The sequence below is a fragment of the Paenisporosarcina sp. P4_B8 genome (assembly GCF_056402175.1).
The window spans coordinates 1-56,772 of record NZ_JBFUHX010000006.1; the positions used below are offsets into that span (position 1 = coordinate 1).

Sequence of the window (56,772 nt, forward strand, 5' to 3'; positions counted from 1 at the left end):
GCGACTCCATCACCGTGGAGTCGCTATTTTTATGGATTATGAATATGGATTATGAATATGGAATCTCACCAAGTAAACTTGCTTTTGAAATCTGTTTGATTGATAAAGTGCTTCGTTTGATTGATAAATACTTAGTTTGATTGACAATGTAGCCAGTTTGATTGATAAATCTCCAGTTTGATCGACAAATCCTTTTTCAACGTTCACCGCTGTCTCATCATTAAGTTAAGTTAGTTGAGATACACGAATAAAACCATCTCAATATAATTTCTTTTCAAGAACAGCAAGCTTCCTGAAATTCTTATCATAACTTTGACGTTCGAGGAGATTATTTAGCCAAAACTTCGCTCTCACGTCATCGCCATTTTTGATGAAAGCCTCAATGGCTTGTTTAAAGGGACTACGATATGAAAAAGGCTCGTCGATCACTAGCTCAAATCCTTTATGATAACAACCGGATGCTTTCCGGTAGTTCATCATTTTAGAATGAAGAATCCCTAAATAAATGTAGCCGCTTGATCTTTCTTCGATCGAAAATTGTGGGTGTATGGCTGCTTGTTCCATCGTTGCAATTGCTTTTTCTTTCTGGAATATATGAGAATAGGCATTGGCTTTATAGACATAGTCTTCATAAGATTTTAATGGTTTTAGCAATGCAATCAAAAACAATAGATTCACCTCGTTTTCAGCTTTTTGATTTAAGTTTACCCATAAATGGATAGTAAAAGCCTTCCGCGAAATCGGAAGGCTTTCGATAATCATCCAGTAAATACTTGATCATACGGATAACGATAATTGACTTTTTTCGGCTTCATTAATAAGAAGAACAATGTGAGTGAGCCGATTCGACCAACAAACATGACCACACATAATAATACTTCGCCTAAGTCGCTCAGTTGCCCAGTAATTCCCATCGATAATCCGACTGTTCCAAAGGCTGAAACGACTTCAAATGCGAGCGGAAGAAATGGGATTTTTTCTGATACGGTTAACAAGAAGATAAAGGCCATCACGAACAATGTACTGATTGTTGTAATTGCCAATGAACGAATTACCGTATCGATACGTATGGAGCGACCGAACAATTCCGGTTCGCCCCGTTGGCGGAAGAACGCAACTGTAGCAAGAATAACAACCATAAAAGTGGTTAGTTTGATGCCTGATGCCGTTGATGCACTCCCTGCACCAATAAACATGAGCATCATGGTTAGCAAAATCGTAGGATCTTCCAAGTCACCATAATTCACGGTATTGAATCCTGCCGTACGAGGAGTAACTCCTTGGAAATAGGATGTCATAATTTTCTCGTAAAAAGTCATGTTTCCTAAAGAGGCAGGGTTTCCGTATTCTAACAGGAAAAACGTGACGGACGCTAACACGTTGATGCTGATTGTACCGATAATCATCATTTTCGTGTGAAGAGACCATTCTCTGAATGATTTTTTCTGGTGAATGTCAACAATGACAGTAAAACCAAGTCCACCTATAATAAATAAGCTGGATAACACTAAATTCACGATGGGATCACCCGAGAACCCAATCAAGTTATCCGGGAATAAAGCAAACCCCGCATTATTAAAAGCGGAAATAACATGGAATACACTTAAGTAAAGTGCTTCTGAAAAACCGAATCTGGGAGTCCAATGGAGGGTCATGATGACAATCGCAATGGACTGAACCGTTAAAACGAATGTCAAAATCAACTTCACTAGTTTGACGATACCCCCGACAGATTGTTGATTGAAGGACTCTTGCAAATAGATACGGTTTTGAAGGCCGATTTTCTTTCCAAGTAAAATGAGTAATGCTACGGCAAATGTCATCAAGCCGATTCCCCCGCATTGGATGAGGAACATAAGTACTCCTTCACCAAACCAAGTCAAAGTTGAGGCAGGGTCAAAAACGCTGAGTCCCGTTACGGTTGTCGCAGACGTCGCAACAAACAAAGCATCCGTCCACGAAATAGGTGTGTTCGTGGCAAAAGGAAGCTTTAAACAAAGCGTACCTAGCAGAATTAAAAACAAGAAACTTCCCGCGATTAACAGGGGCGGAGTCAATAAAAATTTTTTCTTATTCCTTGGACGCATAATCGCACTTCCTAATTGGTGAGTATGAAAATATTAACTAACTTTATGCTTCTTTAAATAGACTGTCAACTAAAAATTTGATTGATTAGATGAAACTGCGTAAACTGAAGGGAAAGGAGGAGATACACTCATGAAAACAGAACAACAATACTTTGATGAAGCCATTTCTTTGAATGAATATATGGAGAAAATGGAGTCCCATAAAGACAACAGCTTTCATATTTATGAACAATTCCATGTCCCTCAAGACGATGAATTCATTTCCTTATTAAAAGATAAATCGCCACGCATTTTAGGTATTACTGAAGATTGGTGCGGGGATGCTATGATGAATAATCCGGTTTTGCGTCGTGTTGCTGAAGCTGCAGATATCGAGGTCCGAGTAGTTTACCGAGATCAAACTTTGGACTTAATGGACCGTTATTTAACAAACGGTGGCCGATCAATCCCAATTTACTTATTGTTGAATCAAGATGGAAAAGTCATCGCGAAATGGGGTCCTCGTGCACCGAAACTGCAAGAATATGTGATGGAACTTCGTAAAGAAATGCCCGCATCAGATGACCCAACGTTCAAAGACAAGAAAGAGGATTTTATTGAGAAAGTCACAGCTCAGTACATATCTACACCTGAATACTGGTTGTGGGTTTACGAGGACATCCGTAAGGAATTTACAGCAGCACTGCAAAAACAGTCATAATTGTTCTACTGAGTGCATTCGTATATAATAAAGAAATCAAGCCGAGGCATATGTCCGGCTTCTTTTCGTGGACTATTCCTGCTGAACTGCTTCGCAGGGAACTTTTCAGGTCGCTCAGGAGTCCTAGCTATTAGAAAAAAATGTAAAGCAGGAAGAAGGAAATGTGTATGAAACGTGCACGCATTATTTACAATCCAACATCTGGCCGTGAGTTATTCAAAAAACACTTGCCTGAGGTTTTAGAAAAATTAGAGAAGGCTGGTTACGAAACATCGTGTCACGCAACGACGTGTGAAGGTGACGCTGTTGGAGCCGCTAATTATGCAGTCGAGCGAGGATTTGACCTGGTGATTGCAGCTGGTGGGGACGGCACGTTAAATGAAGTAGTGGCCGGAATCAGTAAATTTGAAAAGCGCCCGAAAGTTGGCCTAATCCCAATGGGAACGACTAATGACTTTGCGCGCGCACTTCGAATTCCTCGAGATATTGATAAGGCAGTGAACATTATTTTGGCGAATGATACAATTCCCGTTGATGTTGGCGTTGTCAATGATCGCTATTTTATTAATATCGCGGGCGGCGGGAAAATAACTGAGTTAACGTATGACGTACCGAGTAAGTTGAAAACTGTACTTGGTCAACTCGCATATTATTTAAAAGGAATTGAAATGCTGCCGTCTATTCGCGCTTCCCAAGTAAGGATAGAATACGATGGGGAAGTGTTTGATGACGAAGCGATGATGTTTCTTGTGGGCCTGACAAATTCAGTAGGTGGATTTGAAAAACTTGCTCCCGACTCGAGCGTCAATGATGGCCTATTTACGTTACTCATTTTGAGAAAGTGTAACATTGCCGAGTTTATTCGATTGGCAACCCTTGCAATACGTGGTGAGCATTTGGAAGATCCTCATGTTGTTTATAAAAAAGCCAAACATATCACTGTATCAGCAGACGATCATGTCCAACTAAATTTAGACGGTGAATACGGTGGGAATGCACCAGCGGTATTTGAAAATTTATATCGTCATATTGAAGTGTTTGTTCCTATCAACGACATTCGTGAACAAGACCGTCCATAATTAAATTAATTTGTAGAGCATTTCCTGGAAGACCAGGAAATGCTCTTTGTTCTTTTTATAGTAACTTGTAAAGAAAGTATTCATTTACCGGTTTTCCATCAATCATCAATGTATGGATTATCTCTCCTTTTACTTCAATCGGTCGATTCCTCATGTCTCTTTCTTCTCAGACTTAGCATCTCAACTGCAACATCCTGTGCACCTGCAAGTTTTGGCAACGTTCCGAGTGGCTCCCAACGGAACTGGAATGTAAGGCCGTTATCTAGTCCATCACAAACCACAAGGTGCTCCCAATTTTGTTGGTCACCTGCATAATCCAGATGAAAAAAATTACGTTCATGTACTGTGTCTTTTCCATTCGGATAATAGTTATACTTGTGGATTTTTCCAATAAAGGACAGATTGTCACGCGTGATACCTGTTTCTTCATTAATTTCCCGGTACAATGCATCAATTAGTTGCTCGTCTTCTTCGATTGTTCCGGCTGGAACTTGCAAGCCTGCTTCCGGATGTTCTTTGTGCTCGAAAACAAGTAATTCCAAATTGGGTGCCAGGCCTTTTGTTATGTACGCCAACACTTTACGCTTCGTTTTCATCGCATTCACCTCGAAAATTAAGTATGATTTACTTAGAATACAAAATGCTCAGAACTTTCGCAATATCAATATGTGATAGTTTTCACATTTCCTTCACAGGGACGTGACAAAATCGATACATCCCGTGATTTTGAACGGCTCTAATTGGGGTATGATAGAAAGTAAGGAAGGTGACGACATGTATAAAAAACAAGAGAAAAAGTTGATGTGGCTTGCGTTTATTGTGGCAACCATTATGATGTTGTCGATAATAGGTAGGATTTTCTGAAGTTAATAGGAGGGGATTCAAGTGGGGAATGAAGAAGCAGTATTTTTTAGTAGGATATTAACTGAACTTACGCTATCGTTTCATATTATCTATGCCACCATTGGGGTAGGTATTCCGCTCATGATTATGATCGCCCAGTGGGTGGGAATCAAGAAAAATGATGAACATTACATTCTTCTCGCAAGACGTTGGGCACGTGGTTTCGTCATCACAGTTGCAGTGGGCGTAGTCACAGGGACGGCCATTGGTCTCCAACTTTCATTACTATGGCCGAACTTTATGGAGCTGGCAGGTAATGTGATAGCTTTGCCATTATTCATGGAAACGTTCGCGTTTTTCTTTGAAGCCATATTTTTAGGGATTTATTTATATACATGGGATCGATTTGAAAATCAAAAGAAACATTTATTATTACTGATTCCGGTTGCAGTCGGGGCATCATTTTCAGCGGTATTTATTACGATTGTGAATGCATTCATGAATGCTCCTCAAGGATTTGACTTGGTAGATGGGGAATTGATTAACATCAATCCTCTGCTGGCCATGTTCAACCCTGCAATGCCTACTAAAGTGGCGCATGTTGTTGTGACAGCCTACATGACGGCAGCATTTGTGCTTGCTTCGATTGCTGCTTACCGATTATTGAGAGGCTCCAATCATGTGTACCATAAAAAAGCCTTGTTTTTGACATTGAAGCTCGGCCTTATCTTCTCTATTGCATCGGCGATTATCGGGGACTTCTCCGGGAAATATTTGGCGGAGTACCAGCCTGAAAAACTCGCTGCTGCGGAATGGCATTTTGAGACGGAAGAAAATGCTTCGTTAGTCATGTACGGCGTTCTGGACGATGGGGAAGTTAAGTATGCCATCAAAATTCCATATGTGCTGAGTATTCTTGCCCATGGCGACCCATTCTCTGAAGTTAAGGGACTTGATCAAGTGCCTGATGATGTAGAACCACCACTGTACATTCATTACTTATTTGACATGATGGTGACTATCGGCATGTGGCTAGCTTTCCTTTCTGCCGTCTATGTATTCGCGGTATGGAGAAAGTGGTCGATTGTACAGACGAAATGGTTCAGATGGCTGCTTGTTGCGAGCGGACCGTTAGCAGTACTGGCAATTGAATTCGGTTGGTGGCTCGCAGAAGTAGGCCGTCAGCCTTGGATTTTGCGAAACATCATGCGAGTGGAGGATGCGGCTACGACCAGTGGCCAAGTGGATTTAATGCTGGTGCTATTTGCCGGTCTATATCTGATTCTTGGAGTAGGTAGTGTCGTCATTCTCCGACGCATGTTCAAGAAGAATCCAGTGGAGCAAGAAATTGAGGATAGACGCAAAGAAAAAGGCGGTGACTTCGTATGACGCTCGAAATAGTCGGACTTTCTGTCTTATGGATTTTCCTGTTTGGCTACTTGATAATCGGATCCATCGACTTTGGTGCAGGTTTCTTCAATGCATATAACACACTGACTAGGCGTGACCATATCCTGACGAACATTATTGAGCGCTACCTCTCACCTGTATGGGAAGTAACAAATGTATTTCTCGTTTTCTTCTTCGTCGGGATTATCGGTTTCTTCCCTAAAACTGCATTCTACTATGGGACGACGTTATTGGTTCCTGCAAGCATCGCGATCATCCTGCTTGCAATCCGCGGATCCTATTACGCATTTGCGATGTATGGCTCATATGGGCATAAAGGATATACCTTCATGTACGGGTTATCCGGTTTGTTTATCCCAGCATCACTTTCGATCGTTTTGACGATTTCCGAAGGCGGATTCATCTCGATGGTAAATGACCATCCCGTCTTGGATTACTGGAAGCTCTTTACGAGTCCGTTGACCTGGAGCATTGTTGTATTGAGCATCGCGGCACTGCTTTATATTTCTGCTGTCTTCCTGACTTGGTATGCCAATAAAGCAGGTGACCGATCGGCAACTGAATTGCTTCGTAAGTATTCGCTCATTTGGGCATTGCCAACGATTATCACAGCAGGTGGAATCATCTTCGAGCTTCGCGGACATAATCCGGAACACTATGCGCGCATTCTTGATTTATGGTGGGTGTTTGGTATCTCATTCCTGATGTTTGTCGGAACGGTATGGCTGATTTTGAAACGTAAAAATTATGGCTTGGCGTTCGGTTTGTTGACTGGGCAGTTTGCCTTGGCATTCTTCGGCTATGGGATTTCACATTATCCGTACCTGTTATATCCTTATTTGACGATTTACGATAGTTTCACGAACGAAGCGATGGCCATCGCCTTGATTGTTGCTTTCATTGCGGGACTTGGATTATTGCTTCCATCCTTGTATTTATTGTTGAAGTTGTTCCTGTTCAATAAAGACTACGTTCGTGGGAATAAAGATAACCACGCCTAAAGGAGGCCAATCATATGACGGATTTTATGATTTTTTACGCACCATTCATCGTCCTCATCGGTGCCATCATCACAGCATTTTGGTTTGCCCCAAAAGACGGACCATTACGAAAAAAAGAATAGGTAAATGAAAACGCTTGGATATGATTGAATATCCAAGCGTTTTTTTATTCTGGTTAAATAGTTGAAACCAAAACCTGTTTTACGTTTAGGTTCGATGATGACCTTCTTCAATTTCACCTGTAGGTTTAAATCTGATTTTTTCGTATGTAACAATGGCACGGACATTATCATGTATGACGGACAGATAAATTTCATCGCATGCCAATTCCTCGATCATTGCTTGAATGACCAATTTCAACGCAGGAGTCCCATAACCCTCGTTGGGACAATCGGGTCGACAGATTATTTGATTTTCGTTAATGGACAAGTCTTTTAGTGGCGAATTGTCTATGGGAAAATTAAAGTATTTGACAATTTACCCTTAAATAGAATATATTAATAGTAATTAGTTGAATCGTAACTCCTAAAGGGGAGTAGCTTTTACAGCAAAGTCGTCATTTCGGAGGCCAAAATCTCCCGGCTTTATTGGCAACGACTTCGTTGTTAGCAAGACCTTTACCAACATTGGTAAAGGTCTTTTATTTTTTCAAAAACCTTTGCCGTTTCCGGTAAAGGTTTTTTTATTTTTATTTTTGGAAACGGACCAATCGAAATGGAGCCTCTCAACTAAATACAAATTACAGGAGGATTTATATGATACTGAGGAAATACATGGCGTTAGTTGGAATAGGGTCGGCAAAAATTGATTTGATTCTTGAGAAAGATATTTACAGGCCGGGTGAGCTAGTTAAGGGAAATTTCTTGGTAAAAGGAGGTACGATTGAACAACAATTGAAACGAATCGATTGTGATTTGGTGAAGACCTGTGAAGGGGACAAAACCGAAGAAGAAATAATCGATTCCGTAACCATTTTTACCTCAAAGCTGATTGAATCAGATGCCACTAATCAGGTTCCTTTCACATTTAGGCTCCCATTAACCATGCAGCCAGCTGTCAGTGCATCTTATCGATTCCAGTCCCGACTCGCTTTCAAACAGGGAGTGGAAAGCCTAGACCACGATGTCATACAAGTAATTGCAGTAAATGAATCTGTATAACCTTCGCATTTTGCCAAGATAATTTAATTGAATTCTAAAGGAGGAATCAGTAATGGATATTTCAATCTTGATGGAATATGGATGGGTATTATTACTACTGATTGGACTCGAAGGATTGCTTGCTGCAGATAACGCGCTAGTTCTAGCAATCATGGTCAAACATTTGCCGGAAGCCGAGAGAAGAAAGGCTTTGTTTTACGGACTCGTTGGAGCGTTCGTTTTCCGCTTCGGTTCATTATTCATCATTTCGTTCCTAGTGGACGTATGGCAAGTGCAGGCAATCGGAGCACTGTACCTGTTATTCATCGCCATTAACCATATCGCACGAAAACTTTACTTTAATAACAATGGCGTACAAAAGGAAGCAAAGGAAAAGAAAAAAGCAGGTTTCTGGGGTACGGTATTCAAAGTGGAATTGGCGGACATCGCATTTGCGGTAGATTCAATTTTGGCGGCAGTAGCTCTAGCTATGACACTTCCGAACACCAATCTTCCTCCAATCGGCGGCATGGACGGCGGTAAGTTCCTTGTCATTTTCACTGGAGGTCTCATTGGCTTGATCATCATGCGTTTTGCAGCCAACTTCTTCGTCAAGTTGCTTCATTCAAAACCGGGTCTAGAAATTGCAGCGTTTGCGATTGTGGGCTGGGTAGGTGTGAAACTTGCCGTCCTAACGTTGGGACATCCAGACGTTGGCGTTATTTCATATGAATTTGCCCATTCCACAGAGTGGAAGTTGATTTTCTACACTGTGTTGATTGGAATTGCAGTGGCAGGCTGGTTCCTGGCGAAAGAAAAGGATGTAGAAGAACCACAAGAGAAAGATCTTCCACTATAAACAAATTCAAAACGCTTGAATCAATGTGAGATCCAAGCGTTTTTTTATGAGTTCAACGCTTCAAATATCTTTCCTTGATAATCTTCACATGGTGAAGTTCATGACCTGCAATGATATAGGCCAGTGCTCGGACAGTTATTTCTCCGTTGTTTGCGATGCCTTTTCTCGGCCACGTATTTTCATTCAACCCTTTGATTAAACTGACAGTTGAATATCGGACTGCCACCAATTCTTCAAGCAAATCTGATAAGGAGCGGGAATGAAAAGAAGCTTCTCGGACATAGTGTTCGTCATCGTAACCAGACAATGGCGTTTGATCGCCTCTAGCTATTCGTAGTAGTCGGTAACTCATTATCCGTTCAGTGTCCGTGATATGACCAATGACTTCTTTCAATGTCCATTTGTTCTCGGCATAGCGATAATTCGCCTGCGTTTCATCGACACTTGAAAATAGTGTAATCATGTCCTGAATCTGTGTGTTCAGAATATCTGTCAGTTCACCATCTGGTACCAGCCCGATATAGTTTTCGTAATAAGCAGGGTATTCATCACGTAGAGGTTTTTTAAGCATCGTTTTTCTCCTTTGTTCATACTTTTAGTTTTTGAACGTTTGACAATTAACATTCTATTATATATAAGTTAATGGATACATATTCTTTGTACCATATTCACTATTTCCAAGGAAAGTAGCAAAGCTTAAGAGAATTGGAATTGCATTTTTAATAACATGGGGTTTAGAGAAATAAGATGAGAAGGTGGATATGTTATGGAAAACAAATATACAGCAGCGGTAATAAAAGCAATCGGAAATTCAGTGGGAAATATTAATGAAATGCCAAAAACGGAAGTCATGGATCTTTACTTAAAATCATTTGGTACTGAAGTGAGCGGGACAGAAGTACGTGAAGTGGTAGAGGGCGTTTTCGGTATAGATTTGAATTACATTTCAGAAAAAAACTACGGTAATAAAGTGTCCATGTACAACATTTCTGTCATGGAAAGTCTTCGCAGGTCCTTAAATGTAACTGCAGTCTCAACGGAACTGGATGCTGAAATTATGGACATGCCTAAAAATGAAGTCATGGATCGGTACATCGAAGTTCAGGATAAATCTATTACTGGAGCAGAGATAAGAGTATTGATCAATCAGATTTTTGGTGTGAATCTGGATGGAATCTCTGGGTTGGAACATGCGGGAATTTCCATTCGTTCTAAAGGACAATGGGTTCTATCTGGTGACACAAACCTGCTTATTGTCTCTTCCAGTCTCGATGATGTAGAGCTATATGTAGCTCCAACAGAGTATTTTGAAGAATCTACCGGTTCGAATCAAATACCAGATTCTTTGAAGAACGACCTAACACAGCTCGGATTGTCATATAACGCAGAACCGAATCACTTTATCTATCGCAATCCTACCAATGAATCTGTGCCGGATGCTCTTAAAGGACAGGTAATGGGAATCGTATTAGGAACGATTCAATCCATGAAACAACAAGACGCTAACAAATTAAAGTAATGTAGTAGAACTGTTGCATAATCGAAATATAGAAACCGCTTGGGTTGTAACGAACCAAGCGGTTTTCTAATGGGTTTAAGTATTTTCTTTACGGATAATTTCTACGTTTTTCTGATGGCAGTCATTCGTGAAATTCGATGGGAAAGGCATCTCTTTTTCCAAGGTCAGAATGGCTACCGCATCTTCTCTTTTCACGGCATCAATCAATCTCTCAAGATAATCATGTGCCAGCTTAATTCTTCGTTTTATCTCGTTTTCATTTTCAGTAGCTTGTCCATGCCCTGGAACTAGTACCTTAATATTATGAGAATCCAAAATTGCTTGCGCTTTATGAAGTGTTTCTAAGTATGCATTTGCACTATCGAATAAATAGGGAAGTTCAAAATCGGAAAGATAGTCCCCTGTTATCCAGATGCCCAGCGGCTCGATGACAGTAAATAATCCATCATGCGTGTGTCCGGGGGATAAATAAAAGGTCATCGTTGTATCGCCTAGTACGAGTTGTTGTGCATCCTTTTCAATGACCAAATCAATTGTTGGGAACTCTATAGGATAAGTTCTCTCAACATAATATTCATTATCAAAATGCTGGATTAAATCGAGCTTGTATTGTTTTCTCGGATGTTCCTGCATACCCTTACTACCGATTACTTTGGCATCCGGGAATGCGTGATATCCGATTATGTGATCAAAATCACCATGTGTGAATAACAGATATAAGTCTTTGCCGTTGCGTATGCTTGCCACAAATTCCTGTATCTCCTTAATTTCAAGGGGGAGCCAGGTGGGATCGACAACCAAGATCAAGTCATCCGTCTCAACTACTGAGCTTGTCGTTTTCCATAGCGCGCTCTGAAAAACCGTCAAACTGTCTTTTTGAAAGATAATCATTTTGACTCTCCGTTCGAAGGAATTAATAAAATTTTCCCTGTGCTCTGACGGCTTTCCAAGTAGCGATGGGCTTCCTGTCCCTCATGCAAAGCAAACGTTGTCGGCTTCGCTAATTTCACTTTTCCTTCTTCCATCCATCGGAACAACTCACCTGAACGAGCCACTCGTTCTTCTCTAGAGATCAAGACATTCCATAAGTCTCCGCCTGTAAGTGTTTTAGATGTATCCATCAACATACGTGGGTCAACCGAAACCGGGTCACCACCAGCCATTCCATAGAAGACAACCGTACCACCGACTCGAGTTGCCGCAAAACTGTCCATCAATGTAGAACCCACGGACTCATACACGACATCTACACCTTTGCCGTTCGTTTCATGAAGAACTGCCGATTTCCAGTCATCCTTGTAAAGAAACACAACATCCGCGCCGGCTACTTTCGCTGCTTCTGCTTTTTCCTCTGAAGATGTCAAACCAATCACTTTTCCACCAAGCAACTTGGCTATCTGAATTAGAAGCTGCCCCACACCGCCAGCAGCCGCGTGTACAAGTACTACATCGTTCTTTTTCACTGCATAACTGTCTTGCGTTAAATAATGGGCAGTCAACCCTTGTAACAAGACGGAAGAGGCCTCTTCAAATGAAATGGCTTCCGGTAGGGGGATGGCTTTATCCATTGGAACAGCCACCAGCTCGGCGTTGGCAAACGGGACATCCGCAAATGCAATTCGGTCGCCGACTTGAATGCCTTGAATATCTGCACCGACTTGATCCACAATGCCTGCGCCTTCATAGCCCAGAATATAAGGAGGTTTCCCCTCAAGGTGGTAGTTCCCTTTTCTCCTATAGACATCGGCAAAGTTCAAGCCAATCGCTTTCATGCGGACCAATACTTCGTTTGGAGCAATCACAGGATCCGGCATGTCATGGTATTCCAATACTTCCGGTCCGCCAAATGTGTTATATATAAGTGCTTTCATAGTAAAACCTCCATTGATAAAGCGAGATGATTCCGCCTTACTTTCATTCTAACCGCTTTTACGTAAAACCTAAAACAAGAGTTCCTAAGAGTATTGGAACATTTAACCAGGTTAACCGTCTAATTCTGAAACGAAGATAGGGGCTTACTAGATGAGAAAAAAGTTGATTTTGTTTGGAATCCTTTGTGCCATGTTGGCAGGTTGTAATTCTGAAGAGGATGAAATGAAAGGTGAAGCTCAAATCATCGGAACAGTCACTGATAAAAGATCCGGTAGTATTTTAGTGGAAGAGGAAGATTCCGAAATGGTCTGGGTAAGGGTACCGGAAGAGCAAAGCATATATGATTATGAAATAGGACAAGAGGTTCTGGTATGGACAGATGGTGCTTTAATGGAATCCGATCCACCAAAAGCGAATGCACTGCATATAGAAATAGTGGATAAATAACAAAAGGTTTCCGAGACATTTGGGGACCTTTTTATTCTGAACATAAATTTTTTTAAAGGTGTTGAACGACTAATATTGAATATATAGGTATGACTAAAAATAAAAACGATATAAAGGGGTTTAAAAAATAAATGGATATTCAAGTACATACAAAATTAAAAATAATGAAACCCGCACATGAGGTGTTCAATGCGTTTGTTGAACCGGAGCAAATGGCTAATTTTTGGTTTTCAGCTGGTTCTGGAAAATTGGAACAAGGCAAGACCTTTACCTGGAGATATGAAGAATACAATGCAGAAGTGGAAGTAACCGTAGTGGAAATTCAGGAAAATAAAAAAATTGTCTTCAAATGGGGTCCATCAGAAGAAGAACATACTGTAACGATTACTTTCAACGAACTAGATGATATGACGACAGTTATAGAAGTGAACGAAGAAGGCTGGAATGAAAATGACGAAGAATTAATTAGTCAATTATTAAATAACAAAGAAGGCTGGGTTTATATGCTGACCTGCCTAAAAGGGTATTTAGAAAATGGCATCAGCAATTTGAGAGCGGCAATCGTGCACTGATTAACCTCGAATTATGATAGGAGATTATTTATGCAAACTATTGGTCTAATAGGTGGTATGAGCTGGGAATCCTCAGCTAAGTATTACCAGCTAATCAACCAGGAAGTAAAAAAGCAACTAGGTGGATTACATTCGGCTAAAAGTATTATGTATAGCGTGGACTTCGCTGAGACGCAACGGTATCAAGCAGAAGGTGAGTGGGAAAAAGCCGGACATGTATTAGGAGATGCTGCACTGACTTTAGAAAAAGCGGGAGCAGATTTTATTATCATTTGTACGAATACTATGCACAAAGTGATTGCATATATTGAAGAAAAAATCAGCATCCCTATCCTACATATTGCGGATGCCACAGCGAATCAAATCCTTAAGTCTGATGTACGTACGATTGGGTTACTAGGCACTAAATATACAATGGAACAAGACTTTTATAAATCACGCATTGAGTCTAATGGGATTAAGGTTCTAGTGCCTAATCGTGAGGACCGTGAAGTTATTAACAGGGTGATTTTTGAAGAGTTGTGCTTAGGAGATATCCAGCAATCTTCAAGGGAGTCCTATCAAAAAGTGATCAAGAGTTTAATAGATGATGGAGCAGAAGGAATTATCTTGGGGTGTACAGAAATTGGATTATTAATAAGACCTGAAGATGCTGAAGTTCCTTTATTTGATACAACAGTTATACATGCCCTGGAAGCCGTTAAAATGGCATTAGAATAGAAAATTCTTGGGGGTTTAAAAATGAATGTTATTCTTACTGTTTTTTTAATAACTTTAAGTTTAATAGGAGTAATTTCGTTCTCACTTTTTTTAGTGAGATTATTAAAAAATGCAATCTTGCGAAATAACCATTCAAAGAGATGAAAAAATAATTAAGATCATTGATTTGATTGAACAAGAGCGAACTAACCAATGTGATGGTTAAAGAGAAGGGGGCTTCCAATAAGGAAGCCCCCTTCAATATGATTAATAGATGGGAAGACTCAATTGCCAAGAAACACCGAATCGATCGTTAATCCATCCAAACTTTGGACTGAATGGATAGGCACCCAGCGGCATCAATACTTCTCCTCCTTGAGATAATTTCTCGAAAGCTTGATCAATTTCTTCTTCGGAGTCACATGTCACAAACAATGAAATCGACGGGGTGAATGTAAAAGCATGCTGAACATAACTGTCACTAGCCATGAACTCTTGTCCTTTAATAGAGAATATAGCGTGCATAATTGAACCTTCTTTGCCGCCTTGGTTCGCTTCGTAACGAGTAATATTAATGATTTCGGACTGATCAAATAGTGACGTATAGGTATTGATTGCTTCTTCCGCAGCCCCTTCAAACATTAAAAATGAATGAATCTTTTGTTTTGCCTGTTGCAATGTAATCGCTCCTTGATAGTGAATTTTTTTTGTGTAAGCACATAAAAATGAAAACACGACTATCTTTTTTCAACTCTTTCAATATTACCACCCGAATTGAAATACACGTCCATGAATTCTTCATATTTAGCAACCTTGTTTGTCAGGTCGATAGAAGCATTTCCAACAAAAGCCGACACATATACCATATCCCGAGACTTTTCGTAAACGTACCTGTATTCTATATCTGGATCGTCGTTGAAATATATATCTTTTACATATCCGGAATCGAAGTGGTCATAGAAATCTCTTTCGATTCTTGCTTCCTCCAGATTTGCCTCTTGTAATTCAATTACCTTGCCAATCCGATCATCCGCCAATTTTTTGTAATGAAACGAATTTAACTTAAGCACCACAAAACAGATCAGGATGGTTAAAACCACTTTAAGGAGAAATTTGGGGAACTTCCTGATTATCATTTCGATGCCCCCATTTTATTTTTAGATAGTCTATACAATAAAACTTCTAGTCTATTAAGCGTAGTTTACTATTAACCTATAAATTTTCATAGGTCAAAATAAATGTAACACCAACCCAGAGTGACTGCACATATTTTGCCAAGCTCCATATGGTAACCAAAAGGAGTGATTTTTTATGAACTGGCAACAGAAAATCTGGCACTTAATTGGTCAGCCGATAGGTGTTTCATTTACAAATGGTCAAGGAACTTCCGGTATATTATGCAATGCTGATGGCGATCAACTTTACATCATGGAGTACTTATATCACACACAGTTTGCGATTAAGCATTATGAATATCATACGATCCAAGACATAAATCCATTTCCACCTTGTCAGCAGCGCTTATATTAAGTAGGAGACGCTGAAATGATCATCGTTAATGACATGTAAAGGTGAATAGATAAATGGTATAAGCCATTCTGCTTTTTTCATGCCTTCATGCTACAATAAAAGCAATTGAAATGGAGGAAGTTGAATGTCTTTACCAGTACAAAAAAACGACCGAATCACGGTTCATATAGAAGATCTGACGCATGACGGAGCGGGAGTCGCCAAAGTAAATGGCTACCCGTTATTTATCGTGGGCGCACTGCCTGGAGAAATGGCAGAAGTCCATGTCCTGAAAACCTTGAAATCGTATGGCTTTGCCAAATTGATTGAAGTTATCAAACCATCTGAACACCGTGTTGCACCACCTTGCCATGTATTTGATGAATGTGGAGGCTGCCAAGTTCAGCATCTATCCTACGAAGGACAGCTTCTGTGGAAACAGCAAATGGTTAAAAATGCGATGACTAGAATCGGCAAACTGCCAGACGTGCCTGTCCTTCCTGTAAAAGGAATGGACAACCCTTGGCGTTACCGCAACAAATCTCAAATTCCATTCGGTTTGCAAGATGGACGAGTGGTCGGTGGGTTCTATAAAACCCGTTCACATGAAATTGTCGACACGGATATCTGCATCATCCAGACCGAAGAAGCGGACGACATCCTACGTGAATTGAAGAAAGAACTCGGCAACCTCGGCATAATGCCGTATGAAGAAAAATCTCACCAAGGGATGCTGCGACATGTTGTTGTGCGCAAAGGCCGCGCAACTGGTGAAATCATGGTCGTGCTCATTACGAAGAAAAAGAAATTCAAGGAAAAAGACGAAGCAGTGGCCGTTATCCAACGTCTCTTGCCACAAGTCACTTCCATCGTTCAAAACGTAAACGAAGAAAAAACAAACGTCATCTTCGGCGACAAGACCATCACACTTTGGGGCAAAGACGCCATTGAAGATTTGATCGGGGATGTGCGTTTTGAAATTTCAGCGCGTTCGTTCTATCAAGTGAATCCAGAACAAACCGAAGTGTTGTACCAACAAGCACTGGACTACGCACAACTGACTGGTGGAGAAACCGTCATTGATGCCTACTGCGGAATCGGCACAATTTCATTGTTCCTTGCTAAAAAAGCGAAACAAGTACTGGGTGTGGAAATCGTTCCACAAGCCATCGAGGACGCAAAACGAAACGCGGAAATCAATGGCTTCACAAACACTTACTTCGAAGCTGGTCCAGCAGAAGTCGTCATCCCGAAATGGTATAAAGAAGGAAAAACTGCCGATGTACTAGTAGTCGATCCTCCACGTAAAGGATGCGACGAAGCATTATTGCAGACGATTTTGGAACAAAAGCCGAAGCGTGTTGTTTATGTATCATGTAATCCAGGTACCTTGGCAAGAGATTTACGCATATTAGAAGATGGTGGGTATGTTACGCAAGAAGTACAACCAGTCGATATGTTCCCACAGACGACACATTGTGAAGCAGTGGCTTGGTTGGAGTTAGTATAATTTATATAAGAACGTATTTCCCATCGAGGATACGTTCCTTTTTTCATTTGGCTTTATATTTTTTGACCGAGAGTTTGAAGTTGTATCCATAGTGAGAGGAATTGAGTTTGACATGATAGATAATTTTTGGCGTGATTTACCACGACCATTTTTTGTACTTGCACCAATGGAAGATGTGACAGATGTTGTTTTTCGTCACGTAGTAAGTGAAGCCGGTCGACCGGATGTATTTTTCACAGAGTTTACAAACTCGGATAGCTATTGTCATCCAGAGGGCATGAAAAGTGTGCGTGGCCGTTTGATTTTTACAGAAGATGAACAGCCATTGGTGGCACATATTTGGGGGGATAATCCCGAATATTTCCGTCAAATGAGTATTGGCATGGCGGAGCTAGGATTTAAAGGCATCGATATTAATATGGGCTGCCCTGTACCTAATGTGGCATCGAGAGGGAAGGGTAGTGGCCTCATTCTGCGTCCAGATGTTGCGGCAGAACTTATTCAAGCAGCAAAAGCGGGAGGACTGCCTGTCAGCGTGAAAACACGACTTGGCTATGAGGATGTAAACGAGTGGGAGGAGTGGCTAACGCACATTTTAAAACAGGATATTGCGAACCTTTCTATTCATTTACGTACAAGAAAGGAAATGAGCCAAGTAGATGCGCATTGGGAGCTAATTCCGGAAATCAAAAAATTACGTGACCGTATCGCACCAAATACGCTGCTAACAATCAATGGAGACATTCCTGACCGTCAAACTGGGCTGCAGCTTGCTGAACAATATGGTATTGATGGCGTTATGATCGGGCGAGGTATTTTTAAAAATCCTTTTGCTTTTGAAAAAGAGCCAAAAGAGCATAGCAGTAAAGAATACCTTGATCTTTTAAGACTGCAGCTTGATCTTCAAGATCAATATGCGGAAGCACTGCCACGTTCAATCACAGGGCTTCATCGTTTTTTCAAAATTTATGTCAAAGGATTCCGTGGAGCTGGTGAATTAAGAAATCAATTGATGAACACGAAATCAACAGATGAAGTGCGTACATTGCTTGATAACTTTGGAAAAGAATGTTGATGAGACGGGGACAGTGAAATGATATAACTCTCAAAAAGTGAGAGAAAAAATGAATCACATCAACTCATGTGTTCACTTTCAAGAACTATCAAAGGGGTAAAATATAAATGAACTGGAAAAAAAGCGGATTATGGATTATTATTTTTTTCACTGTAAAAGGTACGCTTTCTACACTATTAATTGTTACAGGTGCTAAATATTTTAATTTATCATATATGCAAATTTTAGTACTAGTACTGGTATTGTTACTGATTTCTCTAACAGGTCGTAAATTCCTTCATAGACGTAAACAAACCAGTAAAGCAAAAATGTAAAACGGAGTGCCAAAGAATTGGCGCTCCGTTTTTGTTATATATTTAGCATATGCTTCTACTTGTTGTAGAGGGACCAAAGATTGTGGTGGTGAAGTTGGTGCTCCTGCATCTGGTCATTGACCTATCAACTTGTACTCACATACATGTGTATTTTAGCTATAAAATATTTAATTACCCTTATGGTGTCATATAAGTATTGATCTGCATATGGTACACCAAGTGATTGCCAAGTGATTATAGAGGCGAAATCCTTTCTTCTAATGGATGAAATTGAATTGTTACGAATCAAAAAGATATGAGTTATGGAACCGTAGCATACATTTATGGAGCCTAACTTTTTTAAAACACATAACAATAATTTTATAGGGAGTGGTTTGGGCTGGCATGCTCATTGTGGTAGGGCCATTTACAACAAGTAAATTTCGGTTTGCAGGATTTAAGGTGAAGGTTTGATTGATTGGTAATAATATCGGGGCATAAGATATTACTTAATAAATACTAATAAACAGTAGCTAGAATTCTTTTAGAACGTAGGAAAATGATGATTATAGGTATTATGTAAAGGAGCATGTTATGAATAATTATTACGCTAGGACGAATATGAATCCTCCGAATGTAGTTTCGTTTGCTCGTGGAGATGTAACTGGGGATAGAGTACCTGATAATGTCTATTTAACCGGCATAATGACTCCAGATAGTCCATTTATTCAAAATATTACCCTGCTCGTTCAAGATGGAAGATCTGGCGAGTTAACAAGTGTCCCACTTCGTGAAAATGCAGGCTACAATCCTACTGTATTCTTGGGGGATTTTACTGGGAATGGAGTAGATGATATTTTCATAAGTATTGCTACAGGTGGTAGTGGTGGAATTATGTACCATTATATTTATTCCTTTGTGGATAATACAGCACAATTATTATTTGATTTTAATGTATATAATGAGCAGTACCAATATGAGGTTACTTATCAAGATTATTACAAAGTGGAAGTTGTTAGCATGATAAATAATAAAAAGTACATTATAGACATCTCAACAAAAGGCACCGAGTATTTAAATGAAATATATGATGAAAATGGAAAATTGAAGAGTCCTATTACTGGATTTGTAAATCCTCTTAGTGGTTTATATCCTGTAGATTTTGATTTAAATAAACGGTATGAGCTATTGGCCTATCAGAAAATTGCTGGGAGATATAATGCTGATTCTTTAGGGTTTGTTTTGAATACTTTAGCATGGTTGGATAATAGGTTTGTTTTGCAAAATCAGAATGTTGCTATTTGGGGATATTAGGATATCAAGTTTATAAAAACCTCATTTAGATACACCATGGGGAACCTTACCACAAATATGTGCGGTTTTAAATTAAATTAAATAAAAAACTAAGGCTGATTTTCTTTACTAAAAGAAAATCAGACTTTATAAATCATATACAGATTTTTTCATGTACTTTTATTACTGTGTAGTTAATCCACCATCGATAACGGATTCTGAACCTGTTGAGTGACCGGTACCCCCTATATATAATATATGACAAAATCTGGGCTACATAGATTAGAGTGCATGGCAAACTGGGATACCGAAAAACGGCTAATTGAATGGAGAACCCTAAAAGTTTTCTACTCTCCTTCGAGCTATTGGTACTTTAGTTGAGTAAGGCACAATAAGATAGCTTTTTTTCGTATTTTATTATTTAACAATCTAGGCGCATTGATCTAATAGATCAAGCGTCTTTTTTTTGTGTCAGATTGTATTATTCTACGGACTGTTCTTGCGAGAATATATGATAACGTTAATCAAATGAATTTCATATTTATGAAATTATTTCACAAAAGATTGAATTTTACTCTGATATATATTATATTATTCACGAATATGAAATTCGGGGTGAAGTGATGAATATAGGAATGGAAATAAAGAAATTGAGGACTGAAAAAGGAATTACTTTGAAAGAGTTAAGTGAAAAAAGCGAACTATCTGTTGGATTTCTGTCTCAATTAGAAAGGGGGCTTACTACCATAGCAGTGGATTCACTTGAAAAACTAGCTGATATTTTGGAAGTACATTTAACACATTTTTTTGATTATCCACTTAAAAGGAAAGATATGGTTTTAAGAAGTTATGAACAAAAAATAATGGATTCAGTAGAAGGTGGTTTTATTAAGTATAGTTTAAGTACAAATTTGGAAAATAAACAACTTGTTCCAAGGCTTATAGAAATTCTTCCTCAAAAGGAAGATGAAGAAATATTATCCTATAAGCATGAGGGAGAAGAGTTCATTTATGTTTTAGAGGGTATATTAACAGTTTACATAAATGGTAATAGGCATGAAGTATATCCTGGTGACAGTGTTCATATGGACTCAAATATTGCCCACAATTGGGCTAATTACACTAATAAAATGGTCAAGCTTATAGCTGTTAATACGCCTAATTATATCTACAATAGAGGATCTGATAATACAGATGCTGACTAGTAAAGACATTATATAAAGTTAATAGAAAGTGGTAATTACAATGGATAAATTAATATTATATCTAATTGGTTCTTTTTTTGTAATCGGAGCTATTGATTATATTACCGGGAATCATTTGAAACTGGGTGGGAAATTTGAGGAAGGCATAAAGACCATGGGGGCTTTAGGGCTTGGCATGATAGGAATAATTTCATTAGTCCCTATATTTACAAATTTTTTATCTGTTGTGATTATTCCAATCTGTAGATTTTTTCATCTAGATCCCTCTATAGTTCCAGCAGCATTTTTAGCTGTAGATATGGGGGGCTATCAAATGGCTAATGAGCTAGCATTGACAGAGGAAATTGGGGCATTCTCAGGAATTATCATTGCATCTACTTTAGGAGCCACAATTAGTTTTACAATACCTGTCGCGTTAGGGATGCTTTCTAAAGAGGATGAAAAATACTTTTCTAAGGGTGTGTTGGTTGGAATTATTACTATACCAATAGGATGTCTTGCAGCAGGCTTATGGCAAAAAATAAATATCAATATATTAGTGTTGAATCTGGTCCCTATATTTGTTTTTGCCATTATTTTAGGGGCAGGATTATTAAAAGTTCCTCATTTTTTTATAAAAGTTTTTAATGTATTTGGAAAGCTTATAGTGAGTTTGAGTACTGTTGGGTTACTTTTACAAGGTATAGAAGTGATATTTGATGTAAGGCTTGTATCAGGATTAGCACCACTATCTGAATCTACTGTTATAGTAGCCAAGATCGCATTGGTTTTAGGTGGAGCATATCCTATGCTAGCGCTTATTAATCGAATTTTTAAAAATAGTTTTGAAAAAATAGGGGAGAAATTTGGAATTAATTCAGTGTCAGTAGCAGGCATTCTAGGAAGTTTAGCTAGTAATCTGCTGATATTTGGAACATATAAGGAAATGAATCCTAAAGGAAAAGTGGTATGTACTGCCTTTGGAGTAAGTGGAGCATTTGTATTTGGTGGTCAACTTGGATTTGTGTCAGGAGTAGCACCAGATATGATAGGAGCATTTATAATATCAAAGCTTACAGCCGGAATAATTAGTATAGTACTAGCCGCATGGCTGTATGACCGTGAAAGTAAAGAATTTAGTCTTAAGGAAAATGGAGGTATTAGTAATGAATATCAGAGATAGGGTCGAAAAGTTAAGGCAGCTAATGAAAGAAAATCAAATGGATGCTTATATAATTCCCAGTTTTGATGCACATCAGAGTGAATATGTAGCAGAACATTGGAAATGTAGACAATGGATATCGGGATTTACAGGGTCAGCAGGTACTGTAGTTATTACATTAGAGGATGCTGGGTTATGGACAGATGGTAGATACTATATTCAAGCTGAAGAGCAGCTTGAGGGCTCAGGAATCAGATTATTTAGAATGATGGATCCAGGGGTACCATTTTATTCAGAATGGCTAACAGATGTTCTTAATGAAGGAGGCATTGTGGGCTTTGATGGAAATGTTTTTTCAATTAATATGGTTAAAAAGATGGAAAAAGATCTAAAAGCAAAGAGAATCGCATTAAAAATGAATCAAGATTTAATTGGTGATCTGTGGGAAGATAGACCGGAGATTCCTAAAGGACCAATGTTTACTCATGACGTAAAATATGCAGGCAAATCACGAGTAGAAAAATTAAGTGAAGTAAGAGAAGAAATGAAAAATAAAGGATCAAATTATTATATTTTAACTTCCCTTGATGACATTGCATGGCTTTTAAATATAAGAGGAGCCGATGTGCCTAACAATCCAATTGTAATAGCTAATGTAATCGTAGCAGAACATAAATGTTATTTATTTATTGATTCTTGCAAGGTTCCCGCTTTGGTTAAATTAGAACTGGAGGCTGAAGGAATCGAGTTAAAAGCGAATCATGAAATACAAACATTCTTGAGAAATCTTTCAGACGGAGATGCCGTTATTTTAGATACGAATAAAACAAATATCAGTTTATATAATGCCATTAACAGTAATACAAAGAAAATTAAAATTCCTAACATCACGACTAATTTAAAAGCTATTAAAAATGAAGTTGAGATAAAAAATTTAAAATGGTGTGAAATAAAAGATGGTTTAGCTATGGTGAAATTTATAAAATGGCTAAAAAGCTCTGTAGATAAAGAAGAAATTACAGAGATTACTGCAGAAGAAAGATTAGAAGATTTCAGAAGGGGGCAGGAAGGATTTGTTGGACCTAGCTTTGATACGATAGCGGGTTATAAAGAACATGCTGCGATGATGCATTATAAAGCCAATAAAGAAACCCAATATACTCTTAAGAATGAAGGTCTTTTTTTAATTGATTCAGGCGGACAGTATTATGATGGAACAACAGATATTACAAGAACGATTGTTTTAGGAAAACTTACCGATGAACAAAAAAGAGATTTTACTTTGGTGTTAAAAGGATTTATTGCATTAAGCTCAGTAAAATATTTATACGGAGCAACAGGCTCTAACTTAGATGTTTTAGCAAGACAACCAATTTGGCAGTATGGTTTGGACTATAAATGCGGGACTGGACATGGGGTAGGTTTTTTCTTGAATGTTCATGAAGGACCACAAAGCATAAGGAATGATAATAATAATGTTATATTAGAAAAAGGCATGATTATTACGAATGAACCCGGAATTTACCTCGAAGGTAAATATGGAATTAGAATTGAAAATATGATGTTAGTAGTTGAAGACGAGAAAACAGAGTTTGGTCAATTTATGAAGTTTAAAACAATCACGTATTGCCCAATTGATTTGGCCGGTATCAATAAAAATATGTTAACAGAGAGTGAAAAGCAATGGTTAAATAATTATCATCAAGAGGTATACACGAAGCTAGCTCCTTATTTAAATGAAGAAGAGAGAGTATGGCTAAGGGAAGAAACTAGGGAAATATAAATAGGTATTGCCGAATACAAGTAATATTTATCGCCTTAAAGTATAAAATCAATGAAATTCACTAACCTTGCAGATTCATTTAAAGTACAAGTAGAAATTACAAAAGAGACATATGGCTTAAATGGAATTCTAGGTGTTTACTTTATGATTAAGTTGGATCTAATCATTGATTTTAGAGAAAAAGCAGCGATTCGAAAATAAAAAAATTTCATATAGATGTGCCACGAAGAAGCGTATCATAATGTTATTCAATAATATGGCACTGTAATGGAGCATGAAAAATTAGCCTAATTTCTCAGCGTTAAATTGAGAAATTAGGCTTTTTAATATTGAATTTTCCTTAACTATATTAGGCTTCCGATTAAAAGGGGAAAAGTTCCATTCTCTCAAATAAAGCAAGAGTTAGTGCAGCGAATAATTAACCCCCCTCAATGAAATTATTTAATGAAAAGGGCTTATCTAACACAATAGGACAATATTTTGGGATAAATAAAAAACAATAGCGAATTAATTTTAAGATTAGAAGCAATCATTTACTTATTTATATTTACTTTCTCTTATTATGATATTAATCAAGGATTTACATCAATCATCTAAACTTATAAGAGTAATAGATTTTATAAGGAGATGAGCAATATGAAGAGGAAAAATTTTATATTAGCAACAATGGCTACCCTTATGGTGTGTTCAGCGGCAAGCCAAGTGTCAGTACAACCAGCCTCAGCCGCTATAAACCCGTCTTGGTCACACAACTCGAAGAGCTTTGGTCCCAAAGAGTTTGATCTTCAGGCGCACCGCGGCGGACTTGGGCTCACCGTTGAGTCCACAATTGCATCGTTTTCCAAGGCCCTTGAGCTCGGGGTGAGTACACTCGAACTTGACGTGCAGATTACCGAAGACCATCAAGCAGTTATTACTCACGACCGTAAGATATCGGGTGCCAAGTGTACAGACAAAGGCCCGGCATTTGCTGGCGACCCTGAGTACCCTTACGTTGGCAAGTATATAAAGGATCTAACTCTTGCTCAGGTACGTACGCTGGACTGTGGTTCACAAATGTTGCCGCAATACCCAGGTCAGGCCCTGAGCACAGGTGCACAGATACCACTTCTATCCGAGGTTTTCGATCTTGTCAAGCTCTACAACGCTAATAATGTCTGGATGAATATCGAGACGAAGGTGGAAGCCGGGGCACCGGAGCAAACAGCTCCACGTGAAGAATTCGTGCAGATTGTTGCCCAAGAGGTTCGCGAAGCCGGAATGCTTAACCGAGTTTCAATCCAAAGCTTCGATTGGGGTGCGCTCATGCGGATGAAAGAGGTTGAACCTCGCTTGCCTCTAATCGCACTGACTAACGGTCCTCAATTCCTGCAACCAGGTCAGCCGGGTGCATCTCCTTGGTTGGGTGGTATTGACATAGACGACTTTGGGGGAGACCTCGTTGCGGCGGCCCACTCGTTCGGCGTTGACGCCATTTCACCAGTTCATGGTTTCCCGCAGAATGGAAAAGTCACTGATGAGAGCTATGTGCCGTATGTGACAAAGAGTATGGTTCAGGATGCGCACAAGTACGGCATGAAGGTCATTCCGTGGACAGTCGACGACGAGCCTACTATGGACAAGCTTATCGATGATGGCGTAGATGGAATCATCACTGACTACCCAGACCGCCTACGTGTGGTCATGGAGCAGCATAATCTTAAACTACCTAAGAGTTATTCTGCTCGCAAAGAGTAATGGAAATGAAAAATTTTTATATAGTTGAAAAAGGAACCTGGACTATAGATAGAGAATACTTACATTATAGAAACCCCTTTTATCAAGGTGGAAGAATGTCCATTTGCTTTTGGTGAAAGACAATGTATGTAACAATTAATAGGAGGTAATTATGGGGAGATTAGTTCATTTCGAAATTCATGTGAATGACATGGAACAGGCAAAGAAATTTTATGGAGAGGTATTTGGATGGTCATTTCAAGATTATAGTGAATATGCAGGAATGCCTTACTTTGGAGCAGTGACTGGTGATGAAAAGGAACCTGGAATCAATGGTGCTTTAATGCAACGTAAAAGTGCTCCGCCGGAAACGAACCAAGCTTTAAATGGATTTGCTTGTACAATGGGAGTGGAAAATTACGATTTAACGGAAGCGAAAATTATTGAGAATGGCGGCAAGGTCGCAATGCCCAAATATGCCCTGCCTGGAATGGCATGGCAAGGATACTATATTGATACCGAAGGCAATATATTCGGAATTCATCAGCCCGATGTGAATGCGAAATAGAATCTTTAACCCTAATGATTTACATGAAAAGACAGCTTCTCCGGATTAAAGGAGAAGCTGTCTTTTTTTGCACTAATGATATGGATGTTGATAATCGTATTCTAATACAGATGAGATACCGCAGAATTTGATAACTTCTTGTTCCACTTCACACTTAGAAAGCTAGGAACGTCACAAAACCTCAATAATAGAATGAATACTGGAAGATAAACTCGACTCTAGCATTTCGTTTTAATCCGATGCTACTAAAGAGCCTCCTTGATCACCTTCTTGGAATACAGAACTGACAATAGTCCAAAAATAGAATACAAAGCTGTGTAAATCCCCATGACGATAAACATCGGAGCCCATAGCTCGGTCCCGAACAGGAACCAGCCCGATTGGACCGCAAAGTAGCTGTGTGCGAGTCCGACGATTAAAGGAATGCCGAAATTGAACAGCTGTTTATAGCGGATTCCTTTCAGCAAATCGCTTTGTGTAAAACCAAGCTTTCGCAGAATGGTGTAGTTCGGTTTTTCTTCATCACTCTCGCCCATCTGCTTGAAGTACAGGATACAGCCGGAAGTAATTAGGAAAGTGAGCCCGAGGAATCCAACAATGAACATGGCTAGGCCCATCGTATTTTTCTGCTTCTTGCTTATATCCAGGCGGGAATCATTGGCATAGTTGCCACTCAATCCGTTTTCTGCAAACAGTTCATTCGCACGAACGATTTCCTTTTCATCGGCTATGTCGATGCCGATATAAACCATGGCTTCTTTTTGAATAGCGGGATCCACATCATTTTTCAATCGCTCGAACACAGTTTTGTCGACGACAGCGATTGGAAGTCCACCATCCGTGAAGTACCAGGAGACGACGAAGTCCTTCTCCATCCCTATGAACTTCTGTGGGATCCGTTCTGTTTTGCCAATCAGCTCAATGTTTCCTGAGTCTTTAATTTTGATGATTCTCTGGAGCAAATTGCTGGTCCCAGTGAAGACCGTTTCATCCGCCTTGACATCAATGCTTTTGACACTGCTGTCGCTGACGACAGGAAGCGACATGGCAGCTGCATCCTTCGCAAGCTCCGGCAGTTCTGTTTCCATAATGTCAGAGGCATTGATTTTCACAGTGAGGACGTCGATCAAAGTTTCACGGTACTTGATGCCCTCTGTCTCCAGTGAATGCTTGAATTTATCAGCGGCAGCTGTATCCGTCAGTGAAAAGTGAGCAGGGGAATAATCCGTTGCCGTCTTTTCTGCTGAATAATAAGAGATATAGCTTAAGCACAGCAAGCCAATTGCCAGTGCCGATACTGCCGTGATAATCGTCAGCAGCAGTGCGTTTGATTTCAGCCTAAACTGGATGGAGGACAGTGACAGCACTTCATGGACGGTTAAATGACCATCTTTTTTCTTTCGGATCAAATTGGCAAGGAAACTGACCGACCCTTTATAGAACAAGTATGTCCCGATAATGACTGAAGCGAGTGTGTATGCCATGGCAATGAAAAGCCCAGTCATTCCCGAGAAATCGCCTTCGAACAATCTGGATGATACGAAGTATCCTGAACCGATTAAAAACAATCCTGCAATGCCAATGCCGATTTCCAGCTTGGATGTTTTCTTCACATGGCTTTCAGTCGAGGAAGTCAAAGTGAATAAGGATAATATGCTTTGCTTTCGGATGAACAAATAATTCATCACCAATATCAATAAAAAGATCCCGATGAAAACAGCCAGTGTCTGGATGAACGCCTGTGTTGAAAACTGGAGGGTGGCCGCAGTATCCACTGCCGTCAGTTTAAATAGAATCATCAAAGCCAATTTAGAGAATGAAAACCCGATAAAAATGCCCAATACGATTGAGCTGAAATAAAGGATGAGATTCTCGATGCTTAGGATCCGGAATATTTTCGCTTTGGTCATGCCGATTAGTTGGAACAAGCCGATTTCCCGGCTGCGCCGTTTAATGAAAATCGTGTTGGCATACAGCACGAATATCGTAACAATCGCAACGAGCAGGATGGAGGCTGCCCGGATGGAAGCCCCGCCTTTGATTGTGCCTTTCGTTTTATCCATCGCCGGATCGTATTGCAGGGTGACGAATGAGAAATACAGTGCGACACTGAATACGAGTGCAAATACATATAGATAATAATTTTTGAGATTCTTTTTCAGGTTGCGGAAGATGATGATGTTAATGTTCATTCTGAACTCCTCCAAGCACACCTTGCGTTTTGATGATATCTTCGAAGAACGTCTTTCTGGATTGATCCCCTTTATGCAGTTGCGTATACACTTGGCCGTCCTTGATGAAAATCACCCGGCTGCAGAAACTGGCAGCGGTAGGGTCATGTGTCACCATGGCAATAGTTGACTGTCTCTGCCTGTTCAATTCACTCAGTTTGTTCAGCAAGTCTGAAGCGGATTTTGAGTCAAGAGCGCCGGTCGGCTCATCTGCGAAAATAATGCTTGGTTCATGGATGAATGCCCGTGCTGCGGAAGTCCGCTGCTTTTGGCCGCCTGATATTTCGTTCGGATATTTATGCGCAATCTCCAGAATGCCGAGTCCACTAGCCAGTGCCGTAAACTTGTCTTCGGCTTCCTTTTTCGGCAATTTGGTGATTGATAGCGGCAGCAGGATATTTTCCTTTACCGTCAGAGTGTCAAGCAGGTTGTATTCCTGGAATATGAAACCGAGATGGTTTTTGCGGAATTCGGCCAGCTGTTTCTCCTTCATTCGGTTCATTTCACTGCCACTGATCTGGATGGTACCTTCGCTTACATGGTCGATAGTGGAAAGAACATTCAGCAAAGTCGTCTTACCGGATCCGGATGCGCCCATGATGCTGACGAATTCACCTTTCTGGATACTGATGTCTATGCCTTTTAGTACTTCCTGTCTATTTAACTTGCTACCGTAGCTCTTACGGATTTTTCTTGCTTCCAATATGTTCATATGTCCATACTCCTTTTGTTTTGTTGGGATGAGTTAATTATAAAAAGGAATGACATGTTAATCCTGCGATTGGCCGAACAAAAAACAAAAGCATGTGACACTTTTGTCACATGCCCTGTAAGTTCAGAAATTCATTTCGTTTAGGAAATGATAAAGTGACAGTCGTCCCTTGACCAATCTGAGACTCCACATCAATTTTGATGAGAAGGGGGGCTGCCGCTTTTTTCGCCAAATAGAGGCCGATTCCGGTCGAGGCCTGCTCCCGGTGATTGGTCGTTGAAGTGAACCCTTTGTCAAAGATTCTTGGAAGGTCTTTCGGATCGATTCCTCTTCCTTGGTCCACTATATCCAGGAAGGTCTGGCTGTCTTGACTGTAGCTCCGAATCTGGATGTCGCTTGCGTCACTATATTTGATAGCATTGGTCAACAGCTGACGGATGATGAAGGACAGCCACTTAGCATCACTCAGTACATCCGTTATGTCGAGCTGTATGTCAAAGCCAATGCCTTTTTGTATGCACCATGATTGCACGGTTTTGATTTCAGTGAAAACAATCGATTCAAGATTGATTTGTTCGATATAAAGGTCGTTCTCGATGACCGTCAGACGTTTTTGGTGGAGTTGCTGGTCCAAAAGTAAGTGAATCCGAAGCCATTCTTGGTTCAGATGGGCTTTCAGCGATTCATTTTCGACGCGTCCAATCATCAATTGCATGGCGGTCAAAGGAGTTTTGACTTCATGAATCCAGGATAGAAGATCGTCTTTCTCCTGCTCCAAATGGATGCGGTTTTCTGACAGCTCTGCTTTCAGCAGCGCAGTTTGCTCCGTGATGCTGCGCTCGACAATTGTTTCAAAAGGGCTAACGGGTTCTGCAACTTCCGAAAGGTCGAGGCTGCTTTCCCAATCTTCCAGGCTTCGGTAAAATCTCGTTTCTTTAAAATAACGGAAGCATAAAAAGACGATAAAAAGTAAGAAGGACAAGAAAGAAATATAGAGTATGGGGCCGAATGGGATCGCCGCGTCAATATAAGCAATGAACAGGCCGAAAACTTGCAATGCAGCGAACAGGAGAATCCAGCTGACTCGTTCAGTCAGGAAGTTACGAATCATAATTCTTTGCCTCTTCAAGCGCCATATATCCCTGTCCGACTTTCGTTAGTATGTATTGTCCGAGTCCTAGCTCATCAAGGCGCTTGCGCAGCCGGTTGACATTGACCGTCAGCGTATTGTCGCTGATGAAGCGCTTGTCGTCCCAAAGGCTGTTCATCAACTGGTCTCTGGTGACGATTTTATTCTTCTGCTCTATGAGGAGCTGAAGGATGAAGCTTTCATTCTTGGTCAGTTCAATTGAACCCAAATCATTCGAAACCGTACTCTTTTCAAAATCAACCGCGGCACCGCACCACGTCCGCAGGCTTACCGGATCGGAACTATAGTTGTAAGCTCGGCGAAGAATCGCCTGGATCTTCGCAATAAGAACCTCAAAATGGAAAGGCTTCTGGATAAAGTCATCAGCTCCAAGCTGCATCGACATGACCATGTCTGTGGGATGGTCACGGGAGGACAGGAAGATAATCGGCACATTCGAATGCGACCGAATCATCCGGCACCAATGAAAGCCATCAAATTTGGGCAGCTGGATATCAATAATGACCAGATCAGGCTTAACGGAAATAAACTCATCCATGACATTGTTGAAATCATTGATTCCGTAAACTTCGTAAGACCACTGCGAGAGCCTGTCCTGTATTTCATCAAACAAGGAAGCATCATCTTCGATTAACAACAATTTGAACAAAAAAATCACCACACAGCCGTTTAGTATTACTTAAATTGTATAGCAATTTCTGTCAGTTTGCTAATTGAAATGAACAGGAAGTAAACGAAAAAAACTGCCCGAGGGCAGTGCTAATATACGTTCATTAATTTATTGATCTTGTTTTTGAAGCCCTCCGTCATCAAGGAATCTAATACGCCCGATTTTGCCTTCTTCAGGACAAATGGCATCTCCAGTAATTTTAAATTCCATGGATTTCTCACCTTTTTTGGTGTACTCAACCAGCACGGTAAAATCGTAAGTTAGAGGTGTATTCGGGTTATTGCTTTTTACCACCTGAATGTCGAGGACCTTTATTTCATAAGAATAATCTTCCCCCATGTGGTGAGGATGCAACGCAAGGGATCTAATGTAGAAATCATACTCGCTATCCGTGAAATATGGTCCATACGCCTTTTTAAAGAAATCCATATAAGCCTCCCGTTCAGGAGTGCCTTCCGTTGGGTCCGAAGTATAGACCGTTCCTTCTGCATCATTTTCGTAAATCTCATCGTATTTTTTGGTAAGGTTTTCCCATAATTTTATATATTCCTCATTCGGAACCGTATAATCATGTTCAATTACAGCCGTGATCGCAGCTATGTTTTTTTCATCGTTCAATACAACGTCATCCTTGCCTTGATTTTCAACTTTTTCATCGGTCGACACGCCTGTAGTTTCAACTTGAACTTCAGTTTTTTCCTTCGTGCAGGCAGTCATCAGCAAGCAAGCAATTAGCATGAATCCACTTATGCATCTTAGCTTATGCAACATCCCATCCTCCTCCATTTAATACACCTTTCTTTGGTATACGAATCAGCAACTAAAAAGTTCCAGTATTCTGATAAATATTCCTGTTAATGGAAAGGGTGAACTTAGCCACTTTAGCTCGCAACAAAAGAAGGACTGGTAAGCAAAAGCTAATGGAATTCGACTTTACTAATTTCTGACTGGCTAGTTTACACGGAACATTCACAGACTTGAACGTTGAGCAAAATCGTATTATGAACACAAAAAACTGGAGCACCAAAAGGCTCCAGTTTTTTCGATTCAAATATTCTTAAACGAAGATGGCATCGTTTTCCTTACCACTGTTCTATGACTTTTATTTATTGGCTGTACTATCAACTCACTTTGCAGCCCTTTCAGCAAGGAGTAACACATGAAGATCATAATGATCGCAAATGGAAATGCCGCTGCAATAGATGCAGTTTGCAATACTTCTAATCCACCCGATATTAGCAGGACAGCTGCCACTGCGGATTGAATAATGCCCCATGTCATTTTGATTTTATTGGAAGGATTTAATGTTCCACCTTCACTCAGCATACCTAATACAAATGTAGATGTATCTGCAACGGTTACGTAATAAATGGCAACTAGAGCAAATCCCATGATGCTTAATACGGAACTTAACGGAAGATGATCAAAGAATGTGAAAATTGCCAGAGACACATTGTCCTTTATATAGGTGGCCAGTTCATGGTTTCCTGAGTCGACTACCATATCAAGAGCGGAACCGCCAAAGATGGACATCCAAATACATGTACCTAGAGTCGGAACGATTAAAACGCCTATGACAAATTCTTTAACTGTTCTCCCCCGAGAAATACGGGCGATGAACATCCCGACAAATGGTGCCCATGCAATCCACCAAGCCCAATAAAATAATGTCCAGGATGCAATCCATTCGCCTTCACCAAATGGTCTCATCCTTAAACTCATTTGGATAAAATCATTGATATAGAGCCCAGAAGTATTAAAGAATACTTTAATAATGGTCAGGGTTGGACCGACAATTAGAATTAATAATAAAATGGCAAACGATATAATCATTGCCGCGTTAGATAAGTATTGAATGCCCTTCTCCAAGCCAGTGTTGATTGAAATGAGGAAAATAACTGTAGCCACGACAATGACAATCAGCTGAACAGGTAACGTATTGGGAGCACCGAATATGGAATGCATCCCTGCAGTGACTTGCAAGGCTCCAAGGCCAAGAGATGTTGCAATGCCAAAGACAGTTGCAAATACCGAGAGAATATCAATTGTTTTCCCAATGGGTCCATAGATTTTATCTTTCAGAATCGGATAGAAAACAGAACTAATGGCTGCAGGCAGTTTTTTGTTGTATTGGCAAAGAGCAAGAGCCAGTCCAATAACCGTGTAAATCGCCCATGGATGCAGACCCCAATGGAAAAAGGTATATTTCATGGCAGTATTAGCTGCATCAATAGTATAGCCTTCTCCGTATGGAGGGGTCGTATAATGGGTGACCGGCTCGGCGACACTCCAGTAAACAATCCCTATTCCCATCCCAGCTCCAAACAACATAGCTAGCCAGGACGCGGTATTGAAATCAGGCCGGTCTGTCGACTTCCCTAACCGAATATGGCCATATTTAGAAAACAACAAATAGATGGAAAAAATCACAAAGAAAAGGGTAGCGCCGATATAAACCCATCCAAGATAATCAATCGATGCATTATAAATGGTATCGGTCACTTTGGTAAGAAGATCTGTGAAAAAGATCCCCCATGCAATAAAGATTAGTGTCAGTAACAGTGAGATGATAAATACACTGTTTTCTTTTAGCTTGTTAACGTTCATGGAAACCTCCAACAGAAATAAAGTGTGAAACTAATAAGGAATATAAGTCCGAATGTGAAAATGAAATAAGGAAATCATTGATCAAGAAGGTTGTATAGAAATTCCCATTTTTCAATGTTCATCAACTCTTCAAGTGCCAACTCTAAATTGCCACCGAGAAATACAAAATTGCCTTGTATTGCGATAACCATCGCTTCGATTGATTCATCTTTATCATTGCTTCTATACACATCGCCAATAGACGGCAGCATATCAGCATTAAAGTTTGACAGGTCATTCAAGCTGCTGTCATCAATATTTTGAATGTCTCGGTATTCAATCGGGTTGCTGTGATCATGGCGGCCCGGAACCATCAAAAGATACTCATTATGCCTAACCCCGTTAGACTTACTTGTAACAACCCCTTTAGATTCAGCGGATGCCACTACCTCAATTTCATTTAAAGAATAGTGATCCAAGTAATCTGGATTGGGATGTGTAATTAAGATGTAATCTCCTTCTTCAGCTTTTCGATCCTTGCTGAGGGTATAGATGTTTTTATTGAAAATAAAGCTATCCAGCTCCTTTGGCTGGTACTTATCGATTTCCGCCGCACTGCTTAAATGCTGTGATAAATCCCTCAATTTCATAAGATGGACAGATTTTCTATACATAGGTTTTACCGAATAAACCTTGTGCAATTCATTTTGAAAATATACAATTTGCCCTTTTCTAACCTGATACAGTTTCACAGAAACCTCACCCTCCAAATAATTACGCATTTTATTTCTAGTTTTTTTTATAGACCCTATGATTATTTAAGGATACTAAATGTCCATATTAAGTATCCCCTAACCAATTCAACTTAAACATAAACATTGATTTACAGAAAAATTCGACTTTTAACCCGACAGGCTTGCTATAACGTTTTGCTTGGACAATAATGCATTTTCCGGATTTTTTCAGTAATAAATCTGCCCCGAATTCTCCTGATGTTTTCGTTGGCAATACTCTATATCCCCTTGATTGAAATCTGGAGTAGCGAAATAGATATCGATTTTCATCATCTACAACATGTGGGTAAGGGCGCTCTATTTTATAGTCAGCTAGTATTCGAATGTCTTCAATTGACCCAAAGTTTGCAGCGTATAAAAAAGTACTTACGCGCAGATGGAGATTCATAAAAAGAAAATATTGGAAGGTTATTCGGCTTGTTTGTCGAAATTAAGAAGATGCTAACTAGAGTTATAAAGGCATGAATCGTGTGCAATCATTAGCAATAAGGGGAATGATTTTCTTGGAGAACAACAATGTGGTGGAAGTGAGTGTGAGTATATTAGCGTGGTGTGTTATCGCATGGATTGCATATCGTCTATATAACAGGCAATCAGATAAACCGAAAATCTGGAAAGTGCTAGTAGTCATGCTAGTCGGGTTGTTTTCGTTCTCATTCAATACTGAGATTTTCGGTACGGTGATGAGAATATCGATTTTGCCTCTGGGTGTATGGGTTTTATATGCATATTTCAGAAAAAATACCGAGGAGTGGCAGACGTACCGGCCTTTTGCCTGGTTTGGTTTTGCAACCAACTTTATCTTTCTCATCTTCTCGCTGCTAGCTGTTCCTATTTTTCAGGTCATTTATCCCGGAAATGAACCGTCAACTTATCTTTCGAACATTGACGACGCTTCCATTATTCCCATTCACCCTGGAGTAAAGCATCAGAAGCTGGATAAAGAAAACGCTTTGGCCACCATCCTTGATTTCAGTGAAGAACCGATACATAGTTCAGACTGGTATTACGGAGCGAATTTGGGAGAGGATTCGACAAACACACAAGAAAAGTTTCCTTACCAACTTATCGGAGCTATCCCTAAATGGGGCAGTGGACTGGTCTCCGTAGTTTATATCGAAGAGGATGGAAAAGGACTTTTGATATCCACCCCGAAAGAACAACGTTATTTTCGCTTTAAACACTCTCTGATTGAGGGGATAAATTAAGATGTCAAAGAAAAAACTACTGTTCATATTAAGTGTCATGGCCATATTACTGGTCATCAGTTTAATTTATTGGATTACTTCTACTAATCCGGGTTCCTTTCCAGATAAGGAAGAATTGATAAAGGAAATCAATCACATTTTCCCACAAGCAAATGTAAAAGAGATTCAAGACACCATCGCTCTTGATGAAAAACATATATTTGTTCCGTTTATATCGGAAGAAAACAAATATGGAGTCAGTCATTGGGTATGGCAAAAAAGAGAATGGGAGCTGGCGTCAGTCAATACAGGTGGTGAACCACATTCATGGCGTATTGAAGATGGAGTTTACTCCACTACCCACTTGGTGTGGAACATTGCTCCTGAAACACCGATTGAAAAGCTGAAGTTCTATCTGATAAAAGATCGGTCATTCCACATTACGGAAGGCATCGATTACTATGATCCAGGTGTTCAGCTCGAGGAAATAGTTGAACTCCCTGAAACATCATACGGTGTTATTCCATTGCCAGATAGATGGTCATCTATTTTAGCTTCATATACAAAGTTGGAGACAGCAAGACATCCAGAGGTGTTCAGCAATTCCTTTAATATAGAACACTATATGTATTTTGGCTGGATGGCCTATGATCATTTCGGTAAAGTGCTACCCCCAGTTAATTCGCTGAATGGAAGTGGCTTTGGTGGGGATGAACACATTGAGCATATTAGGTTACTGGATGAGTTAGAGATTGTGACAGTCGAGTAGCGATTCGAGTAATTATTAATGCCTGTAATCTAATGAAGTAGTTTCACACTTCACTCGATGACAGGCATTTTATTTTATATTCATTACTAATTGATTTTTAATCAAGTACCACAAAAAGTTCGATAAGAACCTGCTGAATCCCCAGGCACAATACAATAATCAGCCTTTTCACTCGTATGTTCAAAAGGACTCGAAACAACTTCAAGCAACTTCTCCATTACGCTATAATCTCCATGGTCCACTGCAGCTTCAAGAGCTTCTTCCACACGATGATTTCGTGGAATAATCGCTGGATTGGAATTCCTCATCAACTGTTGAGAGGATTCTTTAGATTCTTCCTGACTATTCAATCTCGTCTTCCAACGCTCATTCCATTCGACAAAATCTTCACTGTTGAACAGGTCTGTCTCTTCCAGCTTATCAAAAGTCAGTGCACGGAATGTATTAGTATAATCCGCACGATACTTCTGCATGATATTTAAGAGATCTTCAATCAAGGTTTCATCCTCTTTTTCTTCATTAAAAATTCCGAGTTTTGCTCTCATTCCAGCATACCATTTCTCGTGATACAACTTGTTGAATTTTGCAATCGCGTCTTGGGCCATTTTGATTGCTTGCTCCTGATCATCATGGAACAACGGCAATAAAGTCTCTGCAAGGCGCGCTAAATTCCAACCTGCCATGTATGGCTGATTGCCGTATGCATAACGACCTTGTTGGTCAATGGAACTGAATACCGTTGCTGGATCGTATTCATCCATAAATGCGCAAGGACCATAATCGATGGTTTCTCCACTGATGGTCATGTTGTCAGTGTTCATTACCCCGTGAATAAAACCAACGAGTTGCCATTTGGCAATCAAGTCAGCCTGACGTTTTATGACTTCCTGGAGTAGCGATAGATATCGATTTTCATCATCTGCAACATATGGATAATGGCGCTCTATTGTATAGTCAGCAAGAGTCCGGACGTCTTCAATTGTCCCGAAATTTGCAGCGTATTGAAAAGTACCGACACGCAGATGACTGGCAGCAACACGGGTAAGAATGGCACCAGGCAGTTGAGTTTCGCGGATGATGGACTCACCAGTTGTCACTACTGCGAGGCTGCGGGTAGTAGGTATACCAAGTGCATGCATGGCTTCGCTGATGATGTATTCACGTAGCATCGGTCCAAGTGCCGCTCGTCCGTCGCCACGGCGGGAATATGGAGTTGGACCCGAACCCTTGAGCTGGATATCAAACCGTTCACCTGAAGGGGTGATTTGTTCACCAATCAGCAGTGCACGGCCGTCTCCTAACATGTTAAAATTCCCGAATTGATGCCCAGCATAAGCTTGAGCCAGAGGTATTGATCCTTCAGGAATGCTATTGCCTGCAAGCTCCGCTACGCCGTCTTTACTTTTTAACTCATCAATATTCAATCCAAGTGATGTTGCCAAGGAATCATTAAATTTTATCAACTCAGGCGAATGCACGGCATTAGGTGTAATTATGGTGAAAAATGATTTAGGAAGTCGGGCATAACTGTTATCTAAGTTCCATCTGTTTTCAATTGCAGCTTTTTCTTTAGTCATTGTATCGCCTCCATATTTCTTATGATTAAATAATCATTTAGGTATTTTATGATATTGAGTACTATGCTTTATTCACTGAACAAGGACATTCTATTTTAGTGTTTTCTACTGTACTTTTATTATACCCATGCTACTTCTAGATATCGCTCTTGAAACACTTTTACGTATGTACCGAACTTTGCGTGGTTGAAATGTTCTATTTAAATGAAGAACCGGTTGTACTGAATGGTGAAAAGGTTGAAAAGCTGATAGGAAAAGTCCCAACTACTTCATATGAAGATGGCTTGAAACAAACCATTGCATATATGAAACAGAACCAATAGTAAACTATTTCACGTTCGTCAGCATGGCACTTCATTTCTTTTATCACAAGGTTTTCATGATACGATAGGGGTAGATAAGACAATGAAGTGGGGGGAGATTCAATGTTCCTGGAAAAGATAAAAAAAGGATTAAATCAAAATCAACCTCTGTTTATTGGCGAGGAGACCGCGATGCGTTCGGCGGTTCTGATTCCGCTTGTTCAAGTGGAGGGAGAATGGCATGTTCTGTTTGAAGTGCGTTCACTGACGATGAGAAAGCAACCAGGGGATATCAGTTTTCCAGGTGGACGAATCGATCCGACCGATGCATCCCCAATGGACGCAGCTATTCGGGAAACACATGAAGAGTTGGGAATTGATCCAACGGCCATTCATGTCCTGGGGCAGATGAGCGTCTTTATTCCAACATCATCGTTGGTGGTCTACCCATTTGTTGCAACCATTGATCACCATCAAACCTATTCCTTCAATCCAGATGAAGTGAAAGAGACATTTACAATCCCTGTTCAGTGGTTGTTGGACCATAAACCGTACGTGCACATGGTCCCCGTTCAACCGATGCCGATGGAGGATTTTCCTTATGATAAGATCGTTAACGGCAGTGAGTACCAATGGAGAGCACGGATGATGGAGGAATGGTTTTATGACTACGAGCAGTATACGATTTGGGGTTTGACAGCGCGGATATTAAAGCATTTTATTGAAACGGTATCAAATCAAATAGCGCCCTTATCTACAAAGGAAAACGAGCGATGATTAACTCACCGCTCGTTTTTTATCGTATTTCCACTGAAACAATTTGCTCAATGTAATGCGATGATGGTCAAATTTAATTTCATTAGCATTAAATAAAAGTGTGACTTTAAAACGATTACCTAAGGAGGCCAAGTCAGTGAAAGAAGTCATTCCTGACCAAGGAAAACAGAATTCTATATCGCCAGAAATTTATGCAGCAAAACTTGCAGTGATTGGAGGGGTACTTGCAACACTTGGAGATGCATTAGGAACGGTCGCTTCTGTATTAAGTCTTGAAAATACTATTGAAAGTGAACGTCAAGATAAAAAAAGTCAAGCAGATCAAGAACGCCAAATAGCTGACATGCAAAAACAAATTGACAACCTAACTAAGGAAGTCAATCGAATGAAAAAATGATTATGTTTTATAAAAAAGTACTATTTGGTTCTTATAAGAAATAACATCCCATTTTTCTTTTTGAACTACCTGCCACGATTAGTTGAATATGAAAAAAGTTGCCTAAGAATACCACTTAGGACCCTTTCTTGAAACTTTATTTGCTTTTTCATTATCCCTAGAACTAAACAGATCTTACTGCCTATCTTGTAATTCCCCTTTACTCCACTGTCAGTTCTTCCAATCCAATACTGATAGGACAGACAATTTCTATGTGATGAATTAGATTATTGTTACATAGAAATATGTAGAAGTATCTAAAAGAATAAGGAGGAGATTTTGTGCACGAGCATGAAATTTTAGGCATAAGATGGAACGACAATAATTTACATGTTCACCAATATTCCACGGAAACGACGATAAATGATGGTCATTCACATCTCGTTCAGGGAACGACTACCCCAGCAAATTTCACGATGGACCATGTTCATTATTATGAAGGAAATACCACTTTTGTAGGGCATGTTCATCATTTTTCAGGTGATACAGGACGTCCTATCTACTTGAACGATGGAACACATTACCATGAATTTTCAGGAACCACAACATTTAATGACGGACATGTCCATTATTACTCAGGATTTACAGGAAGAAATATGTCCTAGCATCCTTACTGAAAAAACAAAGACATACTGATTTATCAATAGCTGCAAAACTTCATATTAACTTTCCACTATATTTTTCTACACAAACTCCTAAAATGTTGGAAGACTTTCACCCTTTGTTCCACTGTAAGCTCTTGCAAATTCAAAGTACTTTTCAGCAAGGGCTGACGGTTTCCATTCTCGCAAAGATGTTTATAAGAACGAGGTTTCACGATAATAATGATGAAGCTTGTAAAAATAGCATCAATAAGAAATGAGCGGTGACTTAGTCACTGCTCATTTTTAATTCTAGAATAGGCAAACAGGTGATTAACAATAAAAACAGGACAATTCATGTACTTTGTAGAATCTACTAATAACTCTAAAAGATAGGGAGCGTGGAAGTATGTTACATGCAAAAGATGTTTTAGCGGATCAGTTGTTAGCAAATGCGAAGGACCCTAGTTGGTACGCTCCATTTTCAGAATCAGTGAAAAACTTGTCTGAGGAAGAAGCATTTTGGAAGCCAAACGAAAATAGTAACAGCATAGCTGAAATAGTCCAGCATCTCTTATATTGGAATCAAACATGGCAAACAAGGTACCAAAAATCTCACGTCAATGCTGTGCCTTCTATAGGAAATAATGATAAAAGCTTTATCATTCCTGAACATCAAACATTTACGGAATTAAAAAAACAACTGTTAGAAGTGCTATTACAATGGCAAGGTTTACTAACTGAAGAAAAAGTTGAAAGTGAAGTGAATGGTTTCCCTGAACATGTGGAGTGGTGGGCAGTAATCGGTAATGTCTCAACTCATAACGCCTATCACATTGGTCAAATCATTTATATTAGGAAGTTACAAAATAGCTGGAAAATAGAAGAGGAATAATAAAGTTTTTTGGTTTTAAGATTATCTTCTTTTCTAAAAGGGGTGTATGAAATGAATCAAACTGAATATGAATGGGTCAAACAAACTCGAGAAATCATTTTCGATTTTTGTAGTGAACTAGAACCAGATGATTTTACTCGCCAAGTGGATGGATTCGGTTTTCAAAGTATAAGAGACTCACTAGTACATATATCAGACTGTTATTATGCTTGGTTAGGTTCCTATATTTTATTAAAAACGAAGAAGCCACTTACGGCAAAGGAAGATTTGGTCGAAATAGGTTTGAATGAAATAAAAGTTTGTTTTAATCAAGTAGATTCGTTTGTAAATGAGGTATTTGAAGTATTCCCGAATCACATGGATGTGCCAATTGAAAGAGAGATTCCCTGGAGAGTAGGAGGAGAGATCATTTCTATGACGCCTGCTAAACTGCTCATGCATGTCATTACTCATGAATTTCATCACAAGGGTCAGATCGTAGCTATGGCGCGTCAAATGGGGTATGAACCCCCAAACACAGATGTGCTAGGAACTAGAGGTTAGAGAGATCTAGCTTCACTAAGATCTAATTGCTTTGGAGAAATTGATGGTTAACAAGGAGGGATATTCTTGGGAACAGAACTAAAGTTTAGAATTGCAGCAGAGCAAGATTTGGAGAGAATTGTGGAAATGCTGGCTGATGATGTTTTAGGTAGCAAGCGAGAACGGAACGAGAGGCCACTTCCAGACAGCTATCTCAAAGCATTTGAGGCAATTAATGCTGACCCTAACAATGAGTTGGTGGTAGCTTGTCGCGGAGATGAAATTATCGGAGTTCAACAAATTACATTTACTCCTTATATTACACATCAAGGTGGATGGCGGGCTACGATTGAAGGTGTGAGAACATCTTCTTCTGAACGTGGCAAAGGACTCGGAACCGAACTAATTCGCTTTGGGATTCAACGTGCTAAAGAGCGAGGTTGTCACTTGGTTCAGCTCACTACGGATAAAAAGCGGGAAGATGCCTTACGTTTTTATGAAAGTTTAGGCTTTAAAGCAACCCATGAAGGTTTAAAGATGTCCCTTTAATTTTTCAACCTCGGAATTTGATTACTTAGGATTCAAAAGCCAGTTGATAAAATCACTTGATATAACTTAAAACCTTTCTCACTTTGTCATCATCCAAAAGCCGTAGCATTCTTTCATCCTTATGTACATATGGTTCGGATAAGTGATTTTGTACAATACATTTGAGGTGTTGAGAATGAAGATTCTAAAAATCGTATTTGAAACCGTGAACATTCACGAAATGAAAAAGTTTTATACGGAAACTTTGGAGATGTCAATTGTAAGAGAAAATCAAAGCTTCTTTACTGTAAGAGCCGGAAATACGCTTATTACATTTCAGCAATCTCCCAATGTAAAGGCTCCTCTGTACCACTTTGCATTAAGAACCAGTTTACCTTTCTATGAATACATGTTTAAGAAATTGAAAAAATGTAACGTCAAGATTTTGCCTAATTCTGAAGGGGAATTGAGCGGGTATTGGAATGGGAAACAAGTTTACTTTACTGATCCTGACGGGAATATTGTGGAGATCCTTGAGCGCGAAATTCTTGAAGGTGAAGGTTGGTACGATGTTTGTGAAGTCGGGCTTCCTTGTGCAGATGTGAAGGGCATGAGAGATGTCTTGTCACCGATTAAAAATGTAAATCAAACTGAATCAGCCAACTTTAGTTTTTATGGTGATGATTTTGGGAGTTTTGTGTTGGTGAAAGAAGGCCGGCATTGGTATCCGACAAACCGACCAGCTACGATTCATCCATTAATAGTGGAAGTTGAAGGCGATCATTATCAAGTATTGAAACATTCAGATTTGCCTTATACGATTAAAGTGAAATGTCCTTGGTCTAATAGCCTTCCCGTGGTGCAGATGAGAATCGCCAGACCAACGGATCAACTTGATAGAATAGTAGAGTTTTATGAAGCAGGGTTGGGTCTCAAAAGAGTAGGAGAGTTTTGGGACCATGACGGATATGACGGGGTGATGTTCGGGCTTCCCGACAAAAACTATCACTTGGAGTTTACGAGTCATGTATCAGGGACCCCATGCCCAGCACCAACTAAAGACAATTTACTTGTTCTTTATTTACCGAATTGGGATGTAATTACCGATGTTGCTAAGAGATTAGAAAAGATGGGATACCCGGAGGTTGAAGCGGAGAATCCTTATTGGCAAGACGATAGCATTACAATTGCAGATCCGGATGGGTGGCGGGTTGTCTTGTTTTGCTCGACAGGGTTGTAGCAACAGCTACACCTTTAAAGGTATGTCCAATCCTGAATAGCAGACAAAGCAGTTAGGAGATATCGTCCTAACTGCTTTGTCTTTTCCATGTCTAATACCTATCGATTGCTATTACCCATTCTTCTCATCGAAATATTCTCATTTACCATTTTATACATGGACTCAACACCATCCTCAGATGCAACGAAATCAAATGCATTTTCTGCTTGAATGCCGATGGTGCTTGCTTCTTTTGCGGCATCCATGTTGGCTCCGATGAAAATGAACTCCCATTTCTGTTTCTCTTCCTGGTGTTTAATTAGCTTTTTCACTTTTTCATGCGTAAATTCACGGCTTGCATTTTCCATTCCGTCTGTTGTAATGACGAATATGACTTTGCCCGGTTTAAGCTCGTCTAATGTTTTGGATAATCTGCGGTCCACATCCAAAATGGTTTTCCCGACTGCATCAAGCAAGGCAGTTGAACCTCTTACATAATAATCATCACTAGTTAGCTTTGCACCAGCTGCATTAATGCCGTTCCACAAAATTTCATATTCGTGGTCAAACAGGACTGTCGTAAGGGAGACTTCACCATCAAGTTCACACTGCTTTTCAATAAAGGAATTGAACCCTCCGATTGTATCTTTTTCTAGTCCAGACATCGAGCCACTTCGATCAAGCAAGAAAATAATTTCTGTACGATTGTTATTCAAAGTCATCATCCTCTTTCGTTTGTTGGTAAGATAATCATAACCAGTTTTTAAAATGATTTGGTCGCCTGCAAAGCGACATTTTAGGAGGCGGATGTTTTTGCTCAATCAGCACATTTTGAATGAATTAGCAGAGTACATACAGAATCACTTACATAACGAGATAATGACCATGACATTAGAGTCTCAAGTGGATTTGGAGTACTGCCGACAATCGGAAAATATCACGATTGATTTGGAGGACTATATAAAAAATCATCGCAAGCCTACATTGAATCAAGTGTTATTTCGCTTCATTGATCATGCTGGAGTGAGTGATGTCGATATTTACAAAAAAGCGGGAATCGATCGCAAACTGTTTTCGAAGATTCGCTCCAATCCTGACTATCGTCCAAGTAAAAATACAACCATTTCGCTTGCTTTGGCATTGCAGCTCGATAGCGATGACACTGAAGAGCTTTTGAGTGCTGCAGGATACTCATTATCAGATAGCAATGTCTTTGATCTAGTCATCCAGTACTGTCTGGAAAATAGTATTCACGACATGTATTCGGTCAATGTAGCGTTAGACCATTTCACTCAGAAAACGTTATAGGGGATTGATACTGCTTAAGAAGTAAGACAGAAAATAGAGGTGTTTCATTAAAGATGTTAAGAGAAAAGAAAGTGCGTGGAAAAACAAGGAAGTTCCGTAATTTTAGAAACAATATTGAAGAATGGTCACAATCGCTACCAGTCCCACCAGACTTAAGCCCTTCGTATCTAGGATGTAGATCCTATAGTTTTGATGATATATACGAAGATTTTGGGGATTACAGTAAGTTTCCTAAATCCCAAAAAAGAGAGTTCTTACAAATGATTATTAACTTTGTTAAAGCATTGCATGATTTGAAAACAGAAAAAGAAAAGGAATATAGAATCATCTGTTTTCTACCGATACCAGATTTATATCGAGTCTTAGTTATGGTGGGTTACACTCAAGCAGGATTAGAAAGTTTTTATGCAGGATTAAATCATAACGGCGAATTCAATAAAGTATTCTCACCCTCTACTAATGTCCAGTATCTTCAAAATGAATGGGGTCTGCATATACCTGATGGATTAGAAGTTAAAGGATTCGAGGGAAATGATGGATCTTTTGAAGGGGACTCCATTTGGTTTATTGGAAACGTAAACTGATGAATATCAAAGACCAATGAACGTATTTGGCAGTATCAACATCTGCTGAAATTGCAGAACAGAAATCAGAATCTTTAACTACACATCATAAAACTCGGAGGTGTCCATATGTATGATCCAACCGTTTTCGAGAACTTAAAAGTCGCATTTGAAAATCAGGTGTACGATCTGGATACGATCGAACGAAAAATTGACATTACAAACCGGGTCGATCAAATGGATTTCTCCGTTATGGGCAGATATTTTGCCATCCAATTTACATTGGCAGGTCAACCAGAAGTGACAGCGGAAATTGTTTTAGAAGCTTCTTTGGAAGAGTTAGCTGCGGAGATTTTGGAGAAGCCTGATACAAGCCCAGGGTGTTCCCTCGTATTAAGATTTCATAAACGTGTTCAACAAGTATCCGAGCAATGCATGAAGATCGAGCAAGCTTTGCATGGTATATGGGAACCAGACCAAAAAGTAAAACAAATATTGAGTTTTGAGTATGGACAGGAAGCGTCAAGTTACTTGAACAAAATTGAAGTGGCATTTAATCATAAAATCAATGAAGAGCATATGGGGGAGCTAGAGGATTTTCTTGAGCATGTGTTGGAAACGTTGGTCGTGTTGACGGATATTTAGCATGTACTTCGAATTATAGCTTTTCAAAGTGTTCACGACCTCACTTCCTTGTTTTAAAGTACGGATAACCTATTTTTGTACAACCTGGAGAGGAATTCTGTCTACCTGGAAGGCCAAACTGTCTACCTGGTTTAGAAATTGATTGCGTGCCATCATAAATCACACCATATTTACTGTGGTTTTGAAATCAACCACAAAAAAGCAGTTAGGAGATACTTTCCTAACTGCTTTTCCTTATGCTTCAACGTTTTTAGCTTTCATCCAAATCCATCTTGAATTGAATGTTGTACGTAGACTCAAATCTTCTATAAATCCTGCGCCTGTGTAGCATTTTTGTGCACGGCTATTTTCAGGCTCGATTCTTAAAAAAACCCATGGGTAATCATAGGCTAGACATTCCTTCTGAAGCATTCGCACAAGTTGTTTTCCGATTCCTTTGTTGCGATAGGAAGGGTGGACAATCAAGTGAGCCAGTTCCAAGTCCTGCTCTTCAACATCTACCCAAATTTCTCCATAAGCTACAGGCTGTTTTTCCTCCATTAAAATGTAGCCAAATTGGTCAGGAGCTTCATGCCAGCTACAATACATATCCGCAGAATAGACGTCTTCACCTGTTGCATAAAAACAATCTGTATCATTTTGTAACCATTCAGAGATTGTAGGTTCATCCGATAATTTAGCATTTCTTATTTTCATTATAACTAGCTCCTTACCAACAGGTACTTGATGCATTAAATTATATACTAAAACTAGATGTAGCCATCTATTTAGCTGCTGTTGGGAATAATGAATTTCTTTTCTGAAATCTAGAGCATATAATTATTTTGATAAACAATACAAGATTCAGTAACTTCATAGAGATGTATCTTAAGAAAAGAGGACAAACCCATGTCGCCAAAACCTGATGATTCAGGAGTCAACAACAATCAATCTGATTGGATAAAGAGTTATATAGATTCTCCAGAAAAACAACAACAGCTATATCGAAGGACTTTATGGATTGTCGTCATTTCGCAAATATTCGGAGGGGCAGGTCTAGCTGCGGGAATAACAGTCGGAGCACTCCTTGCACAGGATATGCTAGGAACAGATAGTTTTGCAGGAGTTCCTGTCGCATTGTTTACACTAGGTTCCGCTGGGGCTGCACTGGTGGTAGGGAGACTTTCTCAACGCTATGGGCGCCGTTTTGGACTCGCGACTGGATTCCTTGCAGGTGGTATTGGGGCAATTGGTGTGGTGATTGCAGCATTAACTAACAACATCTATCTGCTTTTTGCTTCCTTGCTGATCTACGGTTTCGGCACTGCTACCAATCTACAGGCACGTTATGCGGGTACTGACCTGGCAACTTCCAAACAGAGGGGAACTGCAATCAGCATTGCCATGGTTTCCACAACACTCGGTGCAGTTGCGGGTCCGAACTTGGTCGGTGTCATGGGTAAGTTTGCTACGTCACTTGGTGTCCCTGCACTGTCGGGTCCGTTCATTTTAGCAGCCGCAACGTATATTGTTGCAGGTCTGGTACTTTTAGTTTACCTTCGTCCTGATCCGCTCGTCGTATCAAACGCAATTGCAGATGCGCAGATAAAGAACGTGAGTAATCTTGTTGATACGACTTCCCACACATTAACAAACAACAATCGAGGAATCGTTCTTGGAGCAACCGTCATGGTCATAACCCAAATGGTTATGGTTGCTATTATGACCATGACTACCGTACATATGAGGCATCACGGACATGGATTGGATGAAGTCGGAATGGTCATTGGCCTTCATGTTGCGGCCATGTATCTGCCCTCCTTGGTGACCGGAGTTCTCGTTGACAAGTTTGGAAGAATGGTCATGACCATCGCTGCTGGTGCCACGTTAATGGCTGCCGCAATTGTAGCGGCTGTTGCACCCGCCGATTCTATGCTAGTACTTATCATTGCACTAGTTCTCCTAGGTCTTGGTTGGAACTTTGGATTGATCTGTGGCACAGCGTTAATCGTGGATTCAACTCACCCAACCGCTCGTGCAAAGACTCAAGGGAAAGTGGATGTTTTGGTAGCATTAGCAGGGGCAACTGGCGGAGGCTTTTCCGGAATGTTTGTGGCACTAACTAGTTACTCCACTCTGTCACTTGTTGGAGGCTTTCTCTCATTACTGCTCATTCCAGTTGTTATCTGGTCACGTAATCACACAAAATAAGAAAAAGGGAGTTCAATTCGTAAATGAATTGAACTCCCTTTTTCTTATTGAAAATCAACCAATGGCTCTGTAAATTTATGTTAAAATAAATAAAGTGAAAATTTAATCTTTGGAGAGTGGAGCGACATGCCAATGGAACAGGAAACAATGGGTATGTTAGTCGCTGGGTTTTCAATCGTAATGGGTATCGCGTTTATTGTGGTATTGAGATTGTTATTCTCAAAAGAACGAAAACCATTCAGAGCGGCGTATGCATTGGTACTTGGTTTTTTTGTGTTTTTTAGTTCGGCCGTAAGCCAAGCACTAAAGGCGATTACTTTTGATATAACTCATCCAATGGCATCCGAAGAAATCTCTCTGCTTCTAGGAATTGCGGGAGCTTTATGGGCAGTAAGTATGTTGTTTTTATTGTTGGGGTTATTCAAGCTTTCATCTGTCAAAAAAACAACAGTGGTAATCAATAATTAAATTATTGATCGCCTTTCATTAAATCTAAAAGGTTTTGAAAAAGGAGCATAACATGGAAATTAAGTTTAAGGATTTTTTTAAAGAAGAATTAACAATCAATGAGATACAGGTCGCTTTAGAAAACGGTGAAATAACCTCAAAAGAGATGGTTATGTATTACCTTCAAAGAATAGCCAAATATGACCAGGACGGTCCAAAAATAAATTCTATCCTTGAAATAAATCCGGATGCAATATTTATTGCAGAAGCAATGGATTATGAAAGAAAAACAAAAGGAACGAGGGGGCCTTACATGGTATCCCAGTTTTTCTTAAAGACAATATTGAAACAAGTGATTCCATGCATACCAGTGCAGGAACACTTGCACTAGAAAATAATATTGCAATGAAAGACGCGTTCCTTGTTCAAAAACTCCGTGAAGCAGGTGCAGTCATCCTAGGTAAGGCAAATATGACAGAACTGGCTAATGGCATGTCGAATGAAATGTGGGCAGGCTATAGCTCCAGAGGCGGACAAGTATTAAATCCATATGGCGATGCGAACCTTTTTGTTGGTGGATCAAGTTCAGGATCAGCCGTTGCCGTTGCTGCAAATTTCACCGTATTGTCTGTCGGCACTGAAACAGATGCTTCCATTCTGAGTCCTGCAATTCATAACTCTGTTGTTGGAATTAAACCAACAGTAGGTTTAATCAGTCGCACAGGGATTATTCCGTTTACATATTCACAGGATACAGCCGGACCTTTTGCAAGAACGGTTACTGACGCTGCTATCTTATTAGGTTCCTTAACAGGTTTCGATAAAGGCGATCCAGCTACATATAAAAGTGAAGGTATTTCACTCCAGGATTATACGATCTATTTGGATTCCAATGGATTAAAAGGTGCCAGAATCGGCGTATTCAATAATGCTTCTGACGATTACCTTCAATCAGGAGAATATGATAAAACTCTATTTATCAATGTACTTCAAACCTTACGTGGCGAAGGCGCAGAAGTCATCGAGGATATCGAAATTCCTTCCTACCATCGGGAATGGAGTTGGGAAGTATCTATATATGAACTAAAGCATAGTTTAGGAAATTATTTATCCCAGTTACCATCCTATGTTCCAGTTCATTCTTTCACAGAACTAATCCAATTCAATAAACAGCATGAACAGAGGGCGTTAAAATATGGTCAAGATAAGTTGGAATATCGAGAGGCCATACCCAACACGCTAAGAAATCCTGAATATTTGAATGCGAAATTGGAAGATTTGTATTTTTCGCAGGACATGGGTATTGATTTTACTTTGAAAAAATATGACCTTGATGCAATCATTTTCCCTTCTTATATTGGTTCCACAATATGTGCAAAAGCTGGGTATCCGTCTATTGCTATTCCTGCTGGATACATGGAAAGTGGTAAGCCATTTGGTATTACTTTTGCTGGTGCTGCTTTTAGTGAAGGGATACTAATCAAACTCGCTTATGCTTTTGAACAAGCTACTAAACATCGGAAACCACCGAAGTAACGATTTCAAAGAATTAAATCATGCCAAGATAGTTCCCAAAACAAAAAAGACGCCCACGGAATTACTGGATGTCTTTATGAGGCCGTACGTTTATGTTCTTAATTTTGTGCGGTAAGATGTCATTGCTTGTTGTAGTTGACTGTGAACTAACAAAGAAAACCTACATCAGTTTCCCTCAAATCCTTTTGACCGTTTAGAATAATGAGCATTTCCAGCGCAGACATTTCAGGAAGGTTTTCCAGGAAAGATTGTGCTTCATCATAATTTGAAAAGGCAAAAGACTGAAGTTCTTCTTTAAAAGCCCAACCTTGATTTACAGTTTCTAACATAAATATTCTTACTATCGGACACTTTGAAGATGGGTGCAAGTTTTCCCCGGCAATTGCGAGTCCAATATCATTTGTAGGGTTGAATATAGTCGTAAGAACCTCCATCTCATCTTCGAAATTCTTCGGAATAAATATGTTTACTGCTTCTTTATTCATAGTATATATTCCTCCCTAATCTAATTATGTTTTCCTATCTAATTATGTACGACGCTTTGAAATGCTGTTTACTCAGGTGATCTACTTGGTTTTTCGAAGAGCCAAATTAAAAACAAAGCCCAAAGTAGCAATTGAACGTTTTTTTGCGAATACGAAAGAGAATCATGGAATATGTTAGAAAATTTTAAAGAGATTTTACAAAATTGTTTATGCAAGCGATATTTACTTTGCTGCCATTTACTTTAAGTAAATGACGATGGGGACTTGGGATAGTTCACAAACAACCTAATTACCACCTCCAAGAGGTTTGCCACTGCCTAACTCCACTATAAAATCACAAAAATCTGTCCCTTATGAACCAACTGGAAAGATTTTTGTCTACAGCCTGAAATGAGAAATCCATATATTAGGATTTCTCTTTTTTTATTTCCACTCAGTTGGGAAACTTTTGTTAAAATCTATCAATAAATAGGGTATTTTAGTTTTTGTTTCCCAACAAAAAGAACTATTTTTCAAAAATAATAGTGTTACCATTTTAATGGGAGATAAAAACTATTGTACTAGAGGGAATTTTAGATATATCTAGTTCTTTTTAAATTTCCATTAGAATCGTATGTTTTAACCATGTAATGAGTGCCTGCACCATCTGTATACTTATACCATTTTTCATACCATCCATCATTTAAACTAGAAATCTGTATAATACCATGTCCATGTATAACCACACTTCCATCATTCGGAATAGAGTACATTCCAATCGTTGATTCGGCTGGAGTTAAAGAATTAGCCTTGTTTGATGCTGCTTCGGTGTCATTAGTCAAAGCTCCTGACAACAATGTTGCGGTTAATGTTGCAGTAATAAGTACCTTCATCATACTTCCTCCTCAATTTTTATTAATCTATCTTAATCATTGTATAATAGCATAACAAGAAAAAAATACCATTTTTATAAGTTAATGAAAAATTATACAATTATTATGAAAACGCGCCAAAATAATAGATTAAATAAAAAAGCTTCACAGCCCACTATGATCAATAATAAGTGACAAGCTAGGGCTTATACCCAGAATTAAGTAAGAGTTTATTTCATGGAAACATAGTCATTCATAAACCGTAGAAGTTAATAATTCATTATTCGTGAATAATTTTAAATGATAATGGAAAAAAAAAACAAAACTTTAACTATTATTTAACAAATTTTCCTGTTAAAGTAATTTTAAGGGGAGGTGATTAAATATGAGTACAGTAATGAGAAATGATCTGAATAAAGTGGTAATCGCTCTAATTGTTGGTGGATTAATGCTTTCAATTATCAATGTATTTTCACCTGCAGAGATTGTTATGGTCCTACAAAGAGCTGGCTATAATGTTCCTAATTATGTAGGTGATTCGCTAACAACAATCGGGACAGTTTATGGAGTGCAAGCTTATTTGTTAAGTTTCCTTGGAGTAACGATTGCTCCAGCTCTTGCAGCAGCTATCGTAGCTTTAAGTGTTGGTGCGTTATAAGAAAGAATCATAAAATTGCAGCATTATAAAACACCTACCTCAATTTTTAAATTGGGATAGGTGTTTATAATAACGATAGATATCACCTTATACTAAAGCATAAGGTTAATGATTTACCTTTCACTGAATTCCATAATTCGAATAAAAAACAAAGTTGTAAAAATTCTTATTCCATTGCGGTTTGTTTTAGTAAAGAATAAATTTTCAGAATTGAGTTTATATTTAGTGTGGTTCTACAAATTGAGAATTCGAAGAATATAAAAGACGCCGGGTTATAAAGTTACACTTTTTCACATTTATGAATTTAAATACAAGTAATTTATATAGGAGAAAACTATAGTGAATTTATCCATTAATAATTTATCTTTAAAACAAACTTATTTAATTTTATTATCATTATTACTAGTACATGTATTGATGGCCTATACAACTAACAACCTATATATGGACGAAATTTACGTTTTCCAAGACAGTATAGAAAGCGTTAAAGTTCTAACATCTATTATTACCTTAATTATAGCTGGTATAGCTCCACTTTTTACAATAGGTTCATTTTTTATAGTATTAATGGTAACTGCGATGATTCAAGTTATAAAATCTCTCGATTATAAAAAAGAGATTCTAAAGATTGCCACGTTCTCATACTTACCTTTATTTATAGGAACATTAATAAATTTCATTTTAACTCTTATTCTGGGTTACTCGGAAAAAGGGTATATTACCTTTGCAGGAGTTGCTAATAAAAGTGAAGGATTTATTAGCGAATTGCTTATACAATTATCACCTTTTCAAATAATAAGTTACATTATGTTAGCATTTCTCTATAAAAGCTATTATCAAAAATCTATAATAACTTTTTATATCATCTTCTTAGTTTTTGCTATTTTTTCAATAATGAATCTAGTGGTTAAATAGGTGCTTCAATGGGGATGAAAAGGAATTTTACAATAACTGTTATACTGTACATAGTAGGTCTAATTCTAGGGATATCAGTAGGAGAATTAATTAATTTAAATTTAGAAAAAATTGATAGTACCCCCAATCCTGATAGATTAGGAACTACATTTTTTATTATGAAACGAAATTTAATAGTTTTTATAATCTTACTATCAGGAATAATCTTATTTAAGATTCCTACTATAATAAATCTAATATTCAACGGAAGTATATTAGGTTTCATGTTGTCCGGAATACCAGAGAAAGAATTATTCGTAAATATAATTGCTATTTTAATTCATGGAATTCCTGAGCTAATTGGTTTTTTTATCGCCGCAGCTATAGCATTTAATGGATATGAGGATTTTGTGAATAATAAAAGAAGAGGATTTAAAATTTTATTGTTTGGCATCACCTTAATTGTATTAGCAGCATTTTTAGAAACTTTCATAAGTCCAATTGTATTTACTAGTTAAAGGGGTGTAAATAATGCTTTATTTAAGAATTTTTGCAGTGATTTTTTTCTTACTTATGCTATTTGTTAAAACTAATAATATTGAAATAAATCTTATACATGATACTACGCTTCACTATATCTTTAACGGATCGTTGTTATTTTTAATGTTTAATATAATTCTGCCTATAGTAACAACAATAAAACTTAAAATTTGGAAAGCAAAAAGTGATGAATACAGCAAAAAAATTAATATAGATGGAAAGGTTGTAGATGTTTATCTAGCCACTAATATCTTTACTGATAATGCAATTGTATTATATGGATGGAATAATCCAGTAATAGTACTGGGAGAAAATATTGTGGAAAAATTAAATGATTCTCAAATAGAATTTATAATTTCTCATGAAACTTTTCATATTAAAGATAATCATTTAATAAAAAGTTTTATCTCAGTTTTTTTTGCTATGGTTCTCGCCCCTATAATAATACTAAATTTATCTTCCCTTACCATTAATTATTCATTGGCCATAACAATATTTTTATGTTCTTCTCTATATATTACTACTTTATTTTTACATTATAGTCTTTTACGAAGAAATGAATTTAAAGCGGATATATATGCTGCAGGTATTGTAGGTAAGGAAATCGCTATATCAACCTTAAACCACCTCAAAGGAATACATAGCATAAAAGAGAATAAAATTAGTATGTTAGAAACTCATCCATCTGTTAAAAGAAGAATAAAAAAAATCGCAGAAAACGCGTAATTCGTAGATACGATTTATTTGGAATTTTACCTATCCCTCCAGCAAATCCTTCCGATTTTTCTTGTATTCCGCCAAAAGTAAAGGTAATTTATTTTAGTTATTTTATCTTTCTACAGAATATTGCGGACACCTTCATTGCATCGTTTGTTGAGTATACTAATTTACTATTAGTTTTTAAGATATAATCCAGAAAAAAATTATCTGAAAATGAAATCAAAACTATTAGCTGATTTGGGAACCTGGCTAATTATCGCTAATAATGAATTTCTCTAGCGAAAGGGATTTTTTACATCATAATAAAAGAATTTATGTCGAGTTCCGTATCCAGAAGCTTTAATTTCTACTTGGTGCATGGCTCTCGTTTAATTGGAAATTTTTTTCGGATATTTAATAAAGGGAGTTGAAAATCAAATGTTTGGAGAAAAACCTAAGTGTATGAATTGTCATAAAGAAATCAAAGAAGATGACCAAGTTTTCATGAAAATTCGTTTTCCCAAGAGAGGTTTTACTGAAATTAAAGCTTTCTTGATGAATGAAGGAAAATTCATTTGTGAAAATTGTTTTAACCAAAAATCAATTTAATTATTCTAAATAGAAAAATCTATGGGGGTGCTTTTTTGGTAACATCAGCTATGCAATTAATAAATCTGAAGAAAACTATTAGAAATAAATCTATTATTAAAGGTTTAAATTTCTCAATAAATGCCGGAGAAGTATTTGGATTTATCGGTCCGAATGGCGCTGGAAAAACTACGACTATTCGTATGATGGTTGGCTTGATGGACATTACAGAAGGTGATGTTTTGATTGAGGGGAAAAGTATCAAAAGTGATTTTAAAGGTGCTATTCAGCACGTAGGAGCAATTGTGGAAAATCCTGAAATGTATCCTTTTTTAAGTGGCTGGAAAAATCTTCAGCAATACGCTCGGATGATTGGTGGAATTTCAGAAAGACGAATCAAAGCAGTCGTATCGCTTGTTGGATTGGAAGAGGCGATTCATGAAAAAACCGGCAGGTATTCACTAGGTATGCGTCAGAGACTAGGCATTGCTCAAGCCTTGCTTCACCGCCCTTCCATCCTGATTTTGGATGAACCGACCAATGGATTGGATCCTTCTGGAATAAAGGAAATTCGTCAATACATACGGAATTTAGCTGAACAAGAAAATGTAGCCGTCATAGTTTCCAGTCATCTGTTATCAGAAATCGAGTTGATGTGTGATAGGATTGGTGTCATTAAAAATGGAGAAATGATTGCTATTAATTCTGTAAGAAATTCCAAAAAGGGAAATGACTTAAAAAGCATATATATCGAGGCAGAACCATTGGAACAAGCCAAACTTTATTTAGAAACACAATTGGAAAACGAAGTCACTGTAAATAAGAAAGAAGTCATCTTGTCTATAAAAAAAGAAGAAATACCTCAAATTCTAAAAAAATTACTTAGTCAGGATATTAATGTTTTTGGTGTACGTGTCCTTCAATCCACGTTGGAAGATAAATTCTTTGACTTGATAGGAGAAAATACCATTGAGTAATTTTATGAATCTTGTTTGGAACGAACAAATAAAATTGTATGCAAAAAAATCTACTTGGGTGATGATAGCCTTATTAGCGGTAATTTCTTTGGCTGGTGGCCTAGTTAATAAATTTATGGATACAAATGTCAAGATGACGGAATATAGTGAAGACTGGAAAACAGAACTTCAAGAAGAAAATAGAGCCTTGTCAACTGAGATGGAGGAAGACGAGTTTGCTAAAGTATCTAATCCCAAACAGATTGAAAAGAATAACTATTATTTAGAAAGCGATATTAAACCTCAACCCTATGACGGCTGGCAATATGTTTTGGACCATGCTTTCTTCACATCCATCATCAGTTTATTTACGATAATTGTTGCCGCAGGTATTGTCTCAAATGAATTTAAGTGGGGAACAATAAAACTCCTACTGATACGACCGATATCACGTACAATTATTTTATTATCGAAGTATGTATCTGTTTTATTGTTTGCCTTAACTCTTTTAGTTTCTTTACTTCTATTCTCTTGGGGTGTTGGTGCACTTTTATTCGGTCTTAATGGAATATCCCCGACGATCGTGCAAGAACAACCGAACGGATTTTTCCCGAAAAATGTAACAACTGAAATCCTACTAGAATATGGGTTAAGTATGATTACGCTTATTATGATGGCGACATTTGCATTTGCGATTTCTGCAATTTTCAGAAGCAGTGGTATGGCAATCGGTTTGGCGATTTTCTTAATGATGACTGGTAATTCAATAGTTATCTTTATTTCGCAATATGAGTGGGCAAAATATATCCTATTTGCTAACACTAATTTACGTCAATATTTAAACGGTTCCCAACCTATAATTGAAGGGATGACCATGACATTCTCTATTATCATTTTGTTTATCTACTTAGCTATATTTTTAGGTGCGTCATGGTCCGCTTTTACTAAGCGAGACATTGCAGGATCATAAATATTTAGTATAAAAGGAGGAGCATATAAATGCTTCTCCTTTTCATAATCAATAGAATGTTATTGATTTAAGTCCTTCTTTAATGGATAACTAAAGGAATAGCCGCTAATATTTCTGCTATGAAGGAAATATGGAAGAGTAATTTCGTCTACGTACCTTGTAGGTAACGTGCGTTCTCGACATAAG

66 protein-coding genes and 3 pseudogenes are annotated in these 56,772 nt (G+C 38.7%); 46 read left to right on the plus strand and 23 right to left on the minus strand.

Translation table 11 applies throughout. The features are described from left to right. Positions 1-258: 258 nt before the first annotated feature. Positions 259-669, minus strand: a complete 411-nt coding sequence (locus AC1DSK_RS07280; RefSeq protein ID WP_477598144.1) for a hypothetical protein — start codon at positions 667-669, stop codon at positions 259-261. An 89-nt stretch (positions 670-758) separates the two neighbouring features. Continuing rightward, complete coding sequence (locus AC1DSK_RS07285) at positions 759-2,087, minus strand: TrkH family potassium uptake protein (RefSeq protein ID WP_477547326.1); 1,329 nt, start codon at positions 2,085-2,087, stop codon at positions 759-761. 130 nt (positions 2,088-2,217) lie between these two features. Here AC1DSK_RS07285 and AC1DSK_RS07290 point away from each other — a divergent pair, with 130 nt between their 5' ends. Both AC1DSK_RS07290 and AC1DSK_RS07295 read left to right on the plus strand, forming a co-directional pair. Next, the gene (locus AC1DSK_RS07290; RefSeq protein ID WP_477547327.1) at positions 2,218-2,787 is read left to right on the plus strand and encodes a thioredoxin family protein; all 570 of its coding nucleotides are present in this window, start codon (positions 2,218-2,220) and stop codon (positions 2,785-2,787) included. Between the two features lie 167 nt (positions 2,788-2,954). Continuing rightward, the gene (locus tag AC1DSK_RS07295; RefSeq protein ID WP_477547328.1) at positions 2,955-3,866 is read left to right on the plus strand and encodes a diacylglycerol kinase; all 912 of its coding nucleotides are present in this window, start codon (positions 2,955-2,957) and stop codon (positions 3,864-3,866) included. 134 nt (positions 3,867-4,000) lie between these two features. On the opposite strand, the gene AC1DSK_RS07300 is transcribed toward AC1DSK_RS07295, so the two are convergent. Next, complete coding sequence (locus tag AC1DSK_RS07300; protein WP_477547329.1) at positions 4,001-4,462, minus strand: NUDIX hydrolase; 462 nt, start codon at positions 4,460-4,462, stop codon at positions 4,001-4,003. A gap of 289 nt (positions 4,463-4,751) precedes the next feature. Here AC1DSK_RS07300 and AC1DSK_RS07305 point away from each other — a divergent pair, with 289 nt between their 5' ends. From AC1DSK_RS07305 to cydS, 3 genes are read left to right on the plus strand one after another with little or no spacing between them, the layout of a single operon-like run. Beyond that, complete coding sequence (locus AC1DSK_RS07305) at positions 4,752-6,098, plus strand: cytochrome ubiquinol oxidase subunit I (RefSeq protein ID WP_477547330.1); 1,347 nt, start codon at positions 4,752-4,754, stop codon at positions 6,096-6,098. Then, positions 6,095-7,120, plus strand: coding sequence for a cytochrome d ubiquinol oxidase subunit II (locus AC1DSK_RS07310; RefSeq protein WP_477547331.1), 1,026 nt, complete (start codon positions 6,095-6,097; stop codon positions 7,118-7,120). The genes AC1DSK_RS07305 and AC1DSK_RS07310 overlap by 4 nt, the downstream gene beginning before the upstream one ends. Before the next feature lie 14 nt (positions 7,121-7,134). Further along, complete coding sequence (gene cydS / locus AC1DSK_RS07315) at positions 7,135-7,242, plus strand: cytochrome bd oxidase small subunit CydS family protein (RefSeq protein ID WP_016429400.1); 108 nt, start codon at positions 7,135-7,137, stop codon at positions 7,240-7,242. A gap of 85 nt (positions 7,243-7,327) precedes the next feature. On the opposite strand, the gene AC1DSK_RS07320 is transcribed toward cydS, so the two are convergent. After that, complete coding sequence (locus AC1DSK_RS07320; protein ID WP_477547332.1) at positions 7,328-7,549, minus strand: GNAT family N-acetyltransferase; 222 nt, start codon at positions 7,547-7,549, stop codon at positions 7,328-7,330. Positions 7,550-7,875: 326 nt separating this feature from the next. On the opposite strand from AC1DSK_RS07320, the gene AC1DSK_RS07325 reads away from it, so the two are divergent. Both AC1DSK_RS07325 and AC1DSK_RS07330 read left to right on the plus strand, forming a co-directional pair. Further along, positions 7,876-8,280, plus strand: a complete 405-nt coding sequence (locus AC1DSK_RS07325; protein WP_477547333.1) for a sporulation protein — start codon at positions 7,876-7,878, stop codon at positions 8,278-8,280. Between the two features lie 52 nt (positions 8,281-8,332). Next, positions 8,333-9,118 (plus strand): TerC family protein, encoded by a 786-nt coding sequence (locus AC1DSK_RS07330; protein ID WP_477547334.1) that lies wholly within the window; start codon positions 8,333-8,335, stop codon positions 9,116-9,118. Between the two features lie 52 nt (positions 9,119-9,170). On the opposite strand, the gene AC1DSK_RS07335 is transcribed toward AC1DSK_RS07330, so the two are convergent. Beyond that, positions 9,171-9,689, minus strand: coding sequence for a DinB family protein (locus AC1DSK_RS07335; RefSeq protein WP_477547335.1), 519 nt, complete (start codon positions 9,687-9,689; stop codon positions 9,171-9,173). A gap of 195 nt (positions 9,690-9,884) precedes the next feature. On the opposite strand from AC1DSK_RS07335, the gene AC1DSK_RS07340 reads away from it, so the two are divergent. Further along, positions 9,885-10,637 (plus strand): hypothetical protein, encoded by a 753-nt coding sequence (locus AC1DSK_RS07340; RefSeq protein ID WP_477547336.1) that lies wholly within the window; start codon positions 9,885-9,887, stop codon positions 10,635-10,637. A gap of 75 nt (positions 10,638-10,712) precedes the next feature. Here AC1DSK_RS07340 and AC1DSK_RS07345 read toward each other — a convergent pair whose 3' ends face one another. Continuing rightward, on the minus strand, positions 10,713-11,528 hold the full coding sequence (locus AC1DSK_RS07345) for an MBL fold metallo-hydrolase (RefSeq protein WP_477547337.1): 816 nt from the start codon (positions 11,526-11,528) through the stop codon (positions 10,713-10,715). After that, positions 11,525-12,508 carry a quinone oxidoreductase family protein gene (locus AC1DSK_RS07350; protein WP_477547338.1) on the minus strand — a complete coding sequence of 328 codons (984 nt, stop codon included), beginning with the start codon at positions 12,506-12,508 and terminating at the stop codon, positions 11,525-11,527. Before AC1DSK_RS07350 ends, AC1DSK_RS07345 begins: the two co-directional genes overlap by 4 nt. Positions 12,509-12,659: 151 nt before the next feature. On the opposite strand from AC1DSK_RS07350, the gene AC1DSK_RS07355 reads away from it, so the two are divergent. The 3 genes from AC1DSK_RS07355 (at position 12,660) to AC1DSK_RS07365 (ending at position 14,248) form a co-directional block, all read left to right on the plus strand. Further along, the gene (locus AC1DSK_RS07355) at positions 12,660-12,956 is read left to right on the plus strand and encodes a DUF3221 domain-containing protein (RefSeq protein WP_477547339.1); all 297 of its coding nucleotides are present in this window, start codon (positions 12,660-12,662) and stop codon (positions 12,954-12,956) included. A 131-nt stretch (positions 12,957-13,087) separates the two neighbouring features. Next, entirely contained in the window at positions 13,088-13,528 is a 441-nt protein-coding gene (locus tag AC1DSK_RS07360; RefSeq protein ID WP_477547340.1) for an SRPBCC family protein, read from the plus strand. A gap of 30 nt (positions 13,529-13,558) precedes the next feature. Continuing rightward, positions 13,559-14,248 (plus strand): aspartate/glutamate racemase family protein, encoded by a 690-nt coding sequence (locus AC1DSK_RS07365; RefSeq protein WP_477547341.1) that lies wholly within the window; start codon positions 13,559-13,561, stop codon positions 14,246-14,248. Between the two features lie 246 nt (positions 14,249-14,494). Here the strand turns inward: AC1DSK_RS07365 and AC1DSK_RS07370 are convergent, their stop codons facing one another. Both AC1DSK_RS07370 and AC1DSK_RS07375 read right to left on the minus strand, forming a co-directional pair. Further along, a complete protein-coding gene (locus AC1DSK_RS07370; RefSeq protein WP_477547342.1) occupies positions 14,495-14,905 on the minus strand; it encodes a VOC family protein in 411 nt (136 codons plus the stop codon). Positions 14,906-14,964: 59 nt separating this feature from the next. After that, on the minus strand, positions 14,965-15,363 hold the full coding sequence (locus AC1DSK_RS07375; protein ID WP_477547343.1) for a DUF3139 domain-containing protein: 399 nt from the start codon (positions 15,361-15,363) through the stop codon (positions 14,965-14,967). A gap of 175 nt (positions 15,364-15,538) precedes the next feature. On the opposite strand from AC1DSK_RS07375, the gene AC1DSK_RS07380 reads away from it, so the two are divergent. From AC1DSK_RS07380 to AC1DSK_RS07395, 4 genes are all read left to right on the plus strand, one after another. Then, positions 15,539-15,757, plus strand: coding sequence for a hypothetical protein (locus AC1DSK_RS07380; protein WP_477547344.1), 219 nt, complete (start codon positions 15,539-15,541; stop codon positions 15,755-15,757). Between the two features lie 124 nt (positions 15,758-15,881). Next, the gene (gene rlmD, locus AC1DSK_RS07385) at positions 15,882-17,246 is read left to right on the plus strand and encodes a 23S rRNA (uracil(1939)-C(5))-methyltransferase RlmD (protein WP_477547345.1); all 1,365 of its coding nucleotides are present in this window, start codon (positions 15,882-15,884) and stop codon (positions 17,244-17,246) included. Positions 17,247-17,358: 112 nt separating this feature from the next. Further along, positions 17,359-18,321 carry a tRNA dihydrouridine synthase gene (locus tag AC1DSK_RS07390; RefSeq protein WP_477547346.1) on the plus strand — a complete coding sequence of 321 codons (963 nt, stop codon included), beginning with the start codon at positions 17,359-17,361 and terminating at the stop codon, positions 18,319-18,321. A 107-nt stretch (positions 18,322-18,428) separates the two neighbouring features. Beyond that, positions 18,429-18,635, plus strand: coding sequence for a hypothetical protein (locus AC1DSK_RS07395; protein WP_016429386.1), 207 nt, complete (start codon positions 18,429-18,431; stop codon positions 18,633-18,635). 278 nt (positions 18,636-18,913) lie between these two features. Here AC1DSK_RS07395 and AC1DSK_RS07400 read toward each other — a convergent pair. Continuing rightward, a pseudogene (locus AC1DSK_RS07400) lies at positions 18,914-19,105 on the minus strand (hypothetical protein); the annotation flags it as partial. A gap of 103 nt (positions 19,106-19,208) precedes the next feature. On the opposite strand from AC1DSK_RS07400, the gene AC1DSK_RS07405 reads away from it, so the two are divergent. The 7 genes from AC1DSK_RS07405 to AC1DSK_RS07435 all read left to right on the plus strand — a co-directional run bounded on the left by AC1DSK_RS07405 (position 19,209) and on the right by AC1DSK_RS07435 (position 26,320). Next, positions 19,209-19,928: a VCBS repeat-containing protein gene (locus tag AC1DSK_RS07405; RefSeq protein ID WP_477547347.1), complete on the plus strand. Its 720-nt coding sequence runs from the start codon at positions 19,209-19,211 to the stop codon at positions 19,926-19,928. A 602-nt stretch (positions 19,929-20,530) separates the two neighbouring features. Then, on the plus strand, positions 20,531-21,112 hold the full coding sequence (locus AC1DSK_RS07410) for a helix-turn-helix domain-containing protein (RefSeq protein ID WP_477547348.1): 582 nt from the start codon (positions 20,531-20,533) through the stop codon (positions 21,110-21,112). Positions 21,113-21,152: 40 nt separating this feature from the next. Then, positions 21,153-22,274 (plus strand): ethanolamine utilization protein EutH, encoded by a 1,122-nt coding sequence (eutH, locus tag AC1DSK_RS07415; RefSeq protein WP_477547349.1) that lies wholly within the window; start codon positions 21,153-21,155, stop codon positions 22,272-22,274. Further along, the gene (locus AC1DSK_RS07420) at positions 22,258-24,036 is read left to right on the plus strand and encodes an aminopeptidase P family protein (protein WP_477547350.1); all 1,779 of its coding nucleotides are present in this window, start codon (positions 22,258-22,260) and stop codon (positions 24,034-24,036) included. The genes eutH and AC1DSK_RS07420 overlap by 17 nt, the downstream gene beginning before the upstream one ends. A gap of 51 nt (positions 24,037-24,087) precedes the next feature. Continuing rightward, complete coding sequence (locus AC1DSK_RS07425; RefSeq protein WP_158268345.1) at positions 24,088-24,237, plus strand: hypothetical protein; 150 nt, start codon at positions 24,088-24,090, stop codon at positions 24,235-24,237. A gap of 435 nt (positions 24,238-24,672) precedes the next feature. After that, on the plus strand, positions 24,673-25,773 hold the full coding sequence (locus AC1DSK_RS07430; RefSeq protein ID WP_477547351.1) for a glycerophosphodiester phosphodiesterase family protein: 1,101 nt from the start codon (positions 24,673-24,675) through the stop codon (positions 25,771-25,773). Positions 25,774-25,924: 151 nt separating this feature from the next. Then, positions 25,925-26,320, plus strand: a complete 396-nt coding sequence (locus AC1DSK_RS07435) for a VOC family protein (protein ID WP_477547352.1) — start codon at positions 25,925-25,927, stop codon at positions 26,318-26,320. Between the two features lie 245 nt (positions 26,321-26,565). Here AC1DSK_RS07435 and AC1DSK_RS07440 read toward each other — a convergent pair whose 3' ends face one another. From AC1DSK_RS07440 to AC1DSK_RS07475, 8 genes are all read right to left on the minus strand, one after another. Beyond that, positions 26,566-28,512, minus strand: coding sequence for an ABC transporter permease (locus AC1DSK_RS07440; protein ID WP_477547353.1), 1,947 nt, complete (start codon positions 28,510-28,512; stop codon positions 26,566-26,568). Then, positions 28,502-29,263 (minus strand): ABC transporter ATP-binding protein, encoded by a 762-nt coding sequence (locus AC1DSK_RS07445; protein WP_477547354.1) that lies wholly within the window; start codon positions 29,261-29,263, stop codon positions 28,502-28,504. The genes AC1DSK_RS07440 and AC1DSK_RS07445 overlap by 11 nt, the downstream gene beginning before the upstream one ends. Positions 29,264-29,369: 106 nt before the next feature. Then, positions 29,370-30,374, minus strand: a complete 1,005-nt coding sequence (locus tag AC1DSK_RS07450) for a sensor histidine kinase (protein ID WP_477547355.1) — start codon at positions 30,372-30,374, stop codon at positions 29,370-29,372. After that, the gene (locus tag AC1DSK_RS07455) at positions 30,364-31,062 is read right to left on the minus strand and encodes a response regulator transcription factor (RefSeq protein ID WP_342543725.1); all 699 of its coding nucleotides are present in this window, start codon (positions 31,060-31,062) and stop codon (positions 30,364-30,366) included. Before AC1DSK_RS07455 ends, AC1DSK_RS07450 begins: the two co-directional genes overlap by 11 nt. 129 nt (positions 31,063-31,191) lie before the next feature. Next, positions 31,192-31,854, minus strand: coding sequence for a hypothetical protein (locus tag AC1DSK_RS07460; protein WP_477547356.1), 663 nt, complete (start codon positions 31,852-31,854; stop codon positions 31,192-31,194). 276 nt (positions 31,855-32,130) lie between these two features. Next, a complete protein-coding gene (locus AC1DSK_RS07465; protein ID WP_477547357.1) occupies positions 32,131-33,690 on the minus strand; it encodes a glycine betaine uptake BCCT transporter in 1,560 nt (519 codons plus the stop codon). 74 nt (positions 33,691-33,764) lie between these two features. Further along, positions 33,765-34,421, minus strand: a complete 657-nt coding sequence (locus tag AC1DSK_RS07470) for a hypothetical protein (RefSeq protein ID WP_477547358.1) — start codon at positions 34,419-34,421, stop codon at positions 33,765-33,767. An 88-nt stretch (positions 34,422-34,509) separates the two neighbouring features. Next, entirely contained in the window at positions 34,510-34,851 is a 342-nt protein-coding gene (locus AC1DSK_RS07475) for a restriction endonuclease (protein ID WP_477547359.1), read from the minus strand. A 115-nt stretch (positions 34,852-34,966) separates the two neighbouring features. Here AC1DSK_RS07475 and AC1DSK_RS07480 point away from each other — a divergent pair, with 115 nt between their 5' ends. Further along, on the plus strand, positions 34,967-35,671 hold the full coding sequence (locus AC1DSK_RS07480; RefSeq protein ID WP_477547360.1) for a hypothetical protein: 705 nt from the start codon (positions 34,967-34,969) through the stop codon (positions 35,669-35,671). A 1-nt stretch (position 35,672) separates the two neighbouring features. Next, a complete protein-coding gene (locus AC1DSK_RS07485; protein ID WP_477547361.1) occupies positions 35,673-36,419 on the plus strand; it encodes a hypothetical protein in 747 nt (248 codons plus the stop codon). Between the two features lie 101 nt (positions 36,420-36,520). Here AC1DSK_RS07485 and AC1DSK_RS07490 read toward each other — a convergent pair whose 3' ends face one another. Continuing rightward, entirely contained in the window at positions 36,521-37,996 is a 1,476-nt protein-coding gene (locus AC1DSK_RS07490) for a protein adenylyltransferase SelO (protein WP_477547362.1), read from the minus strand. A 191-nt stretch (positions 37,997-38,187) separates the two neighbouring features. On the opposite strand from AC1DSK_RS07490, the gene AC1DSK_RS07495 reads away from it, so the two are divergent. From AC1DSK_RS07495 to AC1DSK_RS07535, 9 genes and pseudogenes are all read left to right on the plus strand, one after another. Beyond that, positions 38,188-38,319 (plus strand): hypothetical protein, encoded by a 132-nt coding sequence (locus AC1DSK_RS07495; protein ID WP_477547363.1) that lies wholly within the window; start codon positions 38,188-38,190, stop codon positions 38,317-38,319. A 102-nt stretch (positions 38,320-38,421) separates the two neighbouring features. Further along, the gene (locus AC1DSK_RS07500; protein ID WP_477547364.1) at positions 38,422-39,075 is read left to right on the plus strand and encodes an NUDIX hydrolase; all 654 of its coding nucleotides are present in this window, start codon (positions 38,422-38,424) and stop codon (positions 39,073-39,075) included. A gap of 136 nt (positions 39,076-39,211) precedes the next feature. Beyond that, positions 39,212-39,472 (plus strand): hypothetical protein, encoded by a 261-nt coding sequence (locus tag AC1DSK_RS07505; RefSeq protein WP_477547365.1) that lies wholly within the window; start codon positions 39,212-39,214, stop codon positions 39,470-39,472. A gap of 320 nt (positions 39,473-39,792) precedes the next feature. After that, positions 39,793-40,116 (plus strand): YmaF family protein, encoded by a 324-nt coding sequence (locus AC1DSK_RS07510; RefSeq protein ID WP_477547366.1) that lies wholly within the window; start codon positions 39,793-39,795, stop codon positions 40,114-40,116. Between the two features lie 385 nt (positions 40,117-40,501). Continuing rightward, positions 40,502-40,987 (plus strand): DinB family protein, encoded by a 486-nt coding sequence (locus AC1DSK_RS07515; protein WP_477547367.1) that lies wholly within the window; start codon positions 40,502-40,504, stop codon positions 40,985-40,987. Positions 40,988-41,038: 51 nt separating this feature from the next. After that, complete coding sequence (locus tag AC1DSK_RS07520; RefSeq protein WP_477547368.1) at positions 41,039-41,530, plus strand: DinB family protein; 492 nt, start codon at positions 41,039-41,041, stop codon at positions 41,528-41,530. Positions 41,531-41,656: 126 nt separating this feature from the next. After that, positions 41,657-42,058 carry a GNAT family N-acetyltransferase gene (locus AC1DSK_RS07525; protein WP_477547470.1) on the plus strand — a complete coding sequence of 134 codons (402 nt, stop codon included), beginning with the start codon at positions 41,657-41,659 and terminating at the stop codon, positions 42,056-42,058. Positions 42,059-42,233: 175 nt separating this feature from the next. Then, positions 42,234-42,557, plus strand: a pseudogene (locus tag AC1DSK_RS07530) (VOC family protein); the annotation flags it as partial. A gap of 345 nt (positions 42,558-42,902) precedes the next feature. Continuing rightward, a complete protein-coding gene (locus AC1DSK_RS07535; protein ID WP_477547471.1) occupies positions 42,903-43,277 on the plus strand; it encodes a VOC family protein in 375 nt (124 codons plus the stop codon). 98 nt (positions 43,278-43,375) lie between these two features. Here the strand turns inward: AC1DSK_RS07535 and AC1DSK_RS07540 are convergent, their stop codons facing one another. Beyond that, positions 43,376-43,978: a vWA domain-containing protein gene (locus AC1DSK_RS07540; protein WP_477547369.1), complete on the minus strand. Its 603-nt coding sequence runs from the start codon at positions 43,976-43,978 to the stop codon at positions 43,376-43,378. An 85-nt stretch (positions 43,979-44,063) separates the two neighbouring features. On the opposite strand from AC1DSK_RS07540, the gene AC1DSK_RS07545 reads away from it, so the two are divergent. The 3 genes from AC1DSK_RS07545 (at position 44,064) to AC1DSK_RS07555 (ending at position 45,772) form a co-directional block, all read left to right on the plus strand. Then, entirely contained in the window at positions 44,064-44,564 is a 501-nt protein-coding gene (locus AC1DSK_RS07545) for a hypothetical protein (protein ID WP_477547370.1), read from the plus strand. Positions 44,565-44,617: 53 nt separating this feature from the next. Continuing rightward, positions 44,618-45,148 carry a DUF3916 domain-containing protein gene (locus tag AC1DSK_RS07550; protein WP_477547371.1) on the plus strand — a complete coding sequence of 177 codons (531 nt, stop codon included), beginning with the start codon at positions 44,618-44,620 and terminating at the stop codon, positions 45,146-45,148. A gap of 108 nt (positions 45,149-45,256) precedes the next feature. Beyond that, the gene (locus tag AC1DSK_RS07555; RefSeq protein ID WP_477547372.1) at positions 45,257-45,772 is read left to right on the plus strand and encodes a hypothetical protein; all 516 of its coding nucleotides are present in this window, start codon (positions 45,257-45,259) and stop codon (positions 45,770-45,772) included. 234 nt (positions 45,773-46,006) lie between these two features. Here AC1DSK_RS07555 and AC1DSK_RS07560 read toward each other — a convergent pair whose 3' ends face one another. Next, on the minus strand, positions 46,007-46,468 hold the full coding sequence (locus tag AC1DSK_RS07560) for a GNAT family N-acetyltransferase (protein ID WP_477547373.1): 462 nt from the start codon (positions 46,466-46,468) through the stop codon (positions 46,007-46,009). A gap of 192 nt (positions 46,469-46,660) precedes the next feature. Between AC1DSK_RS07560 and AC1DSK_RS07565 the strand changes: the two genes are divergently transcribed. The 3 genes and pseudogenes from AC1DSK_RS07565 to AC1DSK_RS07575 all read left to right on the plus strand — a co-directional run bounded on the left by AC1DSK_RS07565 (position 46,661) and on the right by AC1DSK_RS07575 (position 49,945). After that, positions 46,661-47,962: an MFS transporter gene (locus AC1DSK_RS07565; protein WP_477547374.1), complete on the plus strand. Its 1,302-nt coding sequence runs from the start codon at positions 46,661-46,663 to the stop codon at positions 47,960-47,962. A gap of 126 nt (positions 47,963-48,088) precedes the next feature. Next, on the plus strand, positions 48,089-48,430 hold the full coding sequence (locus tag AC1DSK_RS07570; protein ID WP_477598146.1) for a hypothetical protein: 342 nt from the start codon (positions 48,089-48,091) through the stop codon (positions 48,428-48,430). Between the two features lie 52 nt (positions 48,431-48,482). After that, a pseudogene (locus AC1DSK_RS07575) lies at positions 48,483-49,945 on the plus strand (amidase family protein). A 146-nt stretch (positions 49,946-50,091) separates the two neighbouring features. Here the strand turns inward: AC1DSK_RS07575 and AC1DSK_RS07580 are convergent. Beyond that, the gene (locus AC1DSK_RS07580) at positions 50,092-50,430 is read right to left on the minus strand and encodes a hypothetical protein (protein WP_477547376.1); all 339 of its coding nucleotides are present in this window, start codon (positions 50,428-50,430) and stop codon (positions 50,092-50,094) included. 572 nt (positions 50,431-51,002) lie between these two features. Then, entirely contained in the window at positions 51,003-51,302 is a 300-nt protein-coding gene (locus tag AC1DSK_RS07585; protein ID WP_477547377.1) for a hypothetical protein, read from the minus strand. 364 nt (positions 51,303-51,666) lie between these two features. On the opposite strand from AC1DSK_RS07585, the gene AC1DSK_RS07590 reads away from it, so the two are divergent. The 7 genes from AC1DSK_RS07590 (at position 51,667) to AC1DSK_RS07620 (ending at position 56,586) form a co-directional block, all read left to right on the plus strand. Next, on the plus strand, positions 51,667-51,939 hold the full coding sequence (locus tag AC1DSK_RS07590; protein WP_477547378.1) for a hypothetical protein: 273 nt from the start codon (positions 51,667-51,669) through the stop codon (positions 51,937-51,939). A gap of 339 nt (positions 51,940-52,278) precedes the next feature. After that, the gene (locus AC1DSK_RS07595) at positions 52,279-52,854 is read left to right on the plus strand and encodes a hypothetical protein (RefSeq protein ID WP_477598148.1); all 576 of its coding nucleotides are present in this window, start codon (positions 52,279-52,281) and stop codon (positions 52,852-52,854) included. Positions 52,855-52,868: 14 nt separating this feature from the next. Beyond that, positions 52,869-53,351 carry a stage II sporulation protein M gene (locus tag AC1DSK_RS07600; protein WP_477547380.1) on the plus strand — a complete coding sequence of 161 codons (483 nt, stop codon included), beginning with the start codon at positions 52,869-52,871 and terminating at the stop codon, positions 53,349-53,351. Positions 53,352-53,364: 13 nt separating this feature from the next. Further along, positions 53,365-54,099 carry a M48 family metallopeptidase gene (locus AC1DSK_RS07605; protein WP_477547381.1) on the plus strand — a complete coding sequence of 245 codons (735 nt, stop codon included), beginning with the start codon at positions 53,365-53,367 and terminating at the stop codon, positions 54,097-54,099. 411 nt (positions 54,100-54,510) lie between these two features. Beyond that, entirely contained in the window at positions 54,511-54,681 is a 171-nt protein-coding gene (locus AC1DSK_RS07610; protein ID WP_477547382.1) for a Fe3+ hydroxamate ABC transporter substrate-binding protein, read from the plus strand. Positions 54,682-54,716: 35 nt separating this feature from the next. Next, positions 54,717-55,637, plus strand: a complete 921-nt coding sequence (locus AC1DSK_RS07615) for an ABC transporter ATP-binding protein (RefSeq protein ID WP_477547383.1) — start codon at positions 54,717-54,719, stop codon at positions 55,635-55,637. Next, the gene (locus tag AC1DSK_RS07620) at positions 55,630-56,586 is read left to right on the plus strand and encodes an ABC transporter permease (protein WP_477547384.1); all 957 of its coding nucleotides are present in this window, start codon (positions 55,630-55,632) and stop codon (positions 56,584-56,586) included. Before AC1DSK_RS07615 ends, AC1DSK_RS07620 begins: the two co-directional genes overlap by 8 nt. Positions 56,587-56,772: the final 186 nt, after the last annotated feature.

Coding starts and splice junctions, on each gene's coding strand:
- AC1DSK_RS07605 (WP_477547381.1), top strand. CDS start 53,365: ATGCTTTATTTAAGAATTTTTGCAGTGATTTTTTTCTTACTTATGCTA.
- AC1DSK_RS07295 (WP_477547328.1), top strand. CDS start 2,955: ATGAAACGTGCACGCATTATTTACAATCCAACATCTGGCCGTGAGTTA.
- AC1DSK_RS07545 (WP_477547370.1), top strand. CDS start 44,064: ATGTTTTTGCTCAATCAGCACATTTTGAATGAATTAGCAGAGTACATA.
- AC1DSK_RS07570 (WP_477598146.1), top strand. CDS start 48,089: ATGCCAATGGAACAGGAAACAATGGGTATGTTAGTCGCTGGGTTTTCA.
- AC1DSK_RS07325 (WP_477547333.1), top strand. CDS start 7,876: ATGATACTGAGGAAATACATGGCGTTAGTTGGAATAGGGTCGGCAAAA.
- AC1DSK_RS07300 (WP_477547329.1), bottom strand. CDS start 4,462: ATGAAAACGAAGCGTAAAGTGTTGGCGTACATAACAAAAGGCCTGGCA.
- AC1DSK_RS07485 (WP_477547361.1), top strand. CDS start 35,673: ATGTCAAAGAAAAAACTACTGTTCATATTAAGTGTCATGGCCATATTA.
- AC1DSK_RS07430 (WP_477547351.1), top strand. CDS start 24,673: ATGAAGAGGAAAAATTTTATATTAGCAACAATGGCTACCCTTATGGTG.
- AC1DSK_RS07540 (WP_477547369.1), bottom strand. CDS start 43,978: ATGACTTTGAATAACAATCGTACAGAAATTATTTTCTTGCTTGATCGA.
- AC1DSK_RS07310 (WP_477547331.1), top strand. CDS start 6,095: ATGACGCTCGAAATAGTCGGACTTTCTGTCTTATGGATTTTCCTGTTT.
- AC1DSK_RS07610 (WP_477547382.1), top strand. CDS start 54,511: ATGTTTGGAGAAAAACCTAAGTGTATGAATTGTCATAAAGAAATCAAA.
- AC1DSK_RS07585 (WP_477547377.1), bottom strand. CDS start 51,302: ATGAAGGTACTTATTACTGCAACATTAACCGCAACATTGTTGTCAGGA.
- AC1DSK_RS07285 (WP_477547326.1), bottom strand. CDS start 2,087: ATGCGTCCAAGGAATAAGAAAAAATTTTTATTGACTCCGCCCCTGTTA.
- AC1DSK_RS07445 (WP_477547354.1), bottom strand. CDS start 29,263: ATGAACATATTGGAAGCAAGAAAAATCCGTAAGAGCTACGGTAGCAAG.
- AC1DSK_RS07380 (WP_477547344.1), top strand. CDS start 15,539: ATGAACTGGCAACAGAAAATCTGGCACTTAATTGGTCAGCCGATAGGT.
- cydS (WP_016429400.1), top strand. CDS start 7,135: ATGACGGATTTTATGATTTTTTACGCACCATTCATCGTCCTCATCGGT.
- AC1DSK_RS07345 (WP_477547337.1), bottom strand. CDS start 11,528: ATGATTATCTTTCAAAAAGACAGTTTGACGGTTTTTCAGAGCGCGCTA.
- AC1DSK_RS07350 (WP_477547338.1), bottom strand. CDS start 12,508: ATGAAAGCACTTATATATAACACATTTGGCGGACCGGAAGTATTGGAA.
- AC1DSK_RS07600 (WP_477547380.1), top strand. CDS start 52,869: ATGAAAAGGAATTTTACAATAACTGTTATACTGTACATAGTAGGTCTA.
- AC1DSK_RS07525 (WP_477547470.1), top strand. CDS start 41,657: ATGCTGGCTGATGATGTTTTAGGTAGCAAGCGAGAACGGAACGAGAGG.
- AC1DSK_RS07435 (WP_477547352.1), top strand. CDS start 25,925: ATGGGGAGATTAGTTCATTTCGAAATTCATGTGAATGACATGGAACAG.
- AC1DSK_RS07520 (WP_477547368.1), top strand. CDS start 41,039: ATGAATCAAACTGAATATGAATGGGTCAAACAAACTCGAGAAATCATT.
- AC1DSK_RS07550 (WP_477547371.1), top strand. CDS start 44,618: ATGTTAAGAGAAAAGAAAGTGCGTGGAAAAACAAGGAAGTTCCGTAAT.
- AC1DSK_RS07475 (WP_477547359.1), bottom strand. CDS start 34,851: ATGAATCTCCATCTGCGCGTAAGTACTTTTTTATACGCTGCAAACTTT.
- AC1DSK_RS07410 (WP_477547348.1), top strand. CDS start 20,531: ATGAATATAGGAATGGAAATAAAGAAATTGAGGACTGAAAAAGGAATT.
- AC1DSK_RS07465 (WP_477547357.1), bottom strand. CDS start 33,690: ATGAACGTTAACAAGCTAAAAGAAAACAGTGTATTTATCATCTCACTG.
- AC1DSK_RS07425 (WP_158268345.1), top strand. CDS start 24,088: ATGAAATTCACTAACCTTGCAGATTCATTTAAAGTACAAGTAGAAATT.
- AC1DSK_RS07360 (WP_477547340.1), top strand. CDS start 13,088: ATGGATATTCAAGTACATACAAAATTAAAAATAATGAAACCCGCACAT.
- AC1DSK_RS07500 (WP_477547364.1), top strand. CDS start 38,422: ATGTTCCTGGAAAAGATAAAAAAAGGATTAAATCAAAATCAACCTCTG.
- AC1DSK_RS07460 (WP_477547356.1), bottom strand. CDS start 31,854: ATGTTGCATAAGCTAAGATGCATAAGTGGATTCATGCTAATTGCTTGC.
- eutH (WP_477547349.1), top strand. CDS start 21,153: ATGGATAAATTAATATTATATCTAATTGGTTCTTTTTTTGTAATCGGA.
- AC1DSK_RS07375 (WP_477547343.1), bottom strand. CDS start 15,363: ATGATAATCAGGAAGTTCCCCAAATTTCTCCTTAAAGTGGTTTTAACC.
- AC1DSK_RS07515 (WP_477547367.1), top strand. CDS start 40,502: ATGTTACATGCAAAAGATGTTTTAGCGGATCAGTTGTTAGCAAATGCG.
- AC1DSK_RS07590 (WP_477547378.1), top strand. CDS start 51,667: ATGAGTACAGTAATGAGAAATGATCTGAATAAAGTGGTAATCGCTCTA.
- AC1DSK_RS07335 (WP_477547335.1), bottom strand. CDS start 9,689: ATGCTTAAAAAACCTCTACGTGATGAATACCCTGCTTATTACGAAAAC.
- AC1DSK_RS07395 (WP_016429386.1), top strand. CDS start 18,429: ATGAACTGGAAAAAAAGCGGATTATGGATTATTATTTTTTTCACTGTA.
- AC1DSK_RS07365 (WP_477547341.1), top strand. CDS start 13,559: ATGCAAACTATTGGTCTAATAGGTGGTATGAGCTGGGAATCCTCAGCT.
- AC1DSK_RS07440 (WP_477547353.1), bottom strand. CDS start 28,512: ATGAACATTAACATCATCATCTTCCGCAACCTGAAAAAGAATCTCAAA.
- AC1DSK_RS07355 (WP_477547339.1), top strand. CDS start 12,660: ATGAGAAAAAAGTTGATTTTGTTTGGAATCCTTTGTGCCATGTTGGCA.
- AC1DSK_RS07580 (WP_477547376.1), bottom strand. CDS start 50,430: ATGAATAAAGAAGCAGTAAACATATTTATTCCGAAGAATTTCGAAGAT.
- AC1DSK_RS07405 (WP_477547347.1), top strand. CDS start 19,209: ATGAATAATTATTACGCTAGGACGAATATGAATCCTCCGAATGTAGTT.
- AC1DSK_RS07450 (WP_477547355.1), bottom strand. CDS start 30,374: ATGATTCGTAACTTCCTGACTGAACGAGTCAGCTGGATTCTCCTGTTC.
- AC1DSK_RS07490 (WP_477547362.1), bottom strand. CDS start 37,996: ATGACTAAAGAAAAAGCTGCAATTGAAAACAGATGGAACTTAGATAAC.
- AC1DSK_RS07290 (WP_477547327.1), top strand. CDS start 2,218: ATGAAAACAGAACAACAATACTTTGATGAAGCCATTTCTTTGAATGAA.
- AC1DSK_RS07535 (WP_477547471.1), top strand. CDS start 42,903: ATGAGAATCGCCAGACCAACGGATCAACTTGATAGAATAGTAGAGTTT.
- AC1DSK_RS07565 (WP_477547374.1), top strand. CDS start 46,661: ATGTCGCCAAAACCTGATGATTCAGGAGTCAACAACAATCAATCTGAT.
- AC1DSK_RS07495 (WP_477547363.1), top strand. CDS start 38,188: ATGTTCTATTTAAATGAAGAACCGGTTGTACTGAATGGTGAAAAGGTT.
- AC1DSK_RS07340 (WP_477547336.1), top strand. CDS start 9,885: ATGGAAAACAAATATACAGCAGCGGTAATAAAAGCAATCGGAAATTCA.
- rlmD (WP_477547345.1), top strand. CDS start 15,882: ATGTCTTTACCAGTACAAAAAAACGACCGAATCACGGTTCATATAGAA.
- AC1DSK_RS07560 (WP_477547373.1), bottom strand. CDS start 46,468: ATGAAAATAAGAAATGCTAAATTATCGGATGAACCTACAATCTCTGAA.
- AC1DSK_RS07330 (WP_477547334.1), top strand. CDS start 8,333: ATGGATATTTCAATCTTGATGGAATATGGATGGGTATTATTACTACTG.
- AC1DSK_RS07420 (WP_477547350.1), top strand. CDS start 22,258: ATGAATATCAGAGATAGGGTCGAAAAGTTAAGGCAGCTAATGAAAGAA.
- AC1DSK_RS07555 (WP_477547372.1), top strand. CDS start 45,257: ATGTATGATCCAACCGTTTTCGAGAACTTAAAAGTCGCATTTGAAAAT.
- AC1DSK_RS07390 (WP_477547346.1), top strand. CDS start 17,359: ATGATAGATAATTTTTGGCGTGATTTACCACGACCATTTTTTGTACTT.